52 protein-coding genes (1 of these 52 running past the window's edge) are annotated in these 56,350 nt (G+C 65.0%); 27 read left to right on the top strand and 25 right to left on the bottom strand.

Features of this window, described 5'->3' with window-relative positions; genetic code table 11:
- From glcF to proC, 3 genes are all read left to right on the top strand, one after another.
- Positions 1-1,081: the 3' portion of a glycolate oxidase subunit GlcF gene (gene glcF / locus F6X37_RS09755; RefSeq protein ID WP_187611123.1), read on the top strand. The gene continues 146 nt to the left of window position 1, outside the view; 1,081 of the gene's 1,227 nt are visible here — the last part of the coding sequence; its start codon lies off the left edge, out of view; it ends in the stop codon at positions 1,079-1,081.
- Between the two features lie 36 nt (positions 1,082-1,117).
- On the top strand, positions 1,118-1,816 hold the full coding sequence (locus F6X37_RS09760) for a YggS family pyridoxal phosphate-dependent enzyme (RefSeq protein WP_187611124.1): 699 nt from the start codon (positions 1,118-1,120) through the stop codon (positions 1,814-1,816).
- 76 nt (positions 1,817-1,892) lie between these two features.
- Positions 1,893-2,708 carry a pyrroline-5-carboxylate reductase gene (proC, locus tag F6X37_RS09765; RefSeq protein ID WP_187611125.1) on the top strand — a complete coding sequence of 272 codons (816 nt, stop codon included), beginning with the start codon at positions 1,893-1,895 and terminating at the stop codon, positions 2,706-2,708.
- A 131-nt stretch (positions 2,709-2,839) separates the two neighbouring features.
- On the opposite strand, the gene ubiA is transcribed toward proC, so the two are convergent.
- The 6 genes from ubiA to recG all read right to left on the bottom strand — a co-directional run bounded on the left by ubiA (position 2,840) and on the right by recG (position 10,113).
- Positions 2,840-3,703, bottom strand: coding sequence for a 4-hydroxybenzoate octaprenyltransferase (gene ubiA, locus F6X37_RS09770; protein ID WP_187611126.1), 864 nt, complete (start codon positions 3,701-3,703; stop codon positions 2,840-2,842).
- Positions 3,704-3,936: 233 nt separating this feature from the next.
- Complete coding sequence (locus F6X37_RS09775) at positions 3,937-4,434, bottom strand: Dps family protein (RefSeq protein ID WP_184034504.1); 498 nt, start codon at positions 4,432-4,434, stop codon at positions 3,937-3,939.
- 153 nt (positions 4,435-4,587) lie between these two features.
- Positions 4,588-4,752 (bottom strand): hypothetical protein, encoded by a 165-nt coding sequence (locus F6X37_RS09780; RefSeq protein ID WP_184034506.1) that lies wholly within the window; start codon positions 4,750-4,752, stop codon positions 4,588-4,590.
- Between the two features lie 96 nt (positions 4,753-4,848).
- Entirely contained in the window at positions 4,849-6,303 is a 1,455-nt protein-coding gene (locus tag F6X37_RS09785; RefSeq protein WP_187611127.1) for a catalase, read from the bottom strand.
- Positions 6,304-6,714: 411 nt separating this feature from the next.
- On the bottom strand, positions 6,715-7,674 hold the full coding sequence (locus F6X37_RS09790; RefSeq protein ID WP_184055574.1) for a LysR substrate-binding domain-containing protein: 960 nt from the start codon (positions 7,672-7,674) through the stop codon (positions 6,715-6,717).
- Between the two features lie 102 nt (positions 7,675-7,776).
- Complete coding sequence (gene recG, locus F6X37_RS09795) at positions 7,777-10,113, bottom strand: ATP-dependent DNA helicase RecG (protein ID WP_187611128.1); 2,337 nt, start codon at positions 10,111-10,113, stop codon at positions 7,777-7,779.
- 189 nt (positions 10,114-10,302) lie between these two features.
- Between recG and queA the strand changes: the two genes are divergently transcribed.
- The 5 genes from queA to secF all read left to right on the top strand — a co-directional run bounded on the left by queA (position 10,303) and on the right by secF (position 16,370).
- A complete protein-coding gene (queA, locus tag F6X37_RS09800; protein ID WP_184034518.1) occupies positions 10,303-11,361 on the top strand; it encodes a tRNA preQ1(34) S-adenosylmethionine ribosyltransferase-isomerase QueA in 1,059 nt (352 codons plus the stop codon).
- A gap of 114 nt (positions 11,362-11,475) precedes the next feature.
- Complete coding sequence (gene tgt, locus F6X37_RS09805; RefSeq protein ID WP_187611129.1) at positions 11,476-12,666, top strand: tRNA guanosine(34) transglycosylase Tgt; 1,191 nt, start codon at positions 11,476-11,478, stop codon at positions 12,664-12,666.
- A 195-nt stretch (positions 12,667-12,861) separates the two neighbouring features.
- Entirely contained in the window at positions 12,862-13,191 is a 330-nt protein-coding gene (gene yajC / locus F6X37_RS09810) for a preprotein translocase subunit YajC (protein ID WP_090803078.1), read from the top strand.
- Between the two features lie 116 nt (positions 13,192-13,307).
- On the top strand, positions 13,308-15,401 hold the full coding sequence (secD, locus tag F6X37_RS09815; RefSeq protein WP_187611130.1) for a protein translocase subunit SecD: 2,094 nt from the start codon (positions 13,308-13,310) through the stop codon (positions 15,399-15,401).
- An 18-nt stretch (positions 15,402-15,419) separates the two neighbouring features.
- Positions 15,420-16,370 (top strand): protein translocase subunit SecF, encoded by a 951-nt coding sequence (gene secF / locus F6X37_RS09820; protein ID WP_184034530.1) that lies wholly within the window; start codon positions 15,420-15,422, stop codon positions 16,368-16,370.
- Between the two features lie 96 nt (positions 16,371-16,466).
- On the opposite strand, the gene F6X37_RS09825 is transcribed toward secF, so the two are convergent.
- The 4 genes from F6X37_RS09825 to F6X37_RS09840 all read right to left on the bottom strand — a co-directional run bounded on the left by F6X37_RS09825 (position 16,467) and on the right by F6X37_RS09840 (position 19,855).
- The gene (locus tag F6X37_RS09825) at positions 16,467-17,744 is read right to left on the bottom strand and encodes an MFS transporter (protein ID WP_187611131.1); all 1,278 of its coding nucleotides are present in this window, start codon (positions 17,742-17,744) and stop codon (positions 16,467-16,469) included.
- A 297-nt stretch (positions 17,745-18,041) separates the two neighbouring features.
- Positions 18,042-18,611 (bottom strand): YceI family protein, encoded by a 570-nt coding sequence (locus F6X37_RS09830; RefSeq protein WP_184034536.1) that lies wholly within the window; start codon positions 18,609-18,611, stop codon positions 18,042-18,044.
- Between the two features lie 111 nt (positions 18,612-18,722).
- Complete coding sequence (locus F6X37_RS09835) at positions 18,723-19,286, bottom strand: YceI family protein (protein ID WP_187611132.1); 564 nt, start codon at positions 19,284-19,286, stop codon at positions 18,723-18,725.
- A gap of 8 nt (positions 19,287-19,294) precedes the next feature.
- Positions 19,295-19,855 (bottom strand): cytochrome b, encoded by a 561-nt coding sequence (locus tag F6X37_RS09840; RefSeq protein ID WP_187611133.1) that lies wholly within the window; start codon positions 19,853-19,855, stop codon positions 19,295-19,297.
- A gap of 449 nt (positions 19,856-20,304) precedes the next feature.
- Here F6X37_RS09840 and F6X37_RS09845 point away from each other — a divergent pair, with 449 nt between their 5' ends.
- The 7 genes from F6X37_RS09845 (at position 20,305) to F6X37_RS09875 (ending at position 27,027) form a co-directional block, all read left to right on the top strand.
- Entirely contained in the window at positions 20,305-21,096 is a 792-nt protein-coding gene (locus F6X37_RS09845; RefSeq protein WP_187611134.1) for a paraquat-inducible protein A, read from the top strand.
- A gap of 7 nt (positions 21,097-21,103) precedes the next feature.
- Positions 21,104-21,754 (top strand): paraquat-inducible protein A, encoded by a 651-nt coding sequence (locus tag F6X37_RS09850; RefSeq protein ID WP_184062331.1) that lies wholly within the window; start codon positions 21,104-21,106, stop codon positions 21,752-21,754.
- Positions 21,747-23,408, top strand: coding sequence for an intermembrane transport protein PqiB (locus F6X37_RS09855; protein WP_187611135.1), 1,662 nt, complete (start codon positions 21,747-21,749; stop codon positions 23,406-23,408). The genes F6X37_RS09850 and F6X37_RS09855 overlap by 8 nt, the downstream gene beginning before the upstream one ends.
- A complete protein-coding gene (locus tag F6X37_RS09860; protein ID WP_187611136.1) occupies positions 23,405-24,166 on the top strand; it encodes a PqiC family protein in 762 nt (253 codons plus the stop codon). The genes F6X37_RS09855 and F6X37_RS09860 overlap by 4 nt, the downstream gene beginning before the upstream one ends.
- A gap of 180 nt (positions 24,167-24,346) precedes the next feature.
- Complete coding sequence (locus F6X37_RS09865) at positions 24,347-25,633, top strand: class I SAM-dependent RNA methyltransferase (RefSeq protein ID WP_187611137.1); 1,287 nt, start codon at positions 24,347-24,349, stop codon at positions 25,631-25,633.
- Between the two features lie 228 nt (positions 25,634-25,861).
- On the top strand, positions 25,862-26,245 hold the full coding sequence (locus F6X37_RS09870) for a VOC family protein (RefSeq protein ID WP_187611138.1): 384 nt from the start codon (positions 25,862-25,864) through the stop codon (positions 26,243-26,245).
- Between the two features lie 38 nt (positions 26,246-26,283).
- Complete coding sequence (locus tag F6X37_RS09875; RefSeq protein ID WP_187611139.1) at positions 26,284-27,027, top strand: helix-turn-helix transcriptional regulator; 744 nt, start codon at positions 26,284-26,286, stop codon at positions 27,025-27,027.
- Between the two features lie 293 nt (positions 27,028-27,320).
- On the opposite strand, the gene F6X37_RS09880 is transcribed toward F6X37_RS09875, so the two are convergent.
- The 5 genes from F6X37_RS09880 to F6X37_RS09900 form a co-directional block, all read right to left on the bottom strand.
- Positions 27,321-27,740 carry a type II toxin-antitoxin system VapC family toxin gene (locus F6X37_RS09880; protein ID WP_187611172.1) on the bottom strand — a complete coding sequence of 140 codons (420 nt, stop codon included), beginning with the start codon at positions 27,738-27,740 and terminating at the stop codon, positions 27,321-27,323.
- The gene (locus F6X37_RS09885; RefSeq protein WP_184067206.1) at positions 27,737-27,988 is read right to left on the bottom strand and encodes a type II toxin-antitoxin system prevent-host-death family antitoxin; all 252 of its coding nucleotides are present in this window, start codon (positions 27,986-27,988) and stop codon (positions 27,737-27,739) included. Before F6X37_RS09885 ends, F6X37_RS09880 begins: the two co-directional genes overlap by 4 nt.
- 257 nt (positions 27,989-28,245) lie before the next feature.
- Positions 28,246-29,697: an NAD(P)(+) transhydrogenase (Re/Si-specific) subunit beta gene (locus F6X37_RS09890; RefSeq protein WP_090803056.1), complete on the bottom strand. Its 1,452-nt coding sequence runs from the start codon at positions 29,695-29,697 to the stop codon at positions 28,246-28,248.
- Positions 29,698-30,024: an NAD(P) transhydrogenase subunit alpha gene (locus F6X37_RS09895; RefSeq protein ID WP_018419437.1), complete on the bottom strand. Its 327-nt coding sequence runs from the start codon at positions 30,022-30,024 to the stop codon at positions 29,698-29,700. It lies immediately after the preceding gene.
- Between the two features lie 13 nt (positions 30,025-30,037).
- On the bottom strand, positions 30,038-31,180 hold the full coding sequence (locus tag F6X37_RS09900; RefSeq protein ID WP_090803055.1) for a Re/Si-specific NAD(P)(+) transhydrogenase subunit alpha: 1,143 nt from the start codon (positions 31,178-31,180) through the stop codon (positions 30,038-30,040).
- A gap of 251 nt (positions 31,181-31,431) precedes the next feature.
- On the opposite strand from F6X37_RS09900, the gene F6X37_RS09905 reads away from it, so the two are divergent.
- From F6X37_RS09905 to F6X37_RS09940, 8 genes are all read left to right on the top strand, one after another.
- A complete protein-coding gene (locus F6X37_RS09905; protein WP_187611140.1) occupies positions 31,432-31,911 on the top strand; it encodes an NUDIX hydrolase in 480 nt (159 codons plus the stop codon).
- Positions 31,912-31,969: 58 nt separating this feature from the next.
- Entirely contained in the window at positions 31,970-33,223 is a 1,254-nt protein-coding gene (gene mnmA / locus F6X37_RS09910) for a tRNA 2-thiouridine(34) synthase MnmA (protein WP_187611141.1), read from the top strand.
- A gap of 264 nt (positions 33,224-33,487) precedes the next feature.
- Positions 33,488-35,098, top strand: coding sequence for an FMN-binding glutamate synthase family protein (locus F6X37_RS09915; protein WP_187611142.1), 1,611 nt, complete (start codon positions 33,488-33,490; stop codon positions 35,096-35,098).
- A 181-nt stretch (positions 35,099-35,279) separates the two neighbouring features.
- A complete protein-coding gene (gene glyQ / locus F6X37_RS09920; protein ID WP_008921090.1) occupies positions 35,280-36,287 on the top strand; it encodes a glycine--tRNA ligase subunit alpha in 1,008 nt (335 codons plus the stop codon).
- A 15-nt stretch (positions 36,288-36,302) separates the two neighbouring features.
- A complete protein-coding gene (gene glyS, locus F6X37_RS09925) occupies positions 36,303-38,402 on the top strand; it encodes a glycine--tRNA ligase subunit beta (protein WP_187611143.1) in 2,100 nt (699 codons plus the stop codon).
- A 10-nt stretch (positions 38,403-38,412) separates the two neighbouring features.
- A complete protein-coding gene (gene gmhB / locus F6X37_RS09930) occupies positions 38,413-38,967 on the top strand; it encodes a D-glycero-beta-D-manno-heptose 1,7-bisphosphate 7-phosphatase (RefSeq protein ID WP_187611144.1) in 555 nt (184 codons plus the stop codon).
- A gap of 39 nt (positions 38,968-39,006) precedes the next feature.
- Entirely contained in the window at positions 39,007-39,765 is a 759-nt protein-coding gene (locus F6X37_RS09935; protein ID WP_090803045.1) for a lysophospholipid acyltransferase family protein, read from the top strand.
- 48 nt (positions 39,766-39,813) lie between these two features.
- Positions 39,814-40,707, top strand: a complete 894-nt coding sequence (locus F6X37_RS09940; protein WP_090805591.1) for a M48 family metallopeptidase — start codon at positions 39,814-39,816, stop codon at positions 40,705-40,707.
- Between the two features lie 9 nt (positions 40,708-40,716).
- Here F6X37_RS09940 and F6X37_RS09945 read toward each other — a convergent pair whose 3' ends face one another.
- The 5 genes from F6X37_RS09945 to F6X37_RS09965 all read right to left on the bottom strand — a co-directional run bounded on the left by F6X37_RS09945 (position 40,717) and on the right by F6X37_RS09965 (position 44,586).
- Positions 40,717-41,466: an IclR family transcriptional regulator gene (locus F6X37_RS09945; RefSeq protein ID WP_187611145.1), complete on the bottom strand. Its 750-nt coding sequence runs from the start codon at positions 41,464-41,466 to the stop codon at positions 40,717-40,719.
- Positions 41,467-41,566: 100 nt separating this feature from the next.
- A complete protein-coding gene (locus F6X37_RS09950; RefSeq protein ID WP_311548379.1) occupies positions 41,567-42,319 on the bottom strand; it encodes an amino acid ABC transporter ATP-binding protein in 753 nt (250 codons plus the stop codon).
- Positions 42,316-42,960 (bottom strand): amino acid ABC transporter permease, encoded by a 645-nt coding sequence (locus F6X37_RS09955; RefSeq protein ID WP_090803040.1) that lies wholly within the window; start codon positions 42,958-42,960, stop codon positions 42,316-42,318. The genes F6X37_RS09950 and F6X37_RS09955 overlap by 4 nt, the downstream gene beginning before the upstream one ends.
- 21 nt (positions 42,961-42,981) lie before the next feature.
- The gene (locus F6X37_RS09960) at positions 42,982-43,698 is read right to left on the bottom strand and encodes an amino acid ABC transporter permease (protein ID WP_090803038.1); all 717 of its coding nucleotides are present in this window, start codon (positions 43,696-43,698) and stop codon (positions 42,982-42,984) included.
- 51 nt (positions 43,699-43,749) lie between these two features.
- Positions 43,750-44,586, bottom strand: a complete 837-nt coding sequence (locus tag F6X37_RS09965; RefSeq protein WP_184034601.1) for a transporter substrate-binding domain-containing protein — start codon at positions 44,584-44,586, stop codon at positions 43,750-43,752.
- Positions 44,587-44,937: 351 nt separating this feature from the next.
- Between F6X37_RS09965 and gloA the strand changes: the two genes are divergently transcribed.
- Together gloA and F6X37_RS09975 are read left to right on the top strand one after the other, a co-directional pair.
- Positions 44,938-45,333 carry a lactoylglutathione lyase gene (gloA, locus tag F6X37_RS09970; RefSeq protein WP_018419422.1) on the top strand — a complete coding sequence of 132 codons (396 nt, stop codon included), beginning with the start codon at positions 44,938-44,940 and terminating at the stop codon, positions 45,331-45,333.
- Between the two features lie 217 nt (positions 45,334-45,550).
- Positions 45,551-46,498 carry a DMT family transporter gene (locus F6X37_RS09975; protein ID WP_187611146.1) on the top strand — a complete coding sequence of 316 codons (948 nt, stop codon included), beginning with the start codon at positions 45,551-45,553 and terminating at the stop codon, positions 46,496-46,498.
- A 5-nt stretch (positions 46,499-46,503) separates the two neighbouring features.
- On the opposite strand, the gene rsmA is transcribed toward F6X37_RS09975, so the two are convergent.
- The 4 genes from rsmA to F6X37_RS09995 all read right to left on the bottom strand — a co-directional run bounded on the left by rsmA (position 46,504) and on the right by F6X37_RS09995 (position 52,281).
- Complete coding sequence (gene rsmA, locus F6X37_RS09980) at positions 46,504-47,346, bottom strand: 16S rRNA (adenine(1518)-N(6)/adenine(1519)-N(6))-dimethyltransferase RsmA (RefSeq protein WP_187611147.1); 843 nt, start codon at positions 47,344-47,346, stop codon at positions 46,504-46,506.
- Positions 47,347-47,454: 108 nt separating this feature from the next.
- Positions 47,455-48,465, bottom strand: a complete 1,011-nt coding sequence (gene pdxA, locus F6X37_RS09985) for a 4-hydroxythreonine-4-phosphate dehydrogenase PdxA (RefSeq protein ID WP_187611148.1) — start codon at positions 48,463-48,465, stop codon at positions 47,455-47,457.
- A gap of 13 nt (positions 48,466-48,478) precedes the next feature.
- A complete protein-coding gene (locus tag F6X37_RS09990; RefSeq protein ID WP_187611149.1) occupies positions 48,479-49,843 on the bottom strand; it encodes a peptidylprolyl isomerase in 1,365 nt (454 codons plus the stop codon).
- A 65-nt stretch (positions 49,844-49,908) separates the two neighbouring features.
- Positions 49,909-52,281, bottom strand: coding sequence for an LPS-assembly protein LptD (locus F6X37_RS09995; protein WP_090805589.1), 2,373 nt, complete (start codon positions 52,279-52,281; stop codon positions 49,909-49,911).
- A 224-nt stretch (positions 52,282-52,505) separates the two neighbouring features.
- Between F6X37_RS09995 and F6X37_RS10000 the strand changes: the two genes are divergently transcribed.
- Together F6X37_RS10000 and murU are read left to right on the top strand one after the other, a co-directional pair.
- A complete protein-coding gene (locus tag F6X37_RS10000; protein WP_187611150.1) occupies positions 52,506-53,573 on the top strand; it encodes an aminoglycoside phosphotransferase family protein in 1,068 nt (355 codons plus the stop codon).
- A 3-nt stretch (positions 53,574-53,576) separates the two neighbouring features.
- Entirely contained in the window at positions 53,577-54,290 is a 714-nt protein-coding gene (gene murU, locus F6X37_RS10005) for an N-acetylmuramate alpha-1-phosphate uridylyltransferase MurU (RefSeq protein WP_187611151.1), read from the top strand.
- Positions 54,291-54,293: 3 nt separating this feature from the next.
- Here the strand turns inward: murU and F6X37_RS10010 are convergent, their stop codons facing one another.
- A complete protein-coding gene (locus F6X37_RS10010; protein WP_187611152.1) occupies positions 54,294-56,192 on the bottom strand; it encodes an ABCB family ABC transporter ATP-binding protein/permease in 1,899 nt (632 codons plus the stop codon).
- Between the last annotated feature and the right edge of the window lie 158 nt (positions 56,193-56,350).

Genomic DNA, 56,350 nt, shown 5'->3' on the forward strand with positions numbered 1-56,350 from the left:
CGGGCGCATCTATCTGATCAAGCAGATGGTCGAAGGCGCGCCGGTCACGCGCAGCACGCAGGTTCACCTCGACCGCTGCCTGACCTGCCGCAATTGCGAATCGACCTGCCCGTCGGGCGTGCAATATGGGCGGCTCGTCGAAATCGGCCGCAAGCTCACCGAAGAGAAAGTCACGCGTCCGCTCAATCAGCGGCTGATGCGGCGCCTGCTCGCGAGCGTGCTGCCGAACAGCGCGATCTTCACGCCGGCGATGCGGCTGGGTCAGCACGTGCGCGGCCTGCTGCCGAAGAAGCTGCGCGACAAGGTGCCCGCGCGCCAGCACCCGCTCGAATGGCCGAGCGCAAAACACGAACGCAAGGTGCTGATGCTGGCGGGCTGCGTGCAACCGTCAATGATGCCGAACGTCAACATCGCGACCGCGCGCGTGTTCGATGCGCTCGGCATCGAAACGCTGATCGCGCCGGACGCCGGCTGCTGCGGCGCGATCCGCCTGCACCTCGGCTACCACGACGAAGCGCTCGACGACCTGCGCGCGAACATCGACGCATGGTGGCCCTACGTCGAACAGGGCGTTGAAGCGATCGTGATGAACGCGTCGGGCTGCGGCGCGACGGTCAAGGAATACGCGCACCTGCTGCGCCTCGATCCGAACTATGCCGAGAAGGCGCGCCGCATCGTCGAATTGACGCGCGACGTCTCCGAGATCCTGCCCGAGTTCGAAGAACAGCTCGTCGCCATCACGCGCCGCCGCTCGGTACACACGGTCGCGTTTCATCCACCCTGCACGCTGCAGCATGGCCAGCAGATCCGCGGCAAGGTCGAGCAACTGCTCGGCGCGCTCGGCGTCGAAGTGCGCCTGCCCGCCGACAGCCATCTGTGCTGCGGTTCGGCCGGCACCTACTCGCTGCTGCAGCCGCGCATGTCGTACGCGCTGCGCGACCAGAAGCTCGAGCGTTTGCAGGCGCAGGAGCCGCAGGTGATCGTGTCGGCGAACGTCGGTTGCATCGCGCATCTGCAAAGCGGCACGTCGACGCCGGTCGCGCACTGGATCGAACTGGTCGAGCACATGCTGTCCGTATAATCGGGGCATCGTCTTCGCTGAACACCGGTTCGTTCCATGTCCGATCTGCCTCACAATCTCGCCGACGTGCACGAGCGCATCGCCAGGGCCGCGCAAGCGGCCCACCGCGACGCGCAGTCCGTGACGCTGCTCGCGGTCTCCAAAACGTTTCCCGCCGATGCCGTGCGCGCCGCTCATGCGGCCGGGCAGCACGCGTTCGGCGAAAACTATGTGCAGGAAGCGCTCGACAAGATCCAGACACTTGCCGATCTGCGCGCGTCGCTCGAATGGCATTTCATCGGGCCGCTGCAATCGAACAAGACGCGGCCCGTCGCCGAGCATTTCGACTGGGTACATTCGGTCGATCGGCTGAAGATCGCGCAGCGGCTGTCAGAGCAGCGCCCGGACAACCTGCCGCCGCTCAACGTGTGCCTGCAGGTCAACGTCAGCGGTGAAGCGTCGAAGAGTGGCGTCGCCATCGCCGAGGCGGCCGCTATCGCGCAGCAGATCGCCGCGCTGCCGAAGCTGAAGCTGCGCGGACTGATGTCGATTCCCGAACCGGGCGGCGATCTCGCAGAACAACGCGCGCCGCATCGCCAATTGCGCGAGCTATTCGAGCGCTTGCGTAACGACGGGCTCGCGCTCGATACGCTGTCGATGGGCATGTCGGCCGATCTCGAAGCAGCCGTGCTCGAAGGCGCGACGATCGTGCGCGTCGGCACCGCGATCTTCGGCGCACGCGATTATTCGCGCTGAGCATTTCCACGGGCCTTGCGCGAACCTGGCTGCGCGAAGCCCTCACCGCATCTCATCTGAACCTACCCGGACCATCATGAAAATTGCGTTTATCGGCGGCGGCAACATGGCCGCGGCGTTGATCGGCGGCCTCATCAAGCGGGGCGTCGCGCCCGCGGACCTGTACGCGGTCGATCCGAACGAAGACGCGCGCCAGCGCAACGAGCAGCAATTCGGCATCCGCACCGGCGCGGCCGCCGACGTCTCGCTCGCCGACTGCGACGCGGTCGTGCTCGCGGTGAAGCCGCAGATCCTGAAGAGCGTCGCCGGGACGCTGGCGCCGCATCTGCGCGCGTCGCAACTCGTCGTCAGCATCGTCGCGGGCATTCGGATCGGCGACATGTCGCGCTGGCTCGCTGGCCACAACCGCATCGTGCGCGTGATGCCGAATACGCCGGCGCTGATCGGCAGGGGCGTCACGGGTCTCGTCGCCAGCGGCAGCGTCGACGAAGCGGGCCGCGCGCTCGCGTCGCAGGTGCTCGGCGCGGTCGGCGAAACCGTCTGGTTCGACGACGAAGCGAAGATCGACGCGGTCACCGCGATCTCGGGCAGCGGGCCGGCCTACGTGTTCTATTTCATCGAAGCGCTGCAGGAAGCCGCGCGCCAGCTCGGGATGGACGAAGCGCAGGGCCGCGCGCTGGCGGTCGCGACCTTCACGGGCGCCGCGCAACTCGCGGCCAATTCCGACGAGCCGCCGAGCGTGCTGCGCGAGCGCGTGACATCCAAAGGCGGCACGACCGCGGCAGCGCTCGCCTCGTTCGAAGCGAGCGGCATCAAGGACGCGATCGTGCGCGGCGCACTGGCCGCCGACGCGCGGGCGCGCGAGATGGGCGACGAATTCGGCAAGCAGTAGCGCGAACCGGCGTCGAAAGGAAACAGCGGAAACAGACACGCCGTAGCGCGACTGTCCTTCTTCTCATCAGGGCAGGCGCCTACGGCGTGTAGAAACGCAGCGGTCTGAAGCCAGAAAAGCGCTGACGCGAATTAAAACGAAGCCACCACGTAATGCGCGGCGATCCCCGCGAACAATGCGCCGCCGAGCCAGTTGTTGTGACGGAACGCGGCAAAGCACGGCATGCGCTCGCGATGGCGGATCAGCGTGTAGTGATAGATCGCGCAACCCACCGCGACCGCCCAGCCGAGCCAGTACAGCGGACCAAACCCGAGCGTCACGCCGATGCCGACGTAAATCCCGAGCGTCACCGCATAGCACAGCATGACCGCGGCCACGTCGAAACGGCCGAACGTCAGCGCCGACGTCCGGATGCCGATCTTGATGTCGTCGTCGCGATCGACCATCGCGTATTCGGTGTCGTACGCAACGGCCCAGAAGATGTTCGCGACCAGCATCACCCACGCGAGCAGCGGCACGTGATCCTGCACAGCGGCGAACGCCATCGGAATACCGAAGCCGAACGCGATGCCCAGATACGCCTGCGGAATCGCGAAGAAGCGCTTCACGAACGGATACGTGCCCGCGACGAACAGCGCGACCACCGACAACTCCCTGGTCAATGCATTGAGCGGCTGAATCAGTAGAAACGCGACCAGCGACAGCACGGTTGCCAACCCGACCGCTTCCCACGCATTGATCTTGCCGGACGTGATCGGCCGGTTCTCGGTGCGCTTCACGTGACGGTCGAAATCGCGGTCCGCGTAGTCGTTGATCGCGCAGCCGGCCGAGCGCATCAGCACCGTGCCGAGCGTGAAGATCACCAGCAATTGCCACGACGGATGACCGCCGGACGCGATCCACAGTGCGTTGAGCGTCGGCCACAGCAGCAGCAGGCTGCCGATCGGCTTGTCCATGCGCACGAGGCGCAGATACAGGGGAAGTCGGGCGAACATGGGACGAATTCGGTGAAGTGCGAACACGGTGCGCCTATTTTACGGGAAGCGCACGGCGGCCCAGGATTCGCGCGGCCGCGTATCGAAGTGCCACGCGCTCGAATCTGTGCGTCATGCGGCAGCAGCGCAAAAAATAAAGCCTCCCGTGCAGGGAGGCTTGTGCGTTTTTAGCACGGCGCGCGCGATGCCGGCGCCGGCATCGGACTCGACTCGACCGGCTCAGCTGCGCCAAATCAGGCGAGCAGCGAGCGCAGCATCCATGCGGTCTTTTCGTGTGTCTGCATGCGTTGCGTGAGCAGGTCGGCGGTCGGCTCGTCGTTGGCGGCTTCCGTCGACGGGAAAATCGCGCGCGCGGTGCGCACCACGGCTTCCTGACCTTCGACCAGCTGACGGATCATGTCTTCCGCGGCCGGCACGCCGTCCGCTTCGGGGATCGACGACAGCTTCGCGAAATCCTTGTAGCTGCCCGGCGCATGCACGCCCAATGCACGGATGCGTTCGGCGATCGAGTCGACCGCGAGCGCGAGTTCGTTGTACTGCGTTTCGAACATCAGGTGCAGCGTATTGAACATCGGACCCGTGACGTTCCAGTGGAAGTTGTGGGTCTTCAGGTACAGCGTGTAGGTGTCGGCGAGCAGACGCGACAGCCCTTCGGCGATCTTCTTGCGATCCTTGTCGCTGATCCCGATGTTGACGTGCTGTACTGCTGCGGCGGCTTCTTTCTTGGCCATGACGACTCCTTTGAAGAGTGATACGAACCGGTCGGCAGATGACGGTCAGCGAAAACACGAATAAAACGTTCGACAGTGTAGCGTGAATGCCGCAAGGTTTGCGCAACGCGTGCCCGAGAGCCTTGCTGCGCAGCCATTCTGGCGGTACTGCGCTCAGCCGCCCAGCGCGTGTTGCAACGCCTGCGCGGCGATTACCGCAAAGCCGCTCGCGACAATCGCAAAGCCCAGCGCCTTGCGAAACATCAACGCCTGCCATTGCGCCTGCATGCTCGGCGCGGCGGCCCGACCGCCAATGCTCGCCATCATCATCCGAATCATGATCGTACTCCGGGTTCGTCTCGTGACGGACCGCAGCAATGCGCCGCGCCGTCGATTGCTTTGCCACTGCTTTACCATCCGCCGCGTCTATGACGCCTAGCGGTTCCTGCCTTCCCGCAACGCGGCGAGCGCCGCGATCACACCTTCCGCGTAAGCCGGATCGGCGCGGCGGAAATGCTCGATCTGACGCGCGACGATCTCCTGCGGCACGCCGTCGATATGTCGCGCGATATTGCCGAACAGACGCTCACGGTGCGCGTCGTCGAACAGCGCGAACAACATGCGCGGCTGCGTGTAGTAGTCGTCGTCCTCGCGATGCTCGTAACGCGCGACCGCGCCCGCCGCGAGCGGCGGCTCGGACGCGTTCGCGTCCTGCACGAAGTCGCCGAAGCGATTCGGCTCGTAATTCACGTTGCCGCCGCGATTGCCGTCGGTGCGCATCGCGCCATCGCGATGAAACGAATGCGGGTTCGGCACGCGCGGCGCATTCACCGGAATCTGGTGATGATTGATGCCGAGCCGGTAACGCTGCGTATCGCCGTACGAGAACAGCCGCCCCTGCAACAGACGGTCCGGCGAAAATCCGATGCCCGGCACCACGTTCGCCGGCGTAAACGCCGCCTGCTCGACGTCCGCGAAATAGTTCGCCGCGTTGCGATTCAGTTCGAGCGTGCCGACGTCGATCAACGGATAGTCCTTCTGCGACCACACCTTCGTGATGTCGAACGGATTGAAGCGGTAGTTCGCCGCATCCGCTTCCGGCATCACCTGAATGGCGAAGCGCCACTTCGGAAAGTTGCCCGCGTCGATGCTGTTCACCAGATCGCGCTGCGCGCTTTCGCGGTCATTGGCGACTACCTGCGCGGCATCGGCGTCGGTGAAGTTCTCGATGCCTTGCAGCGACTTGAAGTGGAACTTGACCCAGAAACGCTCGTTGCTCGCGTTGATGAACGAGTACGTGTGCGAGCCGAAGCCGTGCATCTGCCGGTAGTTCTTCGGAATGCCGCGATCGCTCATCAGAATCGTCACCTGATGCAGCGACTCCGGATGACTCGACCAGAAGTCCCACGCGGCGACGTTGCTGCGCAGATTCGTGTACGGATCACGCTTCTGCGTATGAATGAAGTCCGGAAACTTGAGCGGATCGCGAATGAAGAACACCGGCGTGTTGTTGCCGACCACGTCCCAGTTGCCTTCCCCGGTGTAGAACTTGATCGAGAAGCCGCGCACGTCGCGCTCGGCGTCGGCCGCGCCACGCTCGCCGGCCACCGTCGAAAAGCGCATGAAAAGCGGCGTTTGCTGGCCGACCTGCGCGAATACCTTCGCCTTCGTGTAGCGCGAAATGTCGTGCGTCACCGTCAGCGTGCCGAACGCGCCCGAACCCTTCGCGTGAACGCGCCGCTCGGGAATCACTTCGCGATCGAAGTGCGCGAGCTTTTCGAGCAGCCAGACGTCCTGCAGCACCACGGGGCCACGCGGGCCGGCGGTCATCGAGTTCTGGTTATCGGCGACGGGCGCGCCGGCGGCATTGGTGAGCTTACGTTCGGACATGGACACTCCTGCGTGGTTTCTATCGAATCGGGGGAAAAACATGCGGCATCCGTGCGCGACGGACGCCGTCACGGGTAGGCACGTCAGGCGGCCAGCACCCGGTCGGCCAGCAACGACACGGCGACCGTACGGATACTCGGCGCGGCGGCCGTCGTGGCCGGTTGCGCAGGAAAAGCGTGGATGGGCTGTGAAAGCGCTTGCATGATGTTTTCCTCCTGGCTTGTCTCGCGCCCCGACTCGGAGTCCGGGCGCTGAGCCTTATCGAATAAGGAGATCGGGCGATCCGTGGAGGAAACTATAGCAACATCTATCGAATATCCGTATTTGATTAATTTAATCTATTCGATAGGGCTTGCGCCCTTTTTGCGGCAGGCCGCACCGGTGTCCGGCGCGGCTGCGGATGATGGCGAGTCAGTTGACGGCGGCGGGCAGATCGAGCTTTTTGACGCCCGGCAGGTCGCACGCGGCGATTGCGTCGCAGATCGCGTCGATCGCGGGCATGCGCGTGAAGCTCTTGCGCCATGCCAGCACGACGCGGCGATCGGGCACCGGCTCGTCGAACGCGACATAGCTGAGCAGGCCCGCGTCGATACCGCCCGCATGTGGCTTGACCTCGTGCACCGACATGCGCGGCAGCACGGTAATGCCGACGCCGCTTGCGACCATATGACGAATCGTTTCGAGCGACGAGCCCTCGAAGGTCTTCTGGATGCCGTCGGCGTTCTGCGAAAAGCGCATCAGTTCGGGACACACGCCGAGCACGTGATCGCGGAAGCAGTGCCCGCTGCCGAGCAGCAGCATGGTTTCCTGCTTCAGGTCGTCGGGGTCGATCTTCGGGCGGCTTTCCCATGCGTGGCCGGACGGCAGCGCGACGACGAACGGCTCGTCGTACAGCGGACGCAGCATCAGCCCGGTTTCGGGAAACGGCAGCGCCATGATCGCCACGTCGATTTCGCCCTGCTTGAGCAGCTCGATCAGCTTCAGCGTGTAGTTTTCCTGCAGCATCAGCGGCATTTGCGGCACGCGCCGGATCATCTGCTTGACGAGCGTCGGCAGCAGGTACGGCCCGATCGTGTAGATCACGCCGAGGCGCAGCGGACCGAGCAGCGGGTCCTTGCCCTGCTTGGCGATTTCCTTGATCGCGAGCGTCTGCTCGAGCACGCGTTGCGCCTGCGTAACGATCTGTTCGCCGATCGGCGTCACGCTGACCTCGCTGGTTCCGCGCTCGAAAATCTGCACGTTCAGCTCGTCTTCGAGCTTCTTGATGGCGACGGACAGCGTGGGCTGGCTGACGAAACACGCTTCGGCGGCACGGCCGAAGTGCCGCTCGCGGGCCACCGCCACGATGTATTTCAATTCGGTGAGCGTCATTCGGGGATCAATCAGTCCGATGGATTCGATAGGTTCTAGTTATACACCTATAGGGTCGGTTCGCCAACTTTTTAGCCGTTGTGCTTGCGGCGGGGACGGCGCTCAGGCCTTCAGATACTGCTCGCGTGCGCCGAGCCAGCGCGCCAGATGCTGAATGACCACGTCCGGATATTGGTCGAGCAACGTCGCGGCGGCTTCGCGCGCCGGCTCGATGAGGTGCTGATCGTTCTGCAGGTCGGCGAAACGCAGCATCGCGGCGCCAGACTGCCGCGCGCCGAGGAACTCGCCAGGCCCGCGGATTTCGAGGTCGCGGCGGGCGATCTCGAAGCCGTCGGTGGTTTCGCGCATCGTTTGCAAGCGCGCGCGGGCGGTCATCGACAGCGGTCCGGTGTAGAGCAGCACGCAGACCGACGCGGCGCTGCCGCGCCCCACGCGTCCGCGCAACTGATGCAGCTGCGCGAGACCGAAGCGCTCCGCATGCTCGATCACCATCAACGATGCGTTCGGCACGTCGACGCCGACTTCGATCACCGTGGTCGCGACCAGCAGCTGGATCTCGTTGCGCGAGAACGCGTCCATCACCGTGGCCTTTTCGGCGGGCGCGAGGCGCCCGTGCACCAGCCCGACCTTCAGCTCGGGCAGCGCGGCCACCAGCGTCTCGTAGGTCTCGACCGCGGTTTGCAACTGCAGGGTCTCGCTTTCCTCGATCAGCGGACACACCCAGTACACCTGGCGCCCCGTCAACGCCGCCTCGCGCACGCGGCCGATCACCTCTTCGCGGCGCGCGTCGGACACGAGCTTCGTGAGGATCGGGGTGCGGCCGGGCGGCAGTTCGTCGATCGTGGAGACGTCGAGGTCCGCGTAGTAGGTCATGGCGAGCGTGCGCGGAATCGGCGTCGCGGACATCATGAGTTGATGCGGCTGGAAGTCGGCCGCGCCGTCGGCGGCGCCCTGCGCCTTCGCGCGCAACGCGAGCCGTTGCGCGACGCCGAAGCGATGCTGCTCGTCGACGATCACGAGTCCGAGGCGCGCGAACTCGACCGCGTCCTGAATGATCGCGTGCGTGCCGATCACGAGCTGCGCGGTGCCGAGCGCGGCCGCTTCGATCGCGGCGCGCTTCTCCTTCGTCTTCAGACTGCCCGCGAGCCACGCGACACTCACGCCGAGCGGCTCGAGCCAGCCGCGCAATTTGCGCGCGTGCTGCTCGGTGAGAATTTCGGTCGGCGCCATCAGCGCGGCCTGGTAGCCGGCGTCGATCGCCTGCGCGGCGGCGAGCGCCGCGACGATCGTCTTGCCGCTGCCGACGTCGCCCTGCAACAGCCGCTGCATCGGATGCGGCTGCGTCAGATCGAGCGCGATCTCGCCGCCGACGCGCTGCTGCGCGGCCGTCAGCGAAAATGGCAGCGCCTTCAACAGGCGCGCGACCAGCGCCGATTCGTCGCCGAGCTTGCGGCGCGGCATGGCCGGCGCGGCGCGCGTGCGCCGCTCGTCGTGCGCGCGCTTCAGCGACATCTGCTGCGCGAGCAGCTCCTCGAACTTGATGCGCACCCAGGCCGGATGCGTGCCGTCGATCAGCGCCGTTTCGTCCGATTGCGGGCCCGGATGATGCAGCGTGCGCACCGCGTCCATCAGCGCCGGCACGCCGAGCGGTTCGAGAAACGCGCGCGCGACCGGCGCGGGCAGCAACTCCGGCAGCGACGTGCGCGCGAGCGCGTTGTCGATCGCCTTGCGCAGATACGCCTGCGACACGCCCGCGGTGCTCGGATAGACCGGCGTCAGCGCCTGCGGCAGCGGCGTGTCTTCATCGACGACGCGCACGGTCGGATGCACCATCTCCATGCCGAAGAAGCCGCCCCGCACGTCGCCGCGCACGCGCAGGCGCGCGCCGGGCGCCATCTGCTTGACCTGCGAGCCGTAGAAATTCAGAAAGCGCAGCACGAGTTCGTCGCCGTCGGCGTCGCGCAGCTTCACGAGCAGCTGCCGGCGCGGGCGATAGGCGATCTCATTGTCGAACACCACGCCTTCGGTTTGCGCGATGCCGCCGGGCAGCAAGTGACCGATCGGCGTCAGCGAGGTTTCGTCTTCGTAGCGCATCGGCAGATGCAGCACGAGGTCGATGTCGCGTGTGAGGCCGAGTTTGGCGAGCTTGTCGGCGGTTTTGACCGGGGCTTTGGCGGCGGCTGTTGCCGCGCCTTTGGTTTTGGCGGCGGATTTGTCGTCGCTCGCGTGGTCGGCGGCGAATTGATCCGGCGGGTCGCCCGCGTGGCCGCCGGGCTTGTCGCCGTCGCGCCCGGCATCGTGGCCAGCGGCCATCATGCCGCCTTGTGCGCCCGCTTGCGCCGCATCCCGCTCCCCCGCCTCCGCCCGCGCACCGCGGCGCCGCGGTTCGGCGCCCGCTTCGAGGGTGGCAACGGACGATCGGCGGTCGGACAAAGGCATAGGCTGCTTCGCAAGTACAATATCGGGTGCTGTCGAAAAGAAGTCGTGCCGCCCTTCGCGCGTCCAGCGTAGGCAGGATGCGGCACAAAGCGCGCGGGCCGCTTCGGCGTCCCGCCATCATAGCCGCCCGGCTCCGGCTTCGGCTCAATTCAGTCCCAAATCAGTCCCAACCCGCTTCCAGTCGTTCGCATGTTTACGCTTTCCGATTTCGATTTCGATCTGCCGCCCGAGCTGATCGCGCAAGTCGCGCTGCCCGAGCGCAGCGCAAGCCGTCTGCTCGACGTGGACGCCGCAGGCGCCGCCGACGGCGCCGCGCGCCTGATCGACCGCCGCTTCACCGAACTGCCCGAGTGCCTCGCGCCGGGCGATCTGCTCGTCTTCAACGATACCAAAGTGCTGAAGGCGCGCTTCTTCGGCCAGAAGTCGAGCGGCGGCAAGATCGAAGTGCTGGTCGAGCGCCTGACTGGCGAGCGCAGCGCGCTCGCGCAGATCCGGGCGAGCAAGAGCCCGCAGGCGGGCACGACGATCCGTCTCGCGGATGCGTTCGACGTCACCGTCGGCGAGCGCGTCGATCAGTTCTACACGCTGCATTTCCCCGACGACTGCCTGACGCTGATCGAGCAGTACGGCCGTCTGCCGCTGCCGCCGTACATCGAGCACGACCCCGACGCGACCGACGAAACCCGCTATCAGACCGTATTCGCGCAGAACCCGGGCGCGGTCGCCGCGCCGACCGCCGGCCTGCACTTCGACGACACGCTGCTCGCCCGCCTCGACGCCCTCGGCATCGACCGCGCGACGCTGACGCTGCACGTCGGCGCGGGCACGTTTCAGCCGGTGCGCGTCGAAAACATCGCCGAGCACAAGATGCACAGCGAGTGGTATCACCTGCCGCAAGCGCTCGCGGACAAGATCGCCGCGACCAAGGCGCGCGGCAACCGCGTGATCGCGGTCGGCACGACCTCGATGCGCGCGCTCGAAGCCGCCGCGCGCGACGCCGAAGCCGCCGGCCATCCGCTCGGCGCGGCGAGCGCGGAAACCGACATCTTCATCACGCCGGGCTACCGGTTCCGTGTGGTCGACCGGCTGGTCACGAACTTCCATTTGCCGAAATCTACGCTGCTGATGCTGGTGTCGGCGTTCGCGGGCGTCGAGACGATTCGCGCCGCGTACCGTCATGCGATCGACGAGCGCTATCGTTTTTTCAGCTACGGTGACGCGATGCTGCTCACGCGGCGCGATGCATGAGCCGGTTCGAGCACTGCTTCAGCGTATTGGCAGTCTTCCTAGCCGCCGCGATCCCTCGTGGCGGTTTTCATTGATTGCGCCGGACTGTTTTCCGGTCGCCCAGGAGTGATCCCCATGACCCTTGGTCATCCCTTGCAACAGCCTGCCCATGAGCGCCCGGAGAACGGCCTCAGATTCGAACTGCTCGGCACCGACGGCCTCGCGCGCCGCGGCCGCGTCACGCTCAATCACGGCGTGGTGGAGACGCCGATCTTCATGCCGGTCGGCACCTACGGCACCGTGAAGGCGGTCCAGCCGCGCGAGCTCGACGAAATGCACGCGCAGATCATCCTCGGCAATACGTTTCACCTGTGGCTGCGACCCGGCCTCGAAACCATCGAGGCGCACGGCGGCCTGCACCGCTTCATGGGCTGGAAGAAGCCGATCCTGACCGACTCGGGCGGCTTCCAGGTGTTCTCGCTCGGCGATCTGCGCAAGATCACCGAGGACGGCGTCACGTTCGCGTCGCCGATCAACGGCGACCGGCTGTTCCTGTCGCCGGAAGTGTCGATGCAGATCCAGAAGGTGCTGAACTCGGACATCGTGATGCAGTTCGACGAATGCACGCCGTACGCCACCAACAACATCCCGACCTCGCACAAGGAAGCCGCCGAATCGATGCGCATGTCGATGCGCTGGGCGCAACGCTCGATCGACGAATTCGAGCGCCTCGGCAATCCGAATGCACTATTCGGCATCGTGCAGGGCGGCATGTTCGAGGATCTGCGCGACGAGTCGCTCGCCGGCCTCGCGCAGAAGAACTTCCACGGCCTCGCGATCGGCGGTCTGTCGGTCGGCGAGCCGAAGGAAGACATGATGCGGATCCTGAACCACATCGGCCCCAAGCTGCCGGCCGACAAGCCGCACTACCTGATGGGCGTCGGCACGCCGGAAGACCTGGTGGCCGGCGTCGCGGCCGGCGTCGACATGTTCGACTGCGTGATGCCCACGCGCAACGCGCGCAACGGCTGGCTCTTCACGCGTTTCGGCGACATCAAGATCCGCAACGCGACGCACAGGAACTCGCTGCGCCCGCTCGACGAGCAATGCGGCTGCTACACCTGCCGCAACTTCACGCGCGGCTATCTGCACCACCTGCATCGCGTCGGCGAAATTCTCGGCGCGCAGCTGAACACGATCCACAACCTGCATTACTACCTGGAACTGATGCAGGAAATGCGCGATGCGATCGAGGCGAAACTGTTCGAGACATTCCGCAAGCGTTTCCACGAAGACCGCGCGCGCGGCGTCGAACCGTCGTCCTGACGGCCCGCCACATGGATTGCGCATGCCGCACGCGGACAACTTACAATTTACTTTCGCCGGCCGCTGAATTTGCCCCGAATCGGACCTTTAAACGGTTGATCGCAAAGACGATTCGCCGCGCCGGCGCGCGTGTGGCCGGTGGTAGAATAATCGGCTGATTTTTTTGATCGTTTGACTGATAACGGAGAGACCAACGTGTCGTTCATTTCCAATGCCTTCGCGCAAGGCGCAGCAGCAGGTGGTATCGAATCGAACCTGATGAGCTTCCTGCCGCTGATCCTGATGTTCGGCGTACTGTACTTCATCATGATTCGCCCGCAAATGAAGCGTCAGAAGGAACATCGCACCATGCTCGCAGCGATGGCCAGGGGCGATGAAGTCGTGACGAACGGCGGCATCGTCGGCAAGGTGACGAAGGTGGGCGAAGCCTACGTCGGCATCGAAATCTCGGAAGGCACGGAAGTCACCGTGCAAAAGGCGTCGGTCACGACAATTCTCCCGAAGGGCACGATCAAGTCGCTGTAAGGCCTGCACTCCCCGCGTCCGGTGCGGCCTCGCCGGCGGTTCAGGCAGTTCGCTGAACGGCCCGCGCTCATCGCCGGACGCATCGCATCCAAGCCAACCTTCCCGTTGGACCACTCATGAATCGCTACCCCCTCTGGAAATACGCCGTGATGCTGGTGGCTCTGGTCATCGGCCTCGTGTACACGCTGCCCAATCTGTACGGCGAAGCGCCGGCGGTGCAGGTGTCGAGCGGCAAGGCCACGGTCAGACTCGACGCCGCCACGCTAGCGTCGATCGAAGCCGCGCTCGCGGCCAATCACATCAAGCCGACCGCAATCACGTTCGACAACTCGCAGAACAACGCGAACATCCGCGTGCGCCTGACGAACACGGACACGCAGTTGCGCGTGAAAGACCTGCTGCAGAAGTCGCTCAATAGCGACCCGAACGATCCGCAGTACGTCGTCGCACTGAACCTGCAAAGCGCGTCGCCGACCTGGATGACCGCGCTGCGCGCGCTGCCGATGTACCTCGGTCTCGACCTGCGCGGCGGTGTGCACTTCCTGCTGCAGGTCGACATGGCCGGCGCGCTGAACAAGAAGCTCGACTCGGACGCCTCGGACGTGCGCACGCTCCTGCGCGACAACAACGTGCGCGACGGCGGCGTGAATCGCGTGAACCAGTCGGTGGTGGTGAATCTGGCCGACCAGGCCACGGCGGACGCGGCACTCAAGCTGCTCAGCCGCAGCGTCAGCGAACTGCAGTGGGCGTCGCAGCCGAACACCGGCGCGGACGGCGGCGTGCAGCTCGTCGGCACCTTTACGCCGGCCGTGCAGCGCGAGGTGCAGGAGGCCGCGCTCAAGCAGAACATCACGACGCTGCATAACCGCGTGAACGAACTCGGCGTGGCCGAGCCGGTGATCCAGCAACAGGGCACGGACCGCATCGTCGTCGAGCTGCCGGGCGTGCAGGACACCGCGAAGGCGAAGGACATCATCGGCCGTACGGCGACGCTCGAAGCGCGCCTCGCCGATCCGGTCAACACGCATCCGAACCCGAACGAGCCGGTGCCGCCGGGCGATGAACTCTTCACGCAAGGCAACCAGACGCCGGTGCTGCTGCGCAAGCAGGTGATCTTCACCGGCGACCGCATCATCGACGCGTCGGCCGGCTTCGACGAGCATCAGCGTCCGACGGTCAATATCCGTCTCGACTCGGCCGGCGGCCGCGCGGTGCGCGCGGTATCGCGTGACAACATCGGCAAGCCAATGGCGATGGTGCTGTTCGAGCACGGCAAGGGCGAAGTGCTGACCGTCGCGACGATTCAGTCGGAACTGGGCGACCGCTTCCAGATCACCGGCCAGCCGACCCCGCAAGCGGCCGCCGACCTCGCGCTGCTGCTGCGCGCCGGTTCGCTCGCCGCGCCGATGGAAATCATCGAGGAACGCACGATCGGCCCGAGCCTCGGCGCCGACAATATCAAGAAGGGCTTCCACTCGGTCGTGTGGGGCTTCGCCGCCATCGCCGTATTCATGAGCGCGTACTACATGCTGTTCGGCGTGATCTCGATGGTCGGCCTGTCCGTGAACCTGCTGCTGCTGGTCGCGGTGCTGTCGATGCTGCAGGCCACGCTCACGCTGCCGGGTATCGCCGCTATCGCGCTCGCGCTCGGTATGGCGATCGACGCGAACGTGCTGATCAACGAGCGCGTGCGCGAAGAGCTGCGCCACGGCGCGCCGCCGCAACTGGCCATCCAGAACGGCTACGCGCATGCATGGGCGACGATTCTCGACTCGAACGTGACCACGCTGATCGCCGGCCTCGCGCTGCTCGCGTTCGGCTCCGGTCCGGTGCGCGGCTTCGCGATCGTCCACTGTATCGGCATTCTGACGTCGATGTTCTCGGCGGTGTTCTTCTCGCGCGGCCTGGTCAACTTCTGGTACGGCGGCAAGAAGAAGCTGAAGTCGCTGTCGATCGGCCAGGTGTGGCGTCCGCAAACGGCGGCGGCAGGCTCGGCCGCGTATGCCGGCAACACCCTCGGCGGCAGCGACGCCGCGACCGACACCGCGCAGGCCATCGCCACGGCGAAGGCGAAAGCGAAGGCAAGCTCGAAGGCACCGGCCGCGGCCGGCGCGCAGGGTCGCTCGAAACCGACCGTGCGTCGCCGCAATGCGCCGGGCACGCCGACGTCGAATGACTCGACGCGGCAAAAACCGGGTTCATCCCGCTGAGTCCCGGAGAACAAGACCATGGAATTTTTCCGTTTCCGTAAAGACATTCCGTTCATGCAGCGCGCGTTGATCTTCAACGCGATCTCGCTGATCACCTTCCTCGCCGCCGTGTTCTTCCTCGTGCATCGCGGGCTGCATCTGTCGGTGGAATTCACCGGCGGTACCGTGATCGAGGTGCAGTATCCGGGCGCGGTGCCGCTCGACCCGGTGCGTAACACGCTCGGCAAGCTCGGCTATGCCGACGCGCAGGTGCAGAACTTCGGCTCCTCGCGCGACGTGCTGATCCGTCTGCCGCTGAAGACGGGCTACACGTCCGCGCAGCAGAGCGACCAGGTGATGGGCGCGCTGAAGGCCGACACGCCGGAAGTGCAGTTGCAGCGCGTCGAGTTCGTCGGTCCGCAGGTCGGCAAGGAGCTCGCCACCGACGGTCTGCTCGCGCTCGCCTGCGTGGTGGCCGGCATCGTGATCTACCTGTCGTTCCGCTTCGAATGGAAGTACGCGATCGCCGGCGTGATCGCCAACCTGCACGACGTCGTCATCATTCTCGGCTTCTTCGCGTTCTTCCAGTGGGAGTTCTCGCTGTCGGTGCTGGCCGCGGTGCTCGCGGTGCTCGGCTATTCGGTCAACGAGTCGGTCGTTATCTTCGACCGGATTCGCGAAACCTTCCGCCGCGAACGCAAGATGACCGTGATCGAAGTGATCAACCACGCAATCACCAGCACGATGTCGCGAACCGTCATCACGCACGGCTGTACGCAGATGATGGTGCTGTCGATGTTCCTGTTCGGCGGCCCGACGCTGCACTACTTCGCGCTCGCGCTGACGGTCGGTATTCTGTTCGGTATCTACTCGTCGGTGTTCGTCGCCGCGGCTCTTGCCATGTGGTTCGGCGTCAAGCGCGAAGACCTGATCAAGGACAAGAAGGAACGCGTCGATCCGGACGATCCGAACGCGGGCGCCCAGGTTTGATGCGCGCGTAACCGCTGAGGAGGCGCACAATAAAAAAGGCCGGTTCTGTCGAACCGGCCTTTTGCGTTTACGTACGCCGTCGTTACCGACTCGTTCCTAGCGGAACCCCAGCTTGCGCCGTGCGCCGATCAGCGCCGCGATGCTCAGCAGCGCGGCAAACATCACGTAGTAGCTCGGCGCTGCCTTCGAACCGGTCGCGCTGATCAGCCACGCGATGATGAACGGCCCGAAGCCGCCGAAGATCGTCACCGCGATGTTATACGCGAGCGACATGCCGGTCGTGCGCGTCTGCACCGGGAATATCTCCGACAGCAGTCCCGGCGTCGCGCCGAAGTAGCCGCTGACGAGAAAACCGAACACGATCTGCCAGACGATCAGCGTGCCGAAGCCCGGATGCGCGATCAGGAACGCGAATGCCGGATAGACGAGCACGAACAGCAGCACGGCCGCGCCCAGCATGATGCGTGTGCGTCCATGCAGGTCCGACCAATGCCCGGCCACCGGCGAGAACACCATCTGGATCAGACCCGTCACCGCGATCGCCGAGAACGCGACCGACGGCGCGAGCCCCAGTTGCCGCACGCCATAGGTCGGCATGAACAGCATCAGATACGCGGACACGGTCCCGAGGATCACCACGCCCATCGCGATCACGAGCCGCAGCTTCTGCGTCGCGAACGTATCGCGCAGCGGCGTCTGCGTCGTTTCGGCGGCGAGGAATTCGGGCGTCTCGTCGAGCCTGGTGCGGATGTAGAACGCAACGGGCCCGATCAGCAGACCGAAGAAGAACGGCACGCGCCAGCCCCACGATGCCATCTGTTCCGGCGACAGCTGGCCGGTCAGCAACGCGCCGAAACCGGCCGCGAGCAGCGTCGTCAGACCCTGGCTCGCCATCTGCCAGCTCGCGTAGAAGCCGCGCCGGCCCGGCACGTGCTCGGCGAGAAACGCAGTCGCGCTGCCGAATTCGCCGCCGGCCGAGAAGCCTTGCATCAGCCGCGCGAGCACGAGGATCAGCGGCGCGGCGAGACCGATGCTCTGGTAGGTCGGCAAAATCGCGATGATCAGCGTGCCGCTCATCATCAGCAGGATGGAAAGCGTGAGCGCCCCCTTGCGCCCGGCGCGGTCCGAGTACGCGCCGATCACGATCGCGCCGAGCGGCCGCATGAAGAATGACACGCCGAACGTGCCGAGCGTGAGCAGCAGCGATACGGTCTCGTTGCCGGCCGGAAAAAACAGCTTGGAGATGGTCACGGCGAAAAAGCCGTACACCACGAGGTCGAACCATTCGAGCGCGTTGCCGATCGAGGCGGCCACCACCGCGCGCCACGAATTCCGCCGGCTTCCCGCGACGCTTGCTGCTGTCGTTGCATTCATCCAGATCTCCTGTACTGCGCGAAATATTTATCGACACGAACGCATGACGTCCGCCCAGGCCATCCCGGCAACGCGCAGCACCGGCATGACTGCTTGCGCTCTATTTAACTGAAAAAATAAAAGCGATGCGAGCGACAAATGGCCGAGGCGCGCCACCATGGCCGAGGCGTTCGCAACGGGCGACAAAAAACCGCTTCGTCGGTGAACGAACGAAGCGGTTTTCGTATTGCGGCGCAGCGCGGATCGACTCGCAACAGCGGCCCGCGCGCGGCGCCGGCCGCGAAGCTGCCGGCGCCCCTACTGCTGCTTGATACCTTCCGACTGGATATGCAGGCGCGTCTGCATGCTGAAGCCGTACTTCGCGCCGAACTCCATGCCGTAATCGGCGCGATTGAATTCGGTGCTCGCCTCGACGCCGCAGACTTCGCGCTTGAGGACCGGGTGCTGCATGCACTTGAAGGAATCGATCTTCAGATTCACCGGCTTCGTGATGCCGCGAATCGTCAGCGTGCCGATCACCTCGACGGGCTTGTCGCCGTCGAACTTGATCTCGGTGCCCTTGTAGGTCACGGTCGGATACTTCTCGACGTCGAAGAACTCGGCGGCCCTCAGGTGATCGTCGAGCTTCGGGTTGCCGGTCTGCACCGAAGCGGGATCGACGGTGACGTCGACGGTGCCGGTTTTGGCCGCGCGATCGAGCGTCACCGTTCCCGTGGTCTTCGTGAATTTGCCGCGCCAGATCGACAGACCGCCAAAGTGGTCGGCCTCGAAGCTCGGAAACGTATGCATCGGATCAAGCAGATAGGTATCGGCGGCGAAGGCGCCGAGCGACAGCGACGAAGCCAGCGCGCCAACAGCGATCAATATGGACGTTTTCAATTCGTGCTCCTGTTTTGCGTTGAAAATCGCGGTGCAACCTGCGGTAGGAAAGCGGCCGCGCCCCACGTGGCGCGGCGGACCTCGCGAGCGCCGTGCGCGTTACTTGCGCGCGGCGACGATATGAAACTTGATCACGACCTCGTCGGCGACGACCGATGTGTCCTTCCATTCGCCGGTGCCGATGTCGAACTGCGAGCGCTTGATCGGCAGCGCGCCGTCGAAGGTCTGCATCGCGCCCTGCTGGCCGACCGTGACCGGCACCACGACCGTCTCCGACTTGCCCTTGACAGTCAGCTTACCGGTCACCTTGAACTGGCTGCCGCCGGCCGGCGCGATCGCGCTCGACACGAACGTCGCGCTCGGAAAGGTCTTCGCGTCGAACCATTCCTTGCCGCGCACCTGCTCGTTGTAGCTCTCGTCGCCGAGATCGTAGCTGGCGACGTCGATGTTGAGCTGCGCGCTGCCGGCCGTCGGTTTGGCCGGATCGAAGCTGACCTGCGCCGTGAACTTGTTGAACTTGCCTTCGACCGGCACGTTCATCTGCTTCGAGGTAGCCGTCACCGAACTCTTCGCGACGTCGACCTGCGCGAGCGCCGCGCCTGCGGCGCTCAGCGACGCCGCTGCGAACGCGGCCAGCATGTAGCGATAAAACGAACCCTTCATGGTTGTCCTTATTTGAGGAAGGGGATCATGCGCGACAGCAGGCCGTCGCGATCGAGCCATTGATGCTTGAGCGCCGCCGCGGTGTGTAGCGCGACCAGCACGAGCAACGTGTAATTCAACGCGATGTGCAGGTTCTTCAGCACTTCCTTCAGGTGCGGATCGGGCGCGATGATTCGCGGCAGCGGAATCAGCCCGAGGTAGACGACCGGCACGTTCGCCGCCGAGCTATACAGATAGCCGGACACGGGAATCACGATCATCAGCACGTACAGCAACAGATGTGTGACATGCGCGGCGCCACGCTGCCAGGTGGGCATGCGGCGCGGCATCGGCGGCGAGGCGTGGGTCGCGCGCCACAGGATGCGCACGATCGCGAGCGCGAACACGGTCACGCCGATCCATTTGTGCCACGAGAAATAGCGCAGCTTGGTGGGCGTGAAGCCCGGAATGTCGGTCATCACCCAGCCGAGCGCAAAGCCGCAGACGATCAGCAGTGCGATCAGCCAGTGAAACGCGATGGCGGTCCGCGTGTACGACTCCCGGGTACCGAACGATGGATTGAGTGTCATGACAGATCAACGCAGGCAGTTAGAAGTTAACGGCGCGCCGCGGCCAGCTATTCCGCGATCGCCGCCGCGCATCGGCGCGGCGTGCGCGGCCGATGCGGCGGACATCATCGCCACAAAAGGCCGCCGGGCATGCCACGGGCGCCATGCTACCCCAAGCGCGAAAAGCTGGCTGGAGCGCGTCGGCGGAACAGGCCCGAATTTTGCGCTGCAATGGCCCCAGGGCGCCGCGTCACCGCCCTTGCGTTGAACGATTCGGGGACGGAAAGCCCCGAAGCGACGCCATCTCAGGCCCGGACCAGCGCGCGGGGGGACGGCGCCACGCCCCGCGCCGCGCGCGGCTCGCCTCGGTCGCGAGGCCGCGTTTGGTACTATTGCTGCTCACCGCCGCCCGACCCCTCGTAACGAGCAGGCCTTGCACGCCGCTACTACGTCGTTAGCCCATCTGCCGCATGGAACATGACAACCTGATCGCGTGCCATGAATGCGATACGCTGTTCCGCAAGCCACGGCTTGTCGGGCGCGTCGCCGCGCGTTGTCCGCGCTGCGGCGCGACGCTCTATCGCGGCGTCTCGCGCAAGCTCGACGCGATCTGCGCACTGACGCTCGCCGCGCTGATCACGTTCGTGATCGCGCAGGGCTTTCCGATCGTCGAACTCGAAACCAACGGCATCACATCACAGACTACGCTGTTCGGCGCGCTCGTCGCGCTGTGGGGCGAGAACATGCAGATCGTCGCCGTGATGGTGTTCTGCTCGACGATCCTCTTTCCGTTCACCGAACTCGTCGCGCTGCTGTACGTGCTGGTGCCGCTACGCGCCGGCTACGTGCCCGCGCACTTCAATCGCGTGCTGCGCGCGATCCAGTTCGTGCGGCCGTGGGGCATGATCGAAGTGTTCATGCTCGGCGTGCTGATCACGATCGTGAAGATGGTGAGCCTCGCGCGCGTGATTCCCGAGGCGGCGCTGTTCGCGTTCGGCGCGCTGACGCTGATGTTCGCGGTCGTCGTCACATTCGATCCGCGCGTGCTGTGGGATGTCGCCGACGAGATCGACGCGAGCGGCGATCGGCCGTTGCCGCGCACGTCGGCCGACAGCGCGGCGGTCGCGGTCGGCTCGCTCGCCGGTCCGCCGGCGCCGTCCGCGCGCGTCGCGGGCTCGACCAGCGGCAACGCTGGTGGCACAACCAACAGCACGGCGGACGGCACCCCGCCCGGCTTGCCGCCCACGCCGCGCGAAGGATGAGCCCGCGATGAAATACGTCACCGCGAAACGCGCGGGCCTGCTGTCCTGCCATTCGTGCGGGCGCGTCGAACCGCGCATCCGCTCGGTCACGCCGCAGCACTGCGGCCGCTGCGGCGCGCATCTGCACTCGCGCAACCCCGACAGCCTGATGCGCACATGGGCGCTGCTGATCGCCGCGGCGCTGCTGTATATCCCGGCGAATCTGCTGCCGGTGATGCATACGTCGTCGCTGCTCGGCTCCGAGGACGACACCATCATGAGCGGCGTCGTCTATTTCTGGACTTCCGGCGACTGGCCGCTCGCGATGATCGTGTTCATCGCCAGCATCCTGGTGCCGATGCTGAAGCTCTCGGTGCTCGTGCTGCTCACCGTCACCGCGCAGCGCCGCTCGCGCTGGCGTCCGCAACAGCGCACGACGCTGTACCGGATGGTCGAGCGGATCGGCCGCTGGTCGATGCTCGACGTGTTCGTCGTCACGCTCACCGTGGCGCTCGTGCGCTTCAAATCGTTGGCCGAGATCACGGCCGGGCCGGGCGCGATCGCGTTCGGCTCGGTCGTGATCCTGACGATGCTGGCCTCCATGCAATTCGATCCACGCCTCATCTGGGACCCCGTGGAAAGCCGTACCCCAACACCTCAGGATCTTGACCATGACTAGCCCGCAAGGACCGACGCCCGCCTCCGATGATGCGCCGCGCAACGATTCGAACGGACCCAGACTGCCGCCCCAACTGCCCGACCCCGAGATCGAGCCACGCAGCCGCTGGCTGCCGTCGCTCGTCTGGGTGATTCCGCTGATCGCCGCGCTGATCGGCATCGCGCTCGTGATCAGGTCGGTGACCGAGCGCGGACCCGTGATCACGATCAGCTTCATCAGCGCGGAAGGCCTCGAGCCGGGCAAGACCAAGGTCAAGTACAAGGACGTCGACGTGGGCGCGGTGAAGACGATCACGCTGTCGCCGGATCTGTCGCACGTGCTCGTGCAGGTGCAGCTCACCAAGGAAGGCGGAAAGTTCGCGGTCAAGGACTCGCGCTTCTGGGTGGTGCGACCGCGTGTCGGCGCGAGCGGCGTGTCGGGTCTGACCACGCTGCTGTCGGGTTCGTACATCGGCGCCGACGCGGGCCGCTCGACCGAAAGCGAGAGCAACTTCGTCGGCCTCGAAACGCCGCCGCCCATCACCGGCGACCAGAAAGGCCACCAGTACACGCTGCACGGCGATTCGCTCGGCTCCATCGACATCGGCTCGCCGATCTTCTACCGGCGCGTGCAGGTCGGTCAGGTGGTCGGCTTCTCGCTCGACAGGGACGGCACCGGCGTGACGATGCGGGTGTTCGTGTCGGCGCCGTTCGACCAGTACGTCGGCACCAACACGCGCTGGTGGCATGCGAGCGGCGTCGATCTGCGGCTCGATTCGAGCGGCTTCAAGCTGAACACGCAGTCGCTCGCGACGGTGATCGTCGGCGGTCTGTCGTTCCAGTCGCCGCCCGGCCAGAACATGGGCCGGCAGGCGCCGAACAACCAGACCTTCCGCCTCGGCTCGGACGAAGCGGACGCGATGCGCGAACCGGACGGCGTGCCCTTGCGCGTCGTGATGAACTTCAACCAGTCGCTGCGCGGGCTGTCGATCGGCGCGCCGGTCGATTTCCGCGGCATCGTGCTCGGCCAGGTGACCAATATCGGCATCGACTACGATCCGAAGACTCAGAGCTTCACGATGCCGGTCACGATGAACGTGTACCCGGACCGCCTCGGCAAGCGCTTCCGCGAGAGCTCGCCGCAGCCGGGCACGCTCGCCGGCGAGAACCTGATGCAGGAACTCGTCAGGCACGGCCTGCGCGGCCAGTTGCGCACCGGCAACCTGATCACGAGCCAGCTGTACGTGGCGCTCGATATCTTCCCGAAAGCGCCGCCGGCCAAGGTCGACGTGACGACCGATCCGCTCGAGCTGCCGACCATTCCGAACACGCTCGACGAATTGCAGCTGCAGGTCGCCGACATCGCGAAGAAGCTCGACAAGGTGCCGTTCGACCAGATCGGCGCGAATCTGAACACCGCGCTGAAGAACGCCGACCAGCTGTTCTCGCGTCTCGACAAGGAAGTCGTGCCGCAGGCGCGCGACACGCTGACGGCCGCGAAGCAGACCTTCAGTTCGGCCCAGGCAACCTTGCAGCAGGATTCGCCGATGCAGTCCGACGTTCATCAGGCGTTGCAGGAACTGACGCGCACGTTGCAGTCGCTGAACGCGCTGTCGGACTACCTCGAGCGTCATCCCGAATCGCTGTTGCGCGGTAAATCAGGAGATAAACCATGATGTTTGCCCGGCTCCCCCGTCCGCCGCGCGCGCTCGTACGCGGCGTCGCGTACGGCACCGCACTGGCTGCGGCTCTCGCCATCGCGGCGTGCTCGTCGCCGTCGAGCCGTTTCTATACGCTGGGTGGCGCGGATAGCGCAAGCACCGCCGCGAATGGCGCCGCGCCGGCCGTCGCGCGCACGAGCGCCGCGCCTGCCTGGCTGATCGAAGTCGCGCCGGTCAACGTGCCGCCGCAGGTGGCGAGAAATCAGCTGGTCGTGCAGACCGGGCCGACTCAGGTGCAGTTGCTCGAACAGGAGCGTTGGGCGTCGCTGCCCGGCGATGAAATCCGCCGCGCGCTGTCGACGAATCTGACGCAGCAGCTCGGCACCATCGATACGTTCGGCACCGCGCACCCCGACGCCGCGGCCGTGTACCGGATCGCCATGAACGTGCAGCGCTTCGAGTCGTGGCCCGGCTCGCATGCGTTGATCGATGCGGTGTGGAGCGTGCGGGCCGTGCGCAGCAATGCGGTGATGACGTGTCGCAGCGTGGTCAGCGAGACGGTTGGCGGCGGGTACGACGCGCTCGTCGATGGACATCGGCGCGCGCTCGCGGAAGTGTCGACACAGATCGCGATGGGCGTGCGCGCGATGGCGGCAACGGCCGTCGCTTCCACGAACACGACGGGCCGGCCTTCGTCTTCGGCCAGACCGGTCGCGGCGCCGGCCGTGCCGCCCTGTCCTTCGGCGGGAACGGCGGCGGGAGCGGGCGCCTGACAGGCCCGGCTGGCGCGGCGAGCTCAACGGTGTCCGCATGCCGGCGGGCGTCGCCGGCCAAAGCGGGACGCGAGGCGAGATGACGCGACGACAGACGACGGGCCGGCGCGCCAATCGCGCCGGCCCGCCGACCCCGACCGCGTACAATAGCGCCTTATCCAACGCCTTGCGGCAACCTCAATGTCCTTCGATTTCTTCCTTCCTTGCCCGCGCGGGCTCGAAGCTCCGCTCGCGGCCGAACTCGCCGAAATTGCCGCCAAACATCTGAACGGCGCCGCCTTCACGGCCGGCGCCCAGGTACCGGGCGGCGTGCATTTTCGCGGCGGCTGGGCCGCCGGCATGGCCGCCAATCTGCACTCGCGTCTCGCGAGCCGCGTGCTGCTGAAAATCGCGGAGCGGCCCTACCGCGGCGAGCAGGACATCTACGCGCTCGCGCTCGAGCAGCGCTGGGAGCAGTGGTTCTCCGCGCACGAGACGCTGCGCGTCGACGTCACCGCGATCAAGTCGCCGCTGCGCAGTCTCGAGTTCACGACGCTGCGCGTGAAGGACGCGATCTGTGATCGTCTGCGCGAAAAAAGCGGCGCGCGACCGAGCGTCGACACCGCGATGCCCGACGTGCGCGTGTTCGCGTTCCTGAGCGCGACCGACTGCACGCTGTACCTCGACACTTCCGGCGATCCGCTATTCAAGCGCGGCTGGCGTCTCGACAAGGGCGCGGCGCCGCTGCGCGAAAACCTCGCGGCTGGCATTTTGCGTCTGACTGGCTGGCAGGCCGGCACGCCGCTCTACGATCCGATGTGCGGCAGCGGCACGTTCCTCGCGGAAGCGGCGCAGGTCGCGTTGAACATCGCGCCGGGCGTCGAGCGGCGCTTCGGCTTCGAGAAGCTCAAACAGTTCGACGCGCGGAGCTGGCAAGCGCTGAAGGGCGCCGCGCTCGAAGCGAAAGACGCGGCGCGCGGCTCGCGCGGCGCGGATCTGGAGATTTTCGGCAGCGACATCTCCGGCGACATGCTCGAAAAAGCGCGCGCGAACTTCGAGCGCGCCGGCTTGCCGCCCATTTCGCTCAAGCAGCTCGATGCGCGCGACATGACGCCGCCTGGCTCGGCGCCGGGCATCCTCGTCGCGAATCCGCCGTATGGCGAGCGGATCGAAGTGCGCGGCCGCAATGCGCGCGGCGAGCTTCGCGAAGGCCGCGGCAATCGCGACGACGACGGCTTCCGCCGCATTCAGGAAGAAGCGCCGGACAGCGAGTTTTTCCAGTTGCTCGGCAATGCGTTGAAGCAGCGCTTTGCCGGATGGCATGCGTTCATCCTGACGTCGGATCGCAAGCTTCCGGGGCAACTGCGGCTGCGCGAATCGACGAAGACGCCGCTTTTCAACGGTGCGCTCGAATGCCGGCTGTTCCGCTTCGATCTGATCGCGGGCAGCGTGCGGCAGCGTCCGCAGGGCGATACGCAGGCGGGCTGAGGCTGTTTCTAGCGGGGCGCCGCGCTGTCGTCGCCCTGTCGTCATCGCGTCGCTCGAAAAGCAGGCCACGCGCATGAGCGATGTGGTCGGCGTGTTTCAGTTGCTGGTGGGGTGAAGCGGTCGCGTCTTCGCACCCTACTGCCACCACGCTGTCAGCAGCACCCCCGCACACTCCTTCTCACGCCATCCGGCGCTTGAACGGCCTACTGCCAACCGAAGGAGAGTGTCATGTCCGCATTGCCCAAACTCGTTGCCTGGTTCGAAATTCCGTCGGTCGATTTCGATCGCGCGGTGCGCTTTTACGAAGCCGCGCTCGACGCCCCGTTGAATCGACAGGAGATCGGCGGCCAGCCGATCGCCGTGTTCAGCTACGAGGAGCCCGCGACTGGCGGCGCGATCGTCCACAATCCGTCGATGACACCCGGCGTCGACGGCGTCACCGTCTACCTGAACGCGCTGCCCACCGTCGACGCGGCGCTTGCGCGCATCGAACGGGCGGGCGGCAAGACCGACGGCCCGGTGATCAAGCTGCCGCAGGACATCGGCTATATCGCGTTCTTCACCGATACCGAAGGCAACCGCGTCGGTCTGCATTCGCGCACCAACGTCTAAGCGCGCCTGAAGCCGCCGCGCCCGAACCGAAGGCCGCCATGCGGCGCTATCATCGCGGGACCGTCCCCTTCCTCCTCTACCCGACGCCCACGATGACGCGCCGCGCCGACCGCCTGTTCCAGATCGCCGAGCTGCTGCGCGGCCGGCGCCTGACCACCGCGCAGCAACTAGCCGACTGGCTGAACATCTCGCCGCGCACGGTCTATCGCGACGTGCGCGATCTGCAATTGTCAGGGGTGCCGATCGAAGGCGAAGCGGGCATCGGTTATCGGCTGTCGCGCTCGGCAAGTCTGCCGCCGCTGACCTTCACCGCCGACGAACTCGCCGCGCTCGCCGCCGGCGCGCGCATGCTCGAATCATGGGGTGGCGCGGGCTTCGCGAGCGGCGCGCGGGGCGCGCTGGCCAAAATCGCATCGGCGATGCCCGCCGACAAGCGCGCGACGCTCGAACGGCTCGCGATCTTCGCGCCGTCGTTTCACATCAAGGGGGATTTTTCGACGCAGCTCGACTCGCTGCATCGCGCGATCGATGCGCGCCAGGTGGTGCGCTTCGCGTACACCGACGCCAACGGCGCCGACACCGAGCGCCGCGTCTGGCCGCTCGCGCTCGCGTACTGGGGCGCGCGCTGGACGCTCGGCGCATGGTGCGAGCTGCGTGCTGATTTCCGCAATTTCGGACTGGAGAAAATACGCGATCTCGAAGTGCTCGAGACGTATCCGGATCAGGAAGGCAGGCGGCTCGCGGATCTGCTGCGGCACGTAAACGCGAGGCCGAAAATATGAAAAGGATCGCGGCACAACGCACCGCGATCTCAGGGTCTGTTTACCGCTAACGAGCTACTCGACCGACTTCACCATATCCTCGATCACCTTCTTCGCGTCGCCGAACACCATCATCGTCTTGTGCATGTAGATGCGTTGATGGTCATTGGGTCAAGCTCCTTATGAAAGCCCGCCGCATCAGGCTTACGGCCGGGGGGCCTGGCGATCCAGGCGGTTATCGCAGGTAAAACGCATTCCGGCAAGTCCAGTTACCGGCATTGACCCGACGCGAAATTTTTCGCGTCCGCGAAAAATCACGCGGCCTGCCAAGGGTTCACAAGGGAGACGCCCGTTGCTACGAAATCAGCGACATTTCGCGTCACCACGGTCATACCATGAACGATCGCCGTAGCGGCGATAAGCGCATCACGCTCCGAGCGCCGATCCGCTACATGCAAGCGCGCGCAGCGTAAGGCAACGCCCGTATCGACAGGCAGCACGCGATCCGCAAATTCAGTTAAGACGTGCTCATCGAGCCATGCGCGCAGCAACGCGCCTTGGCTCGGGTCGCTGCGCTCCTTTAGCAAAACGCCCGTTGCCAGCTCCATGATCGTGATTGCAGAAACAAAGAGCGCCGAAGCATCGACGCTTTTTGCCCAGGCGACGAGGTTGGCATCCGCCCTGCGCCCCTTACGGAGTTCGGAAACGACATTCGTATCGATAACAAACATCAGAGTTCAGCCGGCCGGATAGATATATCCACGCGCGGCGGATCGAATTCAATGTCAGCAACCTCGGGCATGGCCAAGGCGTCCACGATGTTGCGACGCTGTCCGGCGAGAAGCCAGTATTCCTCGATGCTCAGCAAAACATGGGCGGGCCTGCCGCGATCGGTGATGAATACAGGGCCGTCCTTGGTCGCCTTTTTCGCCCGGGTCACGTCCTGATTGAGTTCCCTGCTGGATAAGGTCGTAATCGTCATATTCCCTCCCGCCACCGAACGTAGTAACGTTACTACATGTCAGGAATGTAGACAAGTCACTACGTTGTGAGTTCCGAAAGAGAAATTTTTCGCGTCCGCGAAAAATCCGCCGACGGCGGCTCACTTATGCTCGCTCTCCTTATCGAGAGCGAGCAACGCAAGGTGGTCCTCCAGCTCGCGTCGCAAGAGCTGGAGCGTATCCAATTTCTTCACTTGCTCAGTGAAAAGCGTGGAAAGCGTCGTTCACCGCTAGCGATCTAGTCGACCGCCTTCACCATATCCTCGATCACCTTCTTCGCGTCGCCGAACACCATCATCGTCTTGTCCATGTAGAACAGGTCGTTGTCGAGCCCGGCGTAGCCCGCGGCCATCGAGCGCTTGTTGACGATCACGGTGCGCGCCTTGTACGCCTCGATAATCGGCATGCCCGCGATCGGCGACTTCGGATCGTTCTTCGCGGCCGGATTCACCACGTCGTTCGCGCCGAGCACGAGCACCACGTCGACCTGGCCGAACTCGCCGTTGATGTCCTCCATCTCGTACACCATGTCGTACGGCACTTCGGCCTCGGCGAGCAGCACGTTCATGTGACCCGGCATGCGGCCGGCCACCGGGTGAATGGCGTACTTCACCTCGATGCCCTTCTCGACCAGCTTGTCGGTCAGCTCCTTCAACGCATGCTGCGCGCGCGCGACGGCCAGCCCGTAGCCCGGCACGATCACGACCGTTTCCGCGTTGCCCATCATGAACGACGCGTCATCGGCCGAACCCGATTTCACCGGACGCTGCTCCGCCGCGCCGCCCGCGGCCGCGCCCGGCTCGTTGCCGAAGCCACCGAGGATCACGTTGAAGAACGAGCGGTTCATCGCGCGGCACATGATGTACGACAGGATCGCACCCGACGACCCCACCAGCGACCCGGCGATGATCAGCATCGGATTGTTCAGCGAAAAGCCGATGCCCGCCGCCGCCCAGCCCGAGTACGAGTTCAGCATCGACACGACGACCGGCATGTCCGCGCCGCCGATCGGAATGATGATCAGCACGCCGAGCACGAACGCGATGATCGTCATGATGATGAACGGCAGCCACGACTGCGTGAGGAAGAAGAGGACGCCGAAGCCGAGCATCGCGAGCGCGAGCATCAGGTTGATCAGATGCTGGCCGCCGTAGACGACCGGCGCACCCTGAAACAACCGGAACTTGTACTTGCCCGACAGCTTGCCGAACGCGATCACCGAGCCGCTAAAAGTAATCGCGCCGACGAACGTGCCGATGAACAGTTCGATGCGGTTGCCGTAAGGCAGGAAGCCCTCGATCGGCACGTCGGGATCGACGAGGCCGAACGCGGCGGGCTCCGACACCACCCCATACGCGATGCACACGGCCGCGAGACCGATCAGCGAGTGCATCGCCGCGACCAGTTCAGGCATCTTGGTCATCTCGACGCGCGCGGCGACGAACGCGCCGATCGCGCCGCCGATCACGAGCCCGAACAGCAGCAGGCCGAGCCCGAGACCGAGATTGGAGCCAAGTACTTCGGCCTGCCGCGAGATCAGCGCGATGGTCGTCAGAATCGCGATCGCCATGCCGACCATGCCGAAGGTATTGCCGACGCGCGCGGTCTTCGGATTCGACAGCCCCTTGAGCGCCTGGATGAAGCAGACCGACGCGACCAGATACAGCAGCGTGACGACGTTCAGGCTCATTTACGTACCCTCCTTGCCGCCAGCCGGTAGTTTCCTGGGTTCTTTCTTCTTGAACATCTCGAGCATTCGCCGTGTGACGAGGAATCCGCCGAACACGTTGACGGCCGCGAGCGCGACCGCGATCGTGCCGAAGAACTTCCCGGCGCTGCCGACGGTGAGACCCGCCGCGAGCATCGCGCCGACGATCACGATCGCCGAGATCGCATTGGTCACCGCCATCAGCGGCGTATGCAGCGCGGGCGTGACGTTCCAGACCACGTGATAGCCGACGTAGATCGCCAGCACGAAGATGATCAGGTTGATCACCGTGTGATTGATGACTTCCATCTTCGGCTTCCCCCTATGCGTTGCGCGTGACCTGGCCGTCGCGAGCCAGCAGCGTGGCCGCGACGATGTCGTCCGCGAGATCGATGTTCAGCGTGCCTTCCTTGGCGATAATCAGCTTCAGGAAGTCGAGCACGTTGCGCGCGTACAGCGACGACGCGTCGGCGGGCACCATCGCGGCGAGATTCGTGTAGCCGACGATCTGCACGCCATAGCGCACCACCACCTGGTCCGCCTCGGTCAGCGGACAATTGCCGCCGCGCCGGCCGTCGACTTCGGGGCCGCGGCCGGCCGCGAGGTCGACGAGCACCGAGCCCGGTTTCATCGCCTGCACGGTTTCGACCGACAGCAGCGTCGGCGCGGGGCGGCCTGGAATCAGCGCGGTCGAAATGACGATGTCGGCCTGCTTTGCGCGCTCGTGCACCAGCGCCGACTGGCGCGCGAGCCACGACGGCGGCATCGGCCGTGCATAGCCGCCCACACCTTGCGCGGCCTCGCGCTCCTCGTCGGTCTCGTAGGGCACGTCGAGGAACTTCGCGCCGAGCGACTCGATCTGCTCCTTGACGGCCGGGCGCACGTCGGACGCTTCCAGCACGGCGCCGAGGCGCTTCGCGGTGGCGATCGCCTGCAGGCCAGCCACGCCCGCGCCGAGAATCAGCACGCGCGCGGCCTTCACGGTGCCGGCCGCGGTCATCAGCATCGGCATGAAGCGCGGATAGAGCGTCGCCGCGAGCAGCACCGCCTTGTAGCCGGCGATGTTCGCCTGCGACGACAGCACGTCGAGGCTTTGCGCGCGCGTGGTGCGCGGCGCGGCTTCGAGCGCGAACGCGGTGACGCCGGCCGCGGCGAGCTTGCCCGCGTTGTCGGCGTTGAACGGATCGAGCATGCCGACCAGCGTCGCGCCGCGCTTGAGCAGCGGCAGTTCGGAATCGGTGGGGGATTGGACTTTGAGGACGAGATCTGCGCCGAATGCAGTGGCGGCATCGACGATTTCCGCGCCCACGGCCGTATAGGCGTCATCGGGAAAGCTCGCGCCGGCGCCGGCGCCGCTCTGGAGCGTGACCCGGTGGCCTTGCGCCACGTACTTCTTGACCGTCTCGGGCGTCGCGGCAACGCGGGTTTCATGCGCGCGCGTCTCGGCTGGCACTCCGATGTGCATCGTTGTTCCTCCTCGACTTCCTGTTTGACGACAGACCTGCCGACGAGGCTCGCCGGCTTGCACATGCAACGGCTAACGCAGGCCCCACTTTAACCGGAAACCGCCACATCACAAATATCGGGGTCGATGCGAATGCGCGACAGACCGCCAAACTGTTACGAATCGGTCGCGATGCCACCTCGAACACGCTGCGAACCGGCTGCCAGCGGTCACCAGGCAGCCGGCGCGCATAACCGGTAAAATGCGCACCCATGAAACCGGAAACCTGGCGGCCGCACGTGACCATCGCGGCGATCGTCGAGCGTGACGGGCGGTTCCTGCTAGTCGAGGAACACACTGCCGCCGGCCTGCGCCTGAACCAGCCCGCCGGCCACCTCGAGGCGGGCGAAACGCTGCTGGAAGCGGTGATCCGCGAAACGTTCGAGGAAACCGCGCATCCGTTCGCGCCCGAGGCGCTCGTCGGCATGTACATGACCCACTTCGAGCGGCCGGACCGCGCGGGCACCACGTACCTGCGCTTCACCTATTGCGGCGCGGGCGGCGAACCGGACCCGGCGAGTTCGCTCGATCCCGACATCGTCCGCACGCTGTGGATGAGCGCCGATGAGTTGCGCGCGTGCCCCGAGCGGCATCGCACGCCGCTCGTGATGCGGTGCATCGACGATTACCTGGCCGGCCGGCGTTTCCCGCTCGACTTCGTCCATACGCATTCGGTTGGGCCGAAGCAATAGGGCCGTCACGAGCGGCCCCATAGATCCATGCAGTCATGCAGCACCCAGTGAGTACCTTATGAGCAAGCGCAAAGTCGTAGTAGGCATGTCGGGCGGCGTCGATTCGTCGGTCACCGCGTGGCTGCTGAAGGAACAGGGCTACGACGTGGTCGGCCTGTTCATGAAGAACTGGGAAGACGACGACGACAGCGAATACTGCTCGACGCGCCAGGACTGGATCGACGTGGTGTCGGTGGCGGACCTGATCGGCATCGACGTCGAGGCGGTCAACTTCGCGGCCGAGTACAAGGACCGCGTGTTCGCCGAATTCCTGCGCGAATATTCGGCCGGCCGCACGCCGAACCCGGACGTGCTGTGCAACGCCGAGATCAAGTTCAAGGCCTTCCTCGATCACGCGATGTCGCTCGGCGCGGAAACGATCGCGACCGGCCACTACGCGCGCGTGCGCGAGAACGATGGCCGCTTCGAGCTGCTGAAAGCGCTCGACCATACCAAGGACCAGTCGTACTTCCTGCATCGGCTGAACCAGGCGCAGCTGTCGAAAACACTGTTCCCGCTCGGCGAAATTCCCAAGACGAAGGTCCGCGAGATCGCCGCGCAGATCGGCCTGCCGAACGCGAAGAAGAAGGATTCGACCGGCATCTGCTTCATCGGCGAGCGGCCTTTCCGCGACTTCCTGAACCGCTATCTGCCGACCAGGCCGGGCCCGATGAAGACCACCGACGGCAAGATCGTCGGCGAGCACATCGGCCTCGCGTTCTACACGTTCGGCCAGCGCAAGGGCATCGGTCTCGGCGGCAGCAAGGACGGCAGCGGCGAGCCCTGGTTCGCCGCCGGCAAGGAGATTCCGACGAATACGCTGTACGTCGCGCAGGGACACGACCATCCGTGGCTGCTGTGCCATACGCTGTCGGCGGGCAACACGAGCTGGGTCGCGGGCGAGCCGCCGGCCGACGGCTTCGCGTGCGGCGCGAAGACGCGCTACCGGCAGGCCGACGCGGCGTGCACGTTCAACGCCCCGGCGGGAGGCGGTTCGGGCGAAGGCCTCTTCGAACTGACCTTCGACGCCGCGCAATGGGCCGTCACGCCGGGCCAATCGGCGGTGCTGTATGACGGCGACGTGTGCCTCGGTGGCGGCATCATTGAACGCGCGATGACCGGGCAACCGGCCGAGCTGCCGCAGGATCAGGCGCCGAAGCAAACCCGCGCGCAGCGTCGCAAGCAGGCGCACAAGCCAAAGCAGCCGCAAGGCCAGCCGCGGGACGAGCCGCAAACCCCGCGGCAAAAAGCGGCTCTGCTCGGCGCGCGTTGAGCGATGCATAACGGCGGGCGCGGCGGGTCGTACCATTCCGGCAGGTTCGCGCCGTTCACCATGTTTGCCCCGCCTGGCGCGCATTCACACACACTTCACCTTCGCGTGCGACGCTTGGCTTCCATTCGCAGGCCTTATCTTCGGGCTTCGCCGGTCCGCGTCGCACCGTGACCCGCAACCGCCAGCTTTCCTTCGCGACCGATACCGCCCGCGCTCCCGTGCGGACGATGCCGCCGCAATGATCTTCACTGCACTGGAGTCCCCATGTTTTCTCAACGCTATCTGGCCATGTGGTGCGCAATCGCCCTCACCGCGGTATGTGCCGCTCTCGCCGCGACGCATCACCTGTCATGGTTCTGGATCCTCGTGCCGGCCGCGCTCGTCGCGCTCGGCGTGTTCGACCTGAGCCAACAGCGCCATGCAATCCTGCGCAATTACCCGCTGTGGGGCCACCTGCGTTTCATTTTCGAATCCATCCGCCCGGAGATCCGTCAGTATTTCGTCGAAGACGATACCGACGAGAAGCCGTTCTCGCGCGCGCAACGCAGCATCGTCTATCAGCGCTCGAAGAACGATGTCGACAGCCGCCCATACGGCACGCGGATCGACGTGAAGGCGGTCGCGCACGAATGGATCAGCCACTCGCTCGCGCCGACCACGCTCGACGGTCACGACTTTCGCATCGTCGTCGGCCCCGATCGCGGGCAGCCGTATTCGATGTCGATCTTCAACGTGTCGGCGATGAGCTTCGGCTCGCTATCGGCCAATGCGATCATGGCGCTGAACCTCGGCGCGAAGAAAGGCAACTTCGCGCACGACACCGGCGAAGGTTCGATGTCGAAATATCATCGCGAACATGGCGGCGACATCATCTGGGAAATCGCGTCCGGCTATTTTGGATGCCGTAACGACGACGGCACCTTCAACGCGGAGAAGTTCGCGAAGCAGGCCGCCGAACCGCAGGTGAAGATGATCGAGGTGAAGCTGTCGCAAGGCGCGAAGCCCGGTCACGGCGGCGTGCTGCCGGGCGCGAAGATCACGCCCGAAATCGCCGAGACGCGCGGCGTGCCGATGGGCCGCGACTGCATCTCGCCGGCGACGCACTCCGAGTTCTCGACGCCGCGCGAGCTGCTCGAATTCGTCGAGCGGCTGCGCACGCTGTCGGGCGGCAAGCCGACCGGCTTCAAGCTGTGCATCGGGCATCCGTGGGAATTCTTCGGTATCGCGAAGGCGATGCTGGAAACGGGCATTCTGCCGGACTTCATCGTCGTGGACGGCGCGGAAGGCGGCACCGGCGCGGCACCGCTCGAATTCACCGATCACGTCGGCGTGCCGTTGCAGGAGGGGCTGCTGCTCGTGCACAACACGCTGGTCGGCATCGGTCTGCGGCAACGCATCCGCATCGGCGCGAGCGGCAAGATGATCACCGCGTTCGATATCGCGAAGACGCTCGCGATCGGCGCGGACTGGGTCAACGCGGCGCGCGGCTTCATGTTCGCGGTCGGCTGCATCCAGGCGCAGACCTGCCATACCGGCCGCTGCCCGACCGGCGTCGCGACCCAGGACCCGGTGCGCCAGCGCGCGCTGGTAGTGCCGGACAAGGCCGATCGCGTGTTCAACTTCCACCACAACACGCTGCACGCGTTGCAGGAAATCATCCAGGCCGCCGGGCTCCGGCATCCGGCTGAGTTGCGCGCGCATCACATCGTGCGGCGCGTGTCCTCGCATGAGGTGCGGCTGATGTCGGATCTGCTCAAATATCTCGAACCGAACGACCTGCTCAACGGCAACTATCGCTATACCCTGTTCGAGACGTACTGGCCGATCGCGCAAAGCGATTCGTTCTCGCCGAAGGCGGAGCTGGCGGCGAGCTGAACGTGCGCGCGGCCCTTGCCGCGTCGCCTGTCGCCCAAAAACCGCATCGCGGCCCGTCCGACCCCGCAAAACGGGCCGCCCCCCTTCCTTTCCGTTAAAATCTCCGGTTTAGCACTTCGCTCCACGACCCCCTCGCGCGCTTAGGCGCGCGCGGCATGGCCCCATGCCCGAAAGGCACTTCATGCTCACGTTTCAGCAAATCATCCTGACCTTGCAGTCCTACTGGGACAAGCAGGGCTGCGCGTTGCTCCAGCCGATCGACATGGAAGTCGGCGCGGGCACGTCCCACGTCCATACGTTCCTGCGCGCGATCGGCCCCGAGCCGTGGCGCGCCGCCTACGTGCAGCCGTCGCGCCGCCCGAAAGATGGCCGCTACGGCGAGAACCCGAACCGTCTGCAGCACTACTACCAGTATCAGGTGGTGCTCAAGCCCGCGCCGGAAAACATTCTCGACCTGTACCTCGGCTCGCTCGAAGCGCTCGGCTTCGACCTGAAGCAGAACGACGTGCGTTTCGTCGAGGACGACTGGGAAAACCCGACGCTCGGCGCATGGGGGCTGGGCTGGGAAGTGTGGCTGAACGGCATGGAAGTGACGCAGTTCACGTACTTCCAGCAGGTCGGCGGTCTCGACTGCAAGCCGGTGCTCGGCGAAATCACCTACGGACTCGAGCGCCTCGCGATGTATCTGCAGAAGGTCGAGAACGTCTACGACCTCGTCTGGACCGAGTGGGAAGAACAAGGCCCGAACGGCCCCGAACTGCGCCGCCTGACCTACGGCGACGTGTATCACCAGAACGAGGTCGAGCAGTCCACCTACAACTTCGAGCACGCGAACGTCGATCTGCTGTTCACTTTCTTCAACAGCTACGAAGCGGAAGCGAAGCGCATGATCGATGCACAGATCGCGCTGCCCGCCTATGAGCTCGTGCTGAAGGCCGGCCACACGTTCAACCTGCTCGACGCGCGCGGCGCGATTTCGGTCACGGAACGCGCGGCGTACATCGGCCGGATTCGCGCGCTGTCGCGTCTGGTCGCGCAGGCCTACTACGACTCGCGCGAAAAGCTCGGCTTCCCGATGCTCGGCAATCCGGTGCACGGCGTGCCCGGCCTCACCACCGACGAGCAGGAAGCCGCGATGCCCGCGTGGGCGCCGCCGCTGAAAGTCGAACGCAAGATCGACCAGGACTGACGAGAACTTCAACCAATGACTCAATCTCAACACGCTACCCTGCTCGTCGAGCTGCTGACCGAAGAACTGCCGCCGAAGGCGCTCGCCCGTCTCGGCGACGCCTTCGCCGAAGGTATTGCGCAGCGCCTCGCGGCGCGCGACCTGATCGACGGCGAGCCGTCGTTCGAACGCTTTGCCACGCCGCGTCGTCTCGCGGTGACGATTCACAACGTGCGCGCGCTCGCGCCGGAAAAACACGTGCGCGAAAAAGTGCTGCCGGTTTCCGTCGCGCTCGATAAAGACGGCCAGCCCACCGCGCCGCTCGCGAAGAAACTCGCCGCGCTCGGCTTCCCCGACTTCACGGTGAACGATCTCGAACGCGCCCAGGACGGTAAAGCCGAAGCGTTCTTCCTGCGCTACGCGGCGCCGGGCGCGACGCTCGCCGACGGCCTGCAAGGCGCGCTCGACGAAACGCTCGCGAAGCTGCCGATCGCAAAGCCGATGACGTATCAGCGCCCGGACGGTTCGAGCGTGCAGTTCGTGCGCCCGGTGCATCGACTGACCACGCTGCACGGCGAAGAGGTCGTGCCGGTCAGCGTGCTCGGCATCGACGCCGACGACACCACGCTCGGCCACCGCTTCCTGTCCGAAGGCTTCGTGCAGATCCAGCACGCGCAGTCGTATGCCGAAACGCTCGAACACAGAGGCCGCGTGATCGCGAGCTTCGCGAAGCGCAAGGAAGCGATCCGCTCGCAACTGCTCGCGCAAGCCGGTGACGACAAGGTCGTGATGCCCGAAGCGCTGCTCGACGAAGTGACGTCGCTGGTCGAATGGCCGGTCGTCTATGAGTGCCGCTTCGAGGACGAATTCCTGCAAGTGCCGCAGGAATGCCTGATCCTGACGATGCAGACGAACCAGAAGTACTTCGCGCTGACCGATGCGAACGGCAAGCTGCGCTCGCGCTTCCTGATCGTGTCGAACATCGAGACGGCGACGCCGGTCGAGATCGTCGAAGGCAATGAGCGCGTGGTGCGTCCGCGTCTCGCCGATGCGAAGTTCTTCTTCACGCAAGACAAGAAGAAGCCGCTCGCGGATCGCGTGCCACTGTTCGCGAACGTCGTTTATCACAACAAGCTCGGCTCGGCGCTGCAACGCGTGGAGCGGCTCGAAGGGCTGGCCGGCGCGATCGCCGCACTGACCGGCGCCAACGTCGCGCTCGCGACGCGCGCCGCGCGCCTCGCGAAAGCCGACCTGATCACCGACATGGTCGGCGAATTCCCCGAGCTGCAAGGCACGATGGGCACGTACTACGCGCGCCACGACGGCGAGCCGGAAGAAGTCGCGCTCGCATGCTCGGAACACTACCAGCCGCGCTTCTCGGGCGACGCCTTGCCCACCACCGCGACCGGCACCGTCGTCGCGCTCGCCGACAAGCTCGAAACGCTGGTCGGCATCTGGGGCATCGGCCTGCAGCCCACCGGCGAGAAAGACCCGTTCGCGCTGCGCCGTCATGCGCTCGGCGTGCTGCGCATTCTGGTCGAGAAACAGTTGAACGTCGACTTCGTCGAGCTGCTGCGCATCGCTTATGCGCAATTCGCCGGCGTGCCGAACGTCGCCGATTCGACCGACGCGATCTACGAGTTCAGCATGGACCGCCTGCGCGGCCTGCTGCGCGAACGCGGCTACGCGGCCGGCGAAATCGACGCGGTGCTCGCGCTGAACCCGACGCGGCTCGACGACCTCGTCGCGCGCCTCGACGCGGTGCGCGAATTCGCGTCACTGGCCGAAGCGGCGTCGCTCGCGGCGGCCAACAAGCGTATCTCGAACATCCTGAAGAAGTCGGAAGGCGTGACGAACGGCAGCGTGCAGCCCAGCTTGCTCACCGAGGCAGCGGAGAAGGCGCTCAACGCGCAGCTCGAACAGGTCACGCCGCGCGTGCAATCGCAACTGGCCGTGCGCGACTACACCGGCGCGCTGACGGCGCTGGCCGCGCTGCGCGAACCGGTGGACACGTTCTTCAACGACGTGATGGTCAACGCCGAAGACCCCGCGTTGCGCGCGAACCGTCTGGCTCTGCTCGGCGCGCTGCATCAGCAGATGAACTGCGTCGCCGATATTTCCCGACTCGCCGCCTGAGCACCGCGCCATGCCGATCAAGAAAGTGGTGATCCTCGACCGCGACGGTGTGATCAACGTCGACTCCGACGCGTTCATCAAGTCGCCGGACGAATGGGTCGCGCTGCCCGGCTCGCTGGAAGCGATCGCACGCCTGAACCACGCCGGCTATCGCGTCGCAGTCGCGACGAACCAGTCGGGCATCGGCCGCGGTCTGTTCGACATGGATGCGTTGAACGCGATGCATCTGAAGATGCACCGGATGGCGGCAGCGGTCGGCGCGCGCATCGAAGCGGTGTTCTTCTGCCCGCACACGGAGGAAGATCACTGCGAATGCCGCAAGCCGAAGCCCGGCATGCTGAAGATGATCACCGAGCGATTCGAGGTCGATCCGGCGCATACGCCGACGGTCGGCGATTCTCTGCGCGATCTGCAGGCGGGCGCTGCACTCGGTCACCCGGTGCATCTGGTGCTGACCGGCAAGGGCCGCAAGACCCTCGCCGCGGGCGGCTTGCCCGAAGGCACGATCGTGCACGACGACCTGCGCGCGTTCGCGCTCGACTTTCTCGCCGACGCTCAGGAATAAACGCGCGCACCGCGCTCCCACCCCCCACCGACCACGCCGATGCGCTTTATCCGTTCCCTGCTGCTGCTGATTTATTTCGTTGTGTTCACGGTGCCGTACGCGACCGCGTGCTTCATCGCGTTTCCGTTCCTGCGCGCGGAAAACCGCTACTGGATGGCGGCCGGCTGGTGTCGTCTGACGCTGTGGACGGTGCGCTACCTGAACGGCATCCGCTACCGCATCGAAGGTTTCGAGAACCTGCCCAACGGCCCGGCCGTGCTGCTGTCGAAGCATCAGTCGGCGTGGGAAACGCTCGCGTTTCCGGCGATCATGCCGCGCCCGCTGTGCTACGTGTTCAAGCGCGAGCTCTTGTATGTGCCGTTCTTCGGCTGGGCGCTCGGCATGCTGAAGATGGTTCACATCAACCGCAAGGAAGGCAAATACGCGTTCGTATCGGTCACGAACCAGGGCAAGGCCCGCATGGCCGAAGGCGCATGGGTCATCATGTTTCCGGAAGGCACGCGCACGCCGACCGGCAAGCAGGGCAAGTACAAGACCGGCGGCGCGCGCTTCGCGATCGCGAGCGGTGCCCCCGTCGTGCCGATCGCGCACAACGCGGGCCGCGTGTGGCCGCGCAACTCGTTTCTTAAATATCCGGGTATAGTCACGGTGTCGATTGGCAAGCCGATCGACACGACGGGGCTCACGCCCGACGAAGTGAACACGCGCGTCGAGCAGTGGATCGAAGCCGAGATGCGCCGCATCGATCCGACTGCCTACAGCGCGGCGGCTAACGATTCCGCCGCCGCGCCCATCTGACGCGCCACGCCCTCGAACTCCGAAGGCGTATTGCGCGAAGCGAAGCCGATGCAGAAGTCTCCTACGCCGCAGCCCGCCGCGGCGCTCGAAAACCGGCAGCTCGATCTCCCGCTCTTCGCCGAGCCGGGGTCGACGTCGTCGTCTCCTTCACCTTCCGCGCCGGGTTCATTGGGCTCAGCACCGGCCCGGCCGCCCGTCGCGCCGCTCGCGCCGGACGGCAGCAAGCTGCGCAGTCTCGCCATCGGTTCACGCACGCTGCATTACGCGCTCAAGCGTTCCGCGCGCCGCTCGATCGGCTTTGCGATCGACAGCACCGGCCTCACGATCACCGCGCCGCGCTGGGTCACGCTCGCCGATATCGAAACCGCGATCACCGAAAAACAGCGTTGGATTTTTACGAAGCTGATCGAATGGCAAACGCGCGTCGAGCAGCGTGCATTGCCGAAGATCGACTGGCAAGACGGCGCCGAAGTGCCCTACCTCGGTCAGCCGGTGCGCGTGACGCTCGGCGCGCCGCAAGGCATGCTCGCGTTCAGCGCCGAGCACGGCGCGCTGCAATTGCCGCTGCCGTTGCAAGCCGACCCGCAGCAGATCAAGGATCGCGTGCAGGGCTGGCTGCAAGGAGAAGCGAAGCGGCTGTTCGGCGAGCGTCTGGCGATCTACGCGCAGAAGCTGGGCGTCAACTATCGCGCGTATGCCTTGTCTTCGGCGGCGACGCGCTGGGGCAGTTGTTCGAGCGACGGCAAAATCCGCCTGAACTGGCGGCTCATCCACTTTCCGCTGTCGATCATCGACTACGTCGTCGCGCACGAACTGTCGCATCTGCGCGAGATGAATCACAGTCCACGCTTCTGGCAGACGGTCGAATCGATTTTTCCGGAATTTCGCGAGGCGCGGCAGACACTGAAGTCGCATCCGCCTGAGCTGTTGCCGACGCTTTGAGGCCGGGCGCTATCTATGCGAGAGCGCTTTCGCGGACTGCAACAGATCGTCGAGCATCACGCCGCGCCTGTCCGGGCTCGTGTCGCGGCCGGTCATGAAACACAGCGCCGCAATCGGCAGTCCCGCACGGTCGCGAATCGGCGCTGCCATACAAAGCCTGAACGCATTCGAGAGTCCTTCGGTGCAGCAGTAGCCTCGTTCTTTTGCGGCCTGCACGTCGTTCAGGAATTCGTCGAACTCGATATTCACCCCGTTGTCGAGAATGAAATCTTCGGCCGGAATGAGCGCGCGAATCTCGCCGGCATTCAGGTGACCTAGCAGCAGACGTCCCGTGGCGGTCCACGGAATCGGCACTCTCACGCCGATGTCCGAACTGATGTTGAATGGCCGGGCACTGTTCTCGGATAACACGACCGTGTACTTGTTGCCTTCCAGCATGCACAGCTGCGTGGTCTCGTCGTACTTCCGTACCAATGCCAGAATGGATTGATGCGCGCGGCTAATCAGATCGTTGTGCGTTGCATAGTCGGACCCGTAGTAGTGCATCTCGCGCCCGAAGAACACGCTCCCATCCGCGGCCGTCTCGAGCCAGCCCACTTCCGCGAGAATCGCGACCAGCTCATAAATGCTCGAACGCGGCGCGCCGGTCGCCTCGATTAATTCGCGCATGGTCAGCGGGCGTTGGGCGACGTGCAATTGCCGGAACATCGCGATGACGCGATCCACGCCTCTCGCCCGAGACGATTCGGTTACAGCCATGCGTTCACTCCGTAAAGCGTTCATCCGACCGGTTGTCTTTCAAGCGACGTGAGTTTATCGCGCGGCAGACCCGCGAAAGCGACTTTCAGGCCACGACAGATCAATGGTCGAGGACTCTGTGCAGAAACTGCCGCGTGCGTTCGTTCGCGGGATTGACGAAGATCTGTTCCGGATCGCCCTGCTCGGCGATGACGCCCTTGTCCATGAAGACCACGCGGTCGGCGGTCTTGCGGGCAAAGCCCATTTCATGCGTGACGACGACCATCGTCATGCCGTCGCGCGCGAGTCCACGCATCACCTCGGTGACCTCGCCGACCAGCTCCGGATCCAGCGCGGACGTCGCCTCGTCGAAGAACATGATGCCGGGCTCGACCGCGAGCGCTCGCGCAATCGCCACGCGTTGCTGCTGACCGCCCGACAACTGGCTTGGATAGTGTGCCGCGCGGTCCGCGAGCCCGACACGGTCGAGTGTGTCCATGGCGCGCTTGCGCGCGTCGTCCGGACTCATGCGGCGTGCCTTGATAAGCGCGAGCGTGACATTGCCGAGCGCGGTCTTGTGGGGAAACAGATTGAACTGCTGGAAGACCATGCCGACATGGCCACGAATCTCTCGCGCTCGGCGCGGATCATGCATGGGCACATCGTTGACCCACACCTCGCCGGAATCGGTGGTCTCCAATCCCGCCATGATTCGCAAGACCGTGCTCTTACCCGAGCCGGACGCGCCAATGAGCACCAGCACTTCGCCCGAGCGAACCTCGAGATTGATTTCGTTCAACACCCGAGTCGAACCGAATGCTTTGCTGACGCCCGTCAGTGAAATGATGGGTCTGGTTTGGCTTTGGTTACTCACGACAATCTCCTGCGGTCATGGTGGCGCACCCATTGCGAGAGCGGGAAGCACACGGCGAAGTAAATGAGGGCGACGAGTCCGTAGATTTCCACGGGCTTTCCGACCCGGTCGACGATGGCCTGGCCACCATGCATCAACTCGGACATTCCGATCATGCTGACGATCGACGTGTCCTTGATGAGCGACAGATACTGACCGACGAGAGGCGGCAACACGATCTTTCCCGTCTGAGGCAGCACGACGAACGAGAACGACTGAGCCCGCGTGAGGCCGAGGATCTGAGATACCTCCCATTGACCTTTGGGTACCGCCTCGATCCCCGAGCGGAAGATTTCGGCGATGTAAGCGCCCTGATAGACGCTCAAGCCGATGACGCCGGCTGCGAAGACGTCGATCGCGTAACCGAAGTACGACACGCCGAAATAGATGAACATCAGCGTGATGAGTACCGGCGTGCCGCGAAACAGCTCCGTATAGAGTCTGGCAAGGCGGGCTGTGCCCCACGGTCCGAACGACCGCAAGACCGCGGCGAACAGGCCGATCAGCGTGCTGCCCACGATTGACGCAATGGAAAGCAACAGCGTCGTCACCAGACCCTGCAGCAGGATGGAGAAACTGGTTTTCAGCAATTCGACTGACATGATCCAACTCCAATCCGGGAATCAGGCCCGTTTCGTCCGGCGCATAAAGCCGGTCCCGAAACCGGTGCGCGCCGGCATGACGAGGGGAGGATGAAAGATCCGCGCTCCGAGCTGGCCCGCAAGCCAGGACAGTACGTTACTGAGCACGAGATACGCGACGAGCGTCACGCTGAACGTCTGAAGATAGAGAAGCGTCCGCGAGTTGATCACGGTCGCAGTGCCGGTCAACTCCGGCAACGCGATGGCGGACAGCAGCGACGTACCGAGCAGCAACTGGATCAGGTAGTTGACGATGGCCGGATAGACCGCGCGCGTCGCCTGCGGTAGCACGACCTCGACGAATATCTGCGCGCGTTCGAGACCGAGAATGCCGGCGGCCTCGAGTTGGCCGCGCGGCACCGACTGTATGCCGGCGCGGAACACTTCCGATAGATAAGCACCGACGTTGACGCCGAGCGCAATGACGCCCGCCCAGTATGCGTCGAGCGAAATACCCGCCGACGGCAGACCGAAGAAAACGATGAAAATCTGCAGGAGAACAGGCGTGTTGCGGATGATTTCAACGTAGCCGCGAGCAATCAACCGAAATGGCGCGAGCGCAGAAACGCTGGCAAGCGCGGTCAACAAGCCGAGGACTAGCGCCAGTACGAATGCCAGCACGGTCACTTGCAACGTCAGCCAGCTCGCGCTCAAAAACTCGGGCACGTAGCCCCACAGAGTGAGCCACTCGTAACTCATCTCACCCTCCGCATCGTTCGGGTTTCAATCGATATCGGCATCTCCCGCTCCTCAAAACTGCGGATTGAGCGGATAGCGCGGATCGGTGCCGAACCACTTGTTGTAGAGCTGCGCGTTGAGCTTCGACGCATTGACGTTGAAGAGGAACAGATTCAGGTAGTTGAGCCATTCCTGATCGCCGGCCTTGACACCGAACGCGTTGTATTCGAGCGGGACCAGCGCTTCGTTCGTGACGGCAAGTTCAGGATCGAGCTTGGCCTGATACGCGAGAAAGTTGTTGTCCTCGATCATCGCGTCGGCCTGCCCCTGCTTGACAGCAAGAATCGCGGCCTGCGAGCTGTCGTATTCCTGGATCTTGATCGGGATATTCAGCGAGCGCACTTCGTCGCCATTGGTCGAGCCCTTGACCGTCGCAATCGTGCGACCGCCCATGTCCTTGATCGACTGAACGCCACTATTTTTTCTGACCAGCAGTGCTTCGCTGGCAACCACGTAGGGGGTCGTGAATTCGATTACCTTCGCGCGCTCCAGATTACGCGTGAAGTTGCAGAACACGACATCCACTTTGCTGGTCTGCAGATTCGGAATCCGGTTCGCGCTCGTCGTATTCACGACCTCGAGCTTCACGCCCATCTGCTTCGCGAGTTCCTTCGCGAGGTCCACGTCATAGCCATCTGGTTGGCCGTCCTTGTTATAGAACCCGAACGGCGCGAACGTCAGGCAGTCGCCGACGCGCAGCGTGCCTCGCTGCAGCACGGCCTGAAGCGTCGAGGGGGATGCCGCTGCGCTCTGCCCTGGCGTGGCAACCTTGGTGCAGCCGGTGATGGCGAGCAATCCAGCAACAGCGAACAGAAAGGCGGCTTGGGCGCCTCGTTTGGCAAGCTTCATGGCAGGGTCCTAAGCGGAGAAGAGTGGTCCGGAGCGGACGAATCGGCTTCAGCGCCTGTCTGCACGCTCAACGAATCGCCGGGTCACGCATCGATTGTCCGATATATCAGACTGCTATCTGACAAACCGGATTGATGCTGAGTGTTGGGCACTAATATCAAACCGGCAACCGCACACAAACCCTTATTGCCCATACTTTTTTGTTCAAATAGATCCGGTCGAATTCCACGATGCGCATCGAGTCCGCAGTGCGCCGGGCAGGCGGCGCGGCTGCGGGCTCAAGCTATACGGCAATCATTTACAATTGCCGCAGGTCGACGCATTTATCCACAAACTATCAAAGGAGTCCTCATGCGAATCTTGCATACGATGCTTCGAGTCGGTGATCTGGACGCATCGATCCGGTTCTACACCGAAGTTCTAGGAATGCGCCTGCTTCGAAAGAACGACTACCCGGACGGGAAGTTCACCCTCGCATTCGTCGGTTACGAGGACGAATCCGAAGGCGCGGCGATCGAACTGACGTACAACTGGGACACGAGCAAGTACGACCTCGGAACCGGCTACGGTCACATCGCCCTCGAAGTCGACGACGCCTATGCGGCATGCGAAGAAGTGAAGAAACGCGGCGGTGTCGTTACACGCGAAGCTGGGCCCATGAAACACGGCACGACTGTCATCGCCTTCGTCGCCGATCCGGACGGGTACAAGATCGAGCTGATACAGAAGAAGGGGCGAGTCGACTGACGTCCGGTGGCGGGCACGAGTCGCGCTGTCAGCCAGAACGATGAAAACACAGCCCGGCTTCACGTTGCACCCGGCGAATTGACGCCGGGCGAATTCGCCCGGCAATCTTGCTTCGTGCCGACACCATCAAAAACGCCGACGACTGACGCTCGGCGTTTTCGCCGCGCACCGGACCGACCGGCTCGCCGTGCACTCTCCACCTCTTCACCACACCGCCATGAGCACGACCACCGCCCTGCCCGCGCGCCGCGCCCCGGATAGCTTCGCGATCCTGTTGATGATCGGCCTGTGCGCAATCTGGGGGCTGCAGCAAGTCGCGATCAAGACCACCAATGCAGCGGTGCCGCCGGTCTTTCAGGCAGGACTGCGCTCGACGATCGCGGCGCTGCTCGTGTGGGCATGGGCACGCTCGCGCGGCACGCCGCTCTTTCGCGATGACGGCACGCTCGGCGCGGGCCTGCTCGCGGGCGTGCTGTTCGCGGCCGAGTTCGTCTGCATCTTTCTCGGCCTGACGCTGACGAGCGCGTCGCGCATGGCGGTCTTTCTGTACACGGCGCCGTGTTTCACGGCACTCGGCCTGCACTGGTTCGTCGATGGCGAACGCATGCGGCGCATCCAGTGGCTCGGCATTGTCGTCGCGTTCGCGGGGATGGCGCTCGCGTTCGCGGACGGCTTCCTGCACCCGGACGCGGGCACGGCTGCAAGCGCGGCCCACGGCTCGACGCTCGCGGGCGCGGCCGGCGATGCGCTCGGCGTGCTCGGCGGCATCGCGTGGGCCGCGACCACGGTGATCGTGCGCGGCTCGCGGCTCGCGCGGACGAGCGCGAGCAAGACGCTGTTCTATCAGCTGACTGTGTCGGCGGTGGTGCTGCTCGCGCTGGCGCTGGGGCTCGGCGAGGTGCGCGTGGAAAGCGTGACGCCGCTCGCGCTCGCGAGCCTCGCGTATCAAGCCGTGATCGTCGCGTTCGTCAGCTATCTGTTGTGGTTCTGGCTGTTGACGCGTTACATCGCGTCGAGGCTGTCGGTGTTTTCGTTTCTGACGCCGCTGTTCGGCGTCACTTTCGGCGTGCTGCTGCTCGGCGAGTCGTTCAGCGCGCGCTTTCTGATCGCCGCGCTGCTGGTGCTGACCGGCATCGCGCTCGTCAACGCGCCGGCGAAACGGTAAGCGGTCTATTCCGGCGCAGCGGCCGAGCGCGCCGCCACCGCCTGCGCCACACTCACGTATTCGGCGACCGGCACGTCCTCCGCGCGGCGTTGCAGATCGAAGCCGAGCGCGTCGAAATCGACGGTGTCGCGCAGCGCGGCAAGCGTGTTGCGCAACATCTTGCGACGCTGCGAGAACGCCGCCGTCACCACCCCGCCGAGCACGCGTTCGTCGACCACCGGCAGTTCGTGCCGCTCGTACGGAATCATCCGCACGATCGCCGAATCGACCTTCGGCGGCGGCTGGAACGACTCGGGCGGCACATCGAGCTGCTTGTCGATCACGTAGCGGTACTGCAGCATCACCGACAGGCGACTGAACGCCTTCGTGCCCGGCTCCGCCACCATCCGCTCGACCACCTCGTTCTGCAGCATGAAGTGCTGGTCGATCACGCGCTCCGCGAACGTCGCCAGATGAAACAGCAGCGGGCTCGAAATGTTGTACGGCAGATTGCCGACGATGCGCAGCGACGCCTTGTCGCCCGGTGCCGCGAGCGAGCCGAAGTCGAATTCGAGCGCGTCGCCCGCGTGCAGTTCGAGCAGGTTGCCGAACTTCGTCTTCAGACGGCCGATCAGATCGCGGTCGAGTTCGACCGCGTGCAGCGGCGTGTCGGGCGTCGCGAGCCGCTCGATCAGCGGCTCGGTCAGCGCGCCGAGGCCCGGCCCGATCTCGACCATGCGCTCGCCGCGCTGCGGCCGGATCACGTCGACGATCGAATCGATCACGCCCATGTCGACCAGGAAGTTCTGACCGAAACGCTTGCGCGCGAGATGGCCCTGGTGCCGGCCTTGCTGTCTGCTGGTGGACATCGGAGAAACGCTAGAAAGAAAACTGCTTGAGAATGAAAGACGTCACGGTGGAAACACGACGCCACGCGGCGCGTCACGAGCACCGCGACCGCCCACGCTACCCGCGCCTCAGCCCGCGCGACGATGCTGCGCCATCGACACCGCCGTGTCGATCGCGGCCATCAGGCTACCCGCGTCGGCGCGGCCGGTGCCGGCCAGATCGAGCGCGGTGCCGTGATCGACCGACGTGCGGATGATCGGCAGGCCGAGCGTCACGTTGATCCCTTCGCCGAACGTCGCGAATTTCAGCACCGGCAGGCCCTGGTCGTGGAACATCGCGAGCACGCAGTCGGCTTCGTCGAGATAACGCGGCTGAAACAGCGTGTCGGCCGGATACGGACCGCGCGCGTCGACGCCCTCGCCGTTCACCTGCCGCAACGCCGGCGTGATCACGTCGATTTCCTCGCGGCCCAGATAGCCGTTTTCGCCAGCGTGCGGATTGAGCCCCGTCACGAGGATGCGCGGCGCGGGCAAGCCGAAGTGGTGACGCAGGTCGTGATCGATGATGCGCAGCGTCGCGACGAGGCTTTCGATCGTCAAAGCCGCCGACACGTCCTTCAACGGCAGATGCGTGGTCGCAAGCGCGACGCGCAGCGGCCGCTTGCCGGTGCCCGCAAGCATCATCACGACGCGCGGCGTATGGGTGCGCTCGGCCAGATATTCGGTGTGGCCGGTAAACGGCACACCGGCGTCGTTGATCGTGCTTTTTTGCAGCGGCGCGGTGACGATCGCGTCGAACCTGCCGGCCACCGCGCCGTCGATCGCCGCATCGAGCAGATCGAGCACATAGCGGCCGTTCGCGGCGTCGAGCTCGCCTGCCTGCGCTGGTGCGCCAAGCGAGTGATGTTCGAGCCGCACGCGCGGGCCTGGCGCGAGCAGCGCCGCCCAATCGACGCCGACCGCGCGCGCGCGCTCAGCGAGCAGTTGCGCATCACCGAGCACGGTGAACTGCGCCTGAGGCCAGTGCGCCGCCGCGCCGGCCAGCGCCTGCGCGGTCAGCTCGGGACCGACGCCGGCGGGCTCGCCGGTCGTGATCGCGATCTGCAGCGGGCGGTGGGTGGGCTGGGCAGCGCTCGTCATCGCATTGGCTCTGTTATTGCACGTTCGCCGTGGCCGGCTTCACTTCGACGTACGCGGTATCGCGCAGCTCGCGCAACCAGTCGGCATACGCCTGTTCCGCCTTGCGCTGGCCGATGGCCTGACGCGCGAGATCCATCTGCTGCGCAATCGAGCCTTGCGCATCGCGGCGGCCGAGCACCTGAATCAGGTGGTAGCCGTATTCGCTGCGCACCGGTTCGCTGATCTGACCGTCCTGCAGCGAGTTCATTGCGCGCTCGAACTCGGGCACCGTCTCGCCCGGGCTGACCCAGCCGAGGTCACCGCCTTGCGACGCCGAGCCGTCCTGCGAGTAGGTGCGCGCGAACTTCGCGAAGTCGCCGCCGGCGGCGATCTGGTTGCGGATGTCGAGCAGCTTCTGGCGTGCCTGCGGTTCGGACAGACCGTCGCCGACGCGCAGCAGAATATGGCGCACGTGCGTCTGCACGAGCTTCGGCGCGTCCGCGCTGGTGCCCTGGCCGGCACGGCGCTCGACCAGACGCACGATCTCGAAGCCGTCGTTGGTGCGGATCAGATCCGGATTGATCTCACCCGGACGCAGTGCCGACGCGGCCTTCACGAACTCGGGCGGCAGCTTCGACGGCGCGAGGAAGCCGAGATCGCCGCCGTTCTTCGACGCGTCCGGCGCCTGCGAATTGGCTTTCGCGAGCTTTTCGAAATTCGCGCCGCCCTTCGCTTCGGCGAGCAAACCCCCGGCCTTCTTCTGCGCCGCCTCGATGTCGGTCTCGGACGCGTTCAGCGGCGCCTTCACGAAAATGTGCTGGACGTGCAGGTCGTTCGTCTGGCCGGCGCCCGGGCCGCGCTGGCTGGCGATATAGTTCGCGACCTCGGCGTCCGTCACCGTGATCTTGCTGTCCACTTCCTTCTCGCGCAGACGCGACAGCGTCAGCTCCGTGCGCGCGTCGCTCGTGAAAGTGGTCCAGGGCACGCCTTGCGCCTCGATGCGCGCGCGGTACATGGCGAGCGACATGTTGTTCGCCTGCGCGAGACGCTCGAGCGTGCGCTGCACGGCCGCGTCGTCGATGGTGATGCCGTCTTCCTTGGCCTTCTGCAGCTGGATGCGCTCGAGCACCATCTGCGTGAGCACCTGCTGGCGCAACTGGTCCGTCGGCGGCACCGGGGCGTTCTGCTGGTTCAGCCGGTGCGCGATCAGACCGACCCGCTCGTCGAGCTCGCGCTGCGTGATGACACCGTTGTTGACCACTGCGGCGATGGTGTCCACCGTCTGGCCGCTATTGCCGGCCAATGCCTGCGCCTGTACCGACGCGACTGGAACGAAGGACGCTGCGGCGACGAGACCCGCCGCGAGTATTGCCAAGCGAAGCTGTTTCATGATTGCCACAGATACTCCAATGATGTCGGGCGCTTCGCCCGTCTTTTCGCAAGCCGTGAATGACCGGGCGACCGTCATTCGTAGTTGGTGAACCGCGACTCCGGCGGTGGCGGTGGCGGCAACGGCATGTAGCCGGCCACACTGCTGCGGAACGCGGTCATCAGCCCGTTGTCGACGCTCGACAAGCCCTTGAACGTCAACTGCGCCAGAAACCGTGTGCTCGACTGATTCTGTCCCGACGAGTTCAGGCCGTTCGCGTAGCGCTGGATGCCGGCGCCGAGCGTCCAGCAGTCCGCGTCGTATTGCAGGCCGACCAGGCCGTCGACGACACGGTGGCCACCCAGATCGTAGTTGAACCGGCCGACACCGTACATCCGGTGCGTCAGCGGCCATTGGCCCGAAATCAGCACCTGATTGATCGGCTGGTTGTCGAGCGTGGTGTTGGCGCGCGTGTAGCGGTACGCGACGTTGACGACCTTGCCGCTCGCCGGACTGAACCCGAAGCCGACACTCGTCTTCGTGAGCTGGTTATTGTCCGCATTATATTGGAACGCCGTTTCCGAAGCGAAACCGGCGCCCAGCTTGATCGACGCTCCCGCGATCAGGTCCGAGTGCGTGGCCTGGGTACTGGTCTGGGTCGGCGTCAGCGTAACGCGCTGATCCCGGAAGTAATACTGCTGCGCGATCACGAAGCGCGCGCGCTCGTCGCCGGTGGACGGGTTGATGAAGCGCGTGGTGAGACCGGCGGTCAGGCGGTTCGCGTCGGCGATCCGGTCGTTACCGACGAACGTATTCGGCGTGAAGATTTCCGCGAGACCGAAGTCGGATTCGGCGGTATCGAACAGCGGCGCGTTGTTCTGATTGCGGTACGGCGTGTACACGTAGTACAGGCGCGGCTCCAGCGTCTGGATATAGTCCGCGCCGAAAATGCGCACCGAGCGCTCGAACGTCAGTCCCGTGTCGAACGTGAAGGTCGGAATCGACTCGGTGAAATTCTTCTGCGCTCCCGGCACGTTCGCCAGATCGGTGCCGATGTTGTTCAGGTTGTACGACGCAAAGTGCCACTGCACCTTCGGCGTGACGAAGTAGCCCGGCCCCACCACCGAATACGACAGGTACGGGTTGAACAGCACCCGCTGGCCTTCGCTCAGATCCGCGGTGGTGATGCGGAAGTTCGTGTAGTCGGCTTCGGCGCCGAAATCGAAGCCGCCGATGTTGTACTTCGCGTACTTGACGTTCAACTGCGGCTGGCGGCCGTACGGCGCGACCGACGGCTCCAGCGTCTGCCAGTGCTGCTCGCGCGCGAGCACGGACCACGGTCCGTTGTTGTAGGTCAACCCGGCTTCCTGCTGATACAGGAGCTGGGTGCCGTTCATGAACTGGTTGACCGACGACGACAGGTCTTCCGGATAGGTGTTGTCCGAAACCTTGTTGTAATAGATGTAGCCGCCGAAGCCGTTACCGAAATTCTGGTTGTGCTGGATGTACAGCGCGTAGCGGTTGGTCTTCGTCAGGCGATCGTCGGGCAGAAATTCACCGGTGATCGACCCGGAATACGTCGGCGACAGATAGCGGAACGTGCTCTGCAACTGCACACCGCGCTTCGAGATCAGACGCGGCGTGACCGTCAGATCGCGATTCGGCGCGATGTTGAAGTAATACGGCACCGACAGCTCGAAACCGTTCGTCGAGCTCAGCGAGAACGTGGGCGGCAACAGGCCGCTGCGCCGATCGCCCGACAGCGGGAACGACAGCCACGGCGACGCGAACACCGGCACGCCCTGGAAGAACAGCACGCTGTTGTAGGCGACGCCTTCGTCGGCGCCGGTGTCGAAATCGAACTCGCTGCCCTTGATGTACCAGGCCGGATTGTCCGTGCACGCGCACGCCGTGTAGGTGCCCTTCGTGAACACGGAGCGCTCCGCGTCGAGCAGGTCGACGCGCTGCGCGCTGCCCGAGCCGCCCGTCAGCGTGAAGTGGTATTTCGGCGCGGTCATGAAGCCTTCGGTCGAATCGACGCGCAGATGCGCTTCGGGTCCGATGAAGGTATTGCCGGTATTGATCACGTGGACATTGCCGTACGCATCGGCCATGTCCGTGTCCTGATCGTAGTGCAGGGCGTCGGCCTTGATCACGGACGTGTTGTGCCGCACTTCCGCCGAGCCCTTGGCGGCCAGATCCTGGTCGATCGTGCCGCTCGCGTGGTCGCCGAGCACGAAGGTGGCCGGCCGCTGGCCCGTTTGCAACGGATGATCCTCGAGCTGCGGCGCAAGCTGCATGCCCCACGGCGGGTAGACCGCCTGCGGTTGCGCAGCTTCCCCCACCAGCTGGGCGTGCGCAAGCGCGGGCATCAGGCCCGGAACGGCGATCAGCGCCGCGACGAGCCGCCTTTTGCGCGGCACTACTGCACAGGAAGGAGTGGTATCGGAAAGCTGTCTGGGCGGCATGTATCGTTTGGCGAGTCGACCCGTGCGCAAGCTTCCGTCGTCACGATCCACCGCCTGCACACCGCGACCGTTAGAGTCGGCTGCACGTCTGGATTCCCAATTTGCCGAGTGATAAGGCGGGCGGTGAAACGGAGCACGCGAAAGCTGGCGTGTGAGTCGCGTCAAAAAAGTCGTGGGGTATTATATGGCAAGACGTTGCCCCCAAGAATTTGCCGCCGCTTTTCATGACGCTGCCTTCCACCCAAGATTTCACCGACACCCGTCTCTCCCTGCTCAAGGCCTGGCTGCGAAGCCACGCGGCGCGCCATGCGCTCGAGCCCGACACCCTCGTTCCGGCCTCGTCCGACGCCAGTTTCCGCCGTTATTTCCGGCTCGCCGGTAAGGCGGCGCAAGGCAACGGCGCGGCCACGCTGATCGCCGTCGACGCGCCGCCGCCCGAAAAATGCCGCGAATTCGTACAGATCGCGCAATTGCTCGCCGCCGCCGGCGTGCACGTGCCGCGCGTGCTCGAGGTCGACTTCGACGCGGGCTTCATGCTCGTCACCGATCTCGGCACCGCGTCGTATCTGGGCGCGCTGACCGACGCGCAGGCCGCGGGCGACACGCGCGCGGCTCGCGCGCTGATGCGCGACGCGCTCGACGCGCTGATCCGCTGGCAGCTCAGCTCGCGCGAAGACGTGCTGCCGCCGTTCGACGAAGCGTTCCTGCACCGCGAGATGGAGCTGATGCCCGAGTGGTTCATCGGCCGGCACCTTGGCCGCGAGGTCGATGCCGCCACGCGCGCGCTGCTCGATCGAACGTTCGCGCTGCTGATCGCGAGCGCGCGCGCGCAGCCGCAAAGCTTCATGCTGCGCGATTTCATGCCGCGCAATCTGATGATCGCCGAGCCGAACCCAGGCGTGCTCGACTTCCAGGACGCGGTGTACGGGCCGATCACGTACGACGTCGTGTCGCTGCTGCGCGACGCGTTCCTCAGTTGGGACGAGGAGTTCGAGCTCGACTGCTTCGCGTACTACTGGGAGCGCGCCAAAAAAGCCGGCCTGCCGGTCGATGCCGATTTCGGCGAGTTCTACCGCCAGCTCGAATGGATGGGGCTGCAGCGGCACATCAAGGTGCTCGGCCTGTTCTGCCGCATCAACTACCGCGACGGCAAGGCGCATTACATGAACGACCTGCCGCGCTTCATCGGCTATGCACGCAAGGTGGCGGAGCGTTACACGCCGCTGCGCGGGTTCGCGAAACTGCTCGACGACCTCGACGGCCGCGCGCAGGAAATCGGCTACACCTTCTGACCGATGACGATGTCCGTAAAGAAAGCGATGATTTTCGCCGCGGGCCGCGGCGAGCGCATGCGTCCGTTGACCGACGCGTGCCCGAAGCCCTTGCTCGAAGTGGGCGGCAAGCCGCTGATCGTATGGCAGATCGAACGGCTCGCGCGGGCCGGCATCCGTAGCATCGTGATCAATCATGCGTGGCTCGGCGCGCAGCTCGAAGCCGCGCTCGGCGACGGTTCGCGCTGGCAGGTCGAGCTGCGCTACTCGCCCGAGCACGAGGCGCTGGAGACCGCGGGCGGCATCGCGCAGGCGCTGCCGCTACTGACCGACGACGGCGCGGATCAGTTGTTCGTCGCGGTGGCCGGCGACGTGTACACCGAGTACGACTACGCCGCGCTGCACGCGCACGCCGGCCGGCTGAAGGCGCTGCCCGAGCCCGGCATGCATCTGGTGATGGTGCCGAACCCGGCGTTTCACCCGAACGGCGACTTTGGTCTCGTCGACGGCGTGCTGTCGCTCGACGCGCAGCCGCGCCTCACGTTCGGCAGTTTCGGTCTGTACGACACGCGCATGTTCCGCGATCTGCCGCGCGGCACGCGGCGCGCGCTGAGCCCGTATTACCGCGCGACCATCGCGCGTGGGCTCGCGAGCGGCGAGCTGTACGAAGGCTTGTGGGAGAACATCGGCACCCAGGCGCAGCTGGAAGCGCTCGATCGGCTGCTGCGCGCGCGCTGAGCTTTACTTCGCCGGGCTCTCACCTGCCCCGACTGCTTCCGCTCTTTCCACCGCATCCGTGGTGTGCGCGGCGCGCTGCTGCAGCGCCCACATCTGCGCGAACAAACCGTTCGCGCGCAACAGCTCCGCGTGCGTGCCGCGCTCGACGATGCGCCCTTTGTCCATCACGATGATCTGCTGCGCGTGCACGACCGTCGACAGCCGGTGCGCGATGATCAGCGTCGTGCGTTCGCGCGCGATCAGGTCGAGCTCATGCTGGATCGCGCGCTCGGAGCGTGAATCGAGCGCGGACGTCGCTTCGTCGAACAACAGGATCGGCGGATTCTTGAGTATGGTCCGCGCGATCGCGACGCGCTGCTTTTCGCCGCCGGACAGCTTGAGCCCGCGCTCGCCGACCGGCGTGTCGTAGCCCTTCGGCAGACTCTCGATGAACTCGTGGATATGCGCGGCGCGCGCCGCCGCGATCACTTCGTCGCGCGTCGCCGACGGCCGACCGTACGCGATGTTGTAGTAGATCGAGTCGTTGAACAGCACCGTGTCCTGCGGCACGATGCCGATCGACGCGCGCAGCGAATCCTGCGTGACGTCGCGAATATCCTGCCCGTCGATGCGAATCGCGCCGCCCGTCGCGCGGTCGAGATCGTAGAAGCGGAACAGCAGCCGCGCGAGCGTCGACTTGCCCGAGCCGCTGTGGCCGACCACCGCCGTCGTCGTGCCGGCCGCGATCGTGAAGCTCACGCCGTGCAGAATCTGCCGCGAAGGCTCGTACGCGAAGCTCACGTCGTTGAAGCGCACCTGCGCGCCGCTCACTTGCAAAGCCACCGCATTGGGCGCGTCGGGCACTTCCCGCGGTGCGCCGAGCAGCGCGAACATGCGGTCCATGTCGGTCAGGCTCTGCTTCAGCTCGCGATAGACCACGCCGAGAAAATTCAACGGAATATACAGCTGCAGCATGAACGTGTTGATCAGCACCAGGTCGCCGAGCGTCAGACGCCCGGCCATCACGCCCTGGGTCGCGCGCCACAGGATGAACACGAGCCCCGTGCCGATGATCGCCTGCTGCCCGAAGTTCAGCGCCGACAGCGAACGCTGCGACTTGATCGCCGCCGCGCGATAGCGCTTCAGGTTCTCGTCGTAGCGGCTCGCTTCCCACTCCTCGTTGCCGAAGTACTTGACGGTCTCGTAGTTGAGCAGCGAGTCGATCGCGCGCGAATTCGCCTTCGAATCGAGCTCGTTCATCGTGCGGCGAAAGTGCGTGCGCCACTCGGTGACCTTCACCGTGAACGCGATGTACACCGCGAGCGCGACGAACGTGACGATCGCGTAATAGGCCTCGTATTTGACGACGAAAAAGCCGAGCACGAGACCGACTTCGACGAGCGTCGGCAGGATGCTGTACAGCGAATAGGAAATCAGCTGCGTGATGCCGCGCGTGCCGCGTTCGATATCGCGCGACATGCCGCCCGTCTGCCGCTCCAGATGAAAGCGCAGCGACAGTCCGTGCAGGTGGCGGAATACTTTCAGCGCGAGTTGGCGCACCGCGCTTTCCGTGACTTTCGAAAACAGGATTTCGCGCAGCTCGGTGAAAAACGACGTGGACAGCCGCGCCACCGCATACGCGACCACCAGCAAGCCGACGCCGCCGAGCAGCACGATGCCGGGCGCGTCCTGCGCGCGGCCGAGCGCGGTCAGATGCCGGACCGACGCGAGACTGTCGACGATGCGCTTCATCACGATCGGCACGCCGAGGTTCGCGACCTTCGCGCCTATCAGGCAGCTGAGCGCGAAGCCGACTCGCCATTTGTAGGTGGCAAGGTATGGCAGCAGCGACAGGATCGTTTGCCAGTCGTTGCGGGGTGCGGTGGAAATCGGCGAGGGTTCGGACGAAGGAGCGCGGCGCATAAATCGTGGGGAGAGTGTGGAGCTGCCGGAGTTCGCAGCGGCGCGCGGCTCGCGCGCTTCGCTGGGTGCTTTCCCGTACAATTCCTGATCTTTCTATTGTCGCAGAAGCCGACTGGCGGCGCTTTGCATGGCCTACTGTCGAACTGGCCCAGCCATTG

This window comes from Paraburkholderia sp. 31.1, from assembly GCF_014397645.1.
GTDB classification, from domain to species: Bacteria; Pseudomonadota; Gammaproteobacteria; order Burkholderiales; family Burkholderiaceae; genus Paraburkholderia; species Paraburkholderia tuberum.

Bases quoted from the DNA above. Each gene is read 5' to 3' on its own strand.
- F6X37_RS09900 (WP_090803055.1), bottom strand. From the start codon at position 31,180: ATGCACATCGGAGTGCCAGCCGAGACGCGCGCGCATGAAACCCGCGTT.
- F6X37_RS09790 (WP_184055574.1), bottom strand. From the start codon at position 7,674: ATGACGCTCACCGAATTGAAATACATCGTGGCGGTGGCCCGCGAGCGG.
- F6X37_RS09940 (WP_090805591.1), top strand. From the start codon at position 39,814: ATGCAGAAGTCTCCTACGCCGCAGCCCGCCGCGGCGCTCGAAAACCGG.
- F6X37_RS10010 (WP_187611152.1), bottom strand. From the start codon at position 56,192: ATGCGCCGCGCTCCTTCGTCCGAACCCTCGCCGATTTCCACCGCACCC.
- F6X37_RS09850 (WP_184062331.1), top strand. From the start codon at position 21,104: ATGAAATACGTCACCGCGAAACGCGCGGGCCTGCTGTCCTGCCATTCG.
- ubiA (WP_187611126.1), bottom strand. From the start codon at position 3,703: ATGTTCGCCCGACTTCCCCTGTATCTGCGCCTCGTGCGCATGGACAAG.
- F6X37_RS09845 (WP_187611134.1), top strand. From the start codon at position 20,305: ATGGAACATGACAACCTGATCGCGTGCCATGAATGCGATACGCTGTTC.
- glyS (WP_187611143.1), top strand. From the start codon at position 36,303: ATGACTCAATCTCAACACGCTACCCTGCTCGTCGAGCTGCTGACCGAA.
- F6X37_RS09905 (WP_187611140.1), top strand. From the start codon at position 31,432: ATGAAACCGGAAACCTGGCGGCCGCACGTGACCATCGCGGCGATCGTC.
- F6X37_RS10000 (WP_187611150.1), top strand. From the start codon at position 52,506: ATGACGCTGCCTTCCACCCAAGATTTCACCGACACCCGTCTCTCCCTG.
- glyQ (WP_008921090.1), top strand. From the start codon at position 35,280: ATGCTCACGTTTCAGCAAATCATCCTGACCTTGCAGTCCTACTGGGAC.
- proC (WP_187611125.1), top strand. From the start codon at position 1,893: ATGAAAATTGCGTTTATCGGCGGCGGCAACATGGCCGCGGCGTTGATC.
- rsmA (WP_187611147.1), bottom strand. From the start codon at position 47,346: ATGTCCACCAGCAGACAGCAAGGCCGGCACCAGGGCCATCTCGCGCGC.
- gmhB (WP_187611144.1), top strand. From the start codon at position 38,413: ATGCCGATCAAGAAAGTGGTGATCCTCGACCGCGACGGTGTGATCAAC.
- tgt (WP_187611129.1), top strand. From the start codon at position 11,476: ATGACCCTTGGTCATCCCTTGCAACAGCCTGCCCATGAGCGCCCGGAG.
- recG (WP_187611128.1), bottom strand. From the start codon at position 10,113: ATGCCTTTGTCCGACCGCCGATCGTCCGTTGCCACCCTCGAAGCGGGC.
- F6X37_RS09875 (WP_187611139.1), top strand. From the start codon at position 26,284: ATGCGGCGCTATCATCGCGGGACCGTCCCCTTCCTCCTCTACCCGACG.
- F6X37_RS09775 (WP_184034504.1), bottom strand. From the start codon at position 4,434: ATGGCCAAGAAAGAAGCCGCCGCAGCAGTACAGCACGTCAACATCGGG.
- F6X37_RS09895 (WP_018419437.1), bottom strand. From the start codon at position 30,024: ATGGAAGTCATCAATCACACGGTGATCAACCTGATCATCTTCGTGCTG.
- F6X37_RS09865 (WP_187611137.1), top strand. From the start codon at position 24,347: ATGTCCTTCGATTTCTTCCTTCCTTGCCCGCGCGGGCTCGAAGCTCCG.
- F6X37_RS09840 (WP_187611133.1), bottom strand. From the start codon at position 19,855: ATGACACTCAATCCATCGTTCGGTACCCGGGAGTCGTACACGCGGACC.
- F6X37_RS09960 (WP_090803038.1), bottom strand. From the start codon at position 43,698: ATGAGTTACGAGTGGCTCACTCTGTGGGGCTACGTGCCCGAGTTTTTG.
- F6X37_RS09835 (WP_187611132.1), bottom strand. From the start codon at position 19,286: ATGAAGGGTTCGTTTTATCGCTACATGCTGGCCGCGTTCGCAGCGGCG.
- F6X37_RS09965 (WP_184034601.1), bottom strand. From the start codon at position 44,586: ATGAAGCTTGCCAAACGAGGCGCCCAAGCCGCCTTTCTGTTCGCTGTT.
- gloA (WP_018419422.1), top strand. From the start codon at position 44,938: ATGCGAATCTTGCATACGATGCTTCGAGTCGGTGATCTGGACGCATCG.
- F6X37_RS09955 (WP_090803040.1), bottom strand. From the start codon at position 42,960: ATGTCAGTCGAATTGCTGAAAACCAGTTTCTCCATCCTGCTGCAGGGT.
- mnmA (WP_187611141.1), top strand. From the start codon at position 31,970: ATGAGCAAGCGCAAAGTCGTAGTAGGCATGTCGGGCGGCGTCGATTCG.
- F6X37_RS09855 (WP_187611135.1), top strand. From the start codon at position 21,747: ATGACTAGCCCGCAAGGACCGACGCCCGCCTCCGATGATGCGCCGCGC.
- F6X37_RS09915 (WP_187611142.1), top strand. From the start codon at position 33,488: ATGTTTTCTCAACGCTATCTGGCCATGTGGTGCGCAATCGCCCTCACC.
- F6X37_RS09935 (WP_090803045.1), top strand. From the start codon at position 39,007: ATGCGCTTTATCCGTTCCCTGCTGCTGCTGATTTATTTCGTTGTGTTC.
- F6X37_RS09995 (WP_090805589.1), bottom strand. From the start codon at position 52,281: ATGCCGCCCAGACAGCTTTCCGATACCACTCCTTCCTGTGCAGTAGTG.
- F6X37_RS09975 (WP_187611146.1), top strand. From the start codon at position 45,551: ATGAGCACGACCACCGCCCTGCCCGCGCGCCGCGCCCCGGATAGCTTC.
- queA (WP_184034518.1), top strand. From the start codon at position 10,303: ATGTTTACGCTTTCCGATTTCGATTTCGATCTGCCGCCCGAGCTGATC.
- F6X37_RS09760 (WP_187611124.1), top strand. From the start codon at position 1,118: ATGTCCGATCTGCCTCACAATCTCGCCGACGTGCACGAGCGCATCGCC.
- F6X37_RS09870 (WP_187611138.1), top strand. From the start codon at position 25,862: ATGTCCGCATTGCCCAAACTCGTTGCCTGGTTCGAAATTCCGTCGGTC.
- secF (WP_184034530.1), top strand. From the start codon at position 15,420: ATGGAATTTTTCCGTTTCCGTAAAGACATTCCGTTCATGCAGCGCGCG.
- F6X37_RS09825 (WP_187611131.1), bottom strand. From the start codon at position 17,744: ATGAATGCAACGACAGCAGCAAGCGTCGCGGGAAGCCGGCGGAATTCG.
- F6X37_RS09885 (WP_184067206.1), bottom strand. From the start codon at position 27,988: ATGACGATTACGACCTTATCCAGCAGGGAACTCAATCAGGACGTGACC.
- murU (WP_187611151.1), top strand. From the start codon at position 53,577: ATGACGATGTCCGTAAAGAAAGCGATGATTTTCGCCGCGGGCCGCGGC.
- F6X37_RS09780 (WP_184034506.1), bottom strand. From the start codon at position 4,752: ATGATTCGGATGATGATGGCGAGCATTGGCGGTCGGGCCGCCGCGCCG.
- F6X37_RS09860 (WP_187611136.1), top strand. From the start codon at position 23,405: ATGATGTTTGCCCGGCTCCCCCGTCCGCCGCGCGCGCTCGTACGCGGC.
- F6X37_RS09785 (WP_187611127.1), bottom strand. From the start codon at position 6,303: ATGTCCGAACGTAAGCTCACCAATGCCGCCGGCGCGCCCGTCGCCGAT.
- F6X37_RS09945 (WP_187611145.1), bottom strand. From the start codon at position 41,466: ATGGCTGTAACCGAATCGTCTCGGGCGAGAGGCGTGGATCGCGTCATC.
- pdxA (WP_187611148.1), bottom strand. From the start codon at position 48,465: ATGACGAGCGCTGCCCAGCCCACCCACCGCCCGCTGCAGATCGCGATC.
- secD (WP_187611130.1), top strand. From the start codon at position 13,308: ATGAATCGCTACCCCCTCTGGAAATACGCCGTGATGCTGGTGGCTCTG.
- F6X37_RS09890 (WP_090803056.1), bottom strand. From the start codon at position 29,697: ATGAGCCTGAACGTCGTCACGCTGCTGTATCTGGTCGCGTCGGTCTGC.